The 57671-nt window shown below is 38.3% G+C and carries 54 protein-coding genes, 1 tRNA gene and 1 other annotated feature (1 of these 56 running past the window's edge); of the genes, 39 read left to right on the forward strand and 16 right to left on the reverse strand.

Translation table 11 applies throughout. The features are described 5' to 3' along the window. Nucleotides 1-478: 478 nt before the first annotated feature. Nucleotides 479-1003 (reverse strand): peptide-methionine (S)-S-oxide reductase MsrA, encoded by a 525-nt coding sequence (msrA, locus tag GVV19_RS08240; RefSeq protein ID WP_236262339.1) that lies wholly within the window; start codon nt 1001-1003, stop codon nt 479-481. 273 nt (nt 1004-1276) lie between these two features. Between msrA and GVV19_RS08245 the strand changes: the two genes are divergently transcribed. Further along, nucleotides 1277-2014: a tyrosine-protein phosphatase gene (locus tag GVV19_RS08245; RefSeq protein WP_159639740.1), complete on the forward strand. Its 738-nt coding sequence runs from the start codon at nt 1277-1279 to the stop codon at nt 2012-2014. Nucleotides 2015-2064: 50 nt separating this feature from the next. Here the strand turns inward: GVV19_RS08245 and nrdG are convergent, their stop codons facing one another. Both nrdG and GVV19_RS08255 read right to left on the reverse strand, forming a co-directional pair. Next, a complete protein-coding gene (nrdG, locus tag GVV19_RS08250) occupies nt 2065-2610 on the reverse strand; it encodes an anaerobic ribonucleoside-triphosphate reductase activating protein (RefSeq protein WP_159634458.1) in 546 nt (181 codons plus the stop codon). After that, nucleotides 2607-4934, reverse strand: a complete 2328-nt coding sequence (locus GVV19_RS08255) for an anaerobic ribonucleoside triphosphate reductase (RefSeq protein ID WP_159639739.1) — start codon at nt 4932-4934, stop codon at nt 2607-2609. Before GVV19_RS08255 ends, nrdG begins: the two co-directional genes overlap by 4 nt. Before the next feature lie 165 nt (nt 4935-5099). Between GVV19_RS08255 and GVV19_RS08260 the strand changes: the two genes are divergently transcribed. Beyond that, nucleotides 5100-5306 carry a helix-turn-helix domain-containing protein gene (locus GVV19_RS08260; protein ID WP_236261678.1) on the forward strand — a complete coding sequence of 69 codons (207 nt, stop codon included), beginning with the start codon at nt 5100-5102 and terminating at the stop codon, nt 5304-5306. Here the strand turns inward: GVV19_RS08260 and GVV19_RS08265 are convergent. Further along, complete coding sequence (locus GVV19_RS08265; protein WP_159646993.1) at nt 5283-6443, reverse strand: MalY/PatB family protein; 1161 nt, start codon at nt 6441-6443, stop codon at nt 5283-5285. The genes GVV19_RS08260 and GVV19_RS08265 overlap by 24 nt on opposite strands. Nucleotides 6444-6550: 107 nt before the next feature. On the opposite strand from GVV19_RS08265, the gene GVV19_RS08270 reads away from it, so the two are divergent. Then, nucleotides 6551-6937, forward strand: coding sequence for a VOC family protein (locus GVV19_RS08270; protein WP_159646995.1), 387 nt, complete (start codon nt 6551-6553; stop codon nt 6935-6937). Between the two features lie 11 nt (nt 6938-6948). Here GVV19_RS08270 and GVV19_RS08275 read toward each other — a convergent pair whose 3' ends face one another. Continuing rightward, complete coding sequence (locus GVV19_RS08275) at nt 6949-7245, reverse strand: hypothetical protein (RefSeq protein WP_159646997.1); 297 nt, start codon at nt 7243-7245, stop codon at nt 6949-6951. Then, complete coding sequence (locus GVV19_RS08280) at nt 7242-7628, reverse strand: MerR family transcriptional regulator (RefSeq protein ID WP_159639735.1); 387 nt, start codon at nt 7626-7628, stop codon at nt 7242-7244. Before GVV19_RS08280 ends, GVV19_RS08275 begins: the two co-directional genes overlap by 4 nt. Nucleotides 7629-7800: 172 nt before the next feature. Between GVV19_RS08280 and secG the strand changes: the two genes are divergently transcribed. From secG to GVV19_RS08350, 14 genes are all read left to right on the forward strand, one after another. Beyond that, on the forward strand, nt 7801-8025 hold the full coding sequence (gene secG, locus GVV19_RS08285) for a preprotein translocase subunit SecG (RefSeq protein WP_159634440.1): 225 nt from the start codon (nt 7801-7803) through the stop codon (nt 8023-8025). 40 nt (nt 8026-8065) lie between these two features. Next, nucleotides 8066-10180 (forward strand): ribonuclease R, encoded by a 2115-nt coding sequence (rnr, locus tag GVV19_RS08290; RefSeq protein ID WP_159646999.1) that lies wholly within the window; start codon nt 8066-8068, stop codon nt 10178-10180. Then, entirely contained in the window at nt 10143-10589 is a 447-nt protein-coding gene (gene smpB / locus GVV19_RS08295; RefSeq protein ID WP_159634434.1) for an SsrA-binding protein SmpB, read from the forward strand. The genes rnr and smpB overlap by 38 nt, the downstream gene beginning before the upstream one ends. An 83-nt stretch (nt 10590-10672) precedes the next feature. Then, nucleotides 10673-11227: a LemA family protein gene (locus GVV19_RS08300; RefSeq protein ID WP_159634431.1), complete on the forward strand. Its 555-nt coding sequence runs from the start codon at nt 10673-10675 to the stop codon at nt 11225-11227. A gap of 43 nt (nt 11228-11270) precedes the next feature. Further along, the gene (locus GVV19_RS08305; RefSeq protein WP_159647001.1) at nt 11271-13145 is read left to right on the forward strand and encodes a DUF2207 domain-containing protein; all 1875 of its coding nucleotides are present in this window, start codon (nt 11271-11273) and stop codon (nt 13143-13145) included. Between the two features lie 77 nt (nt 13146-13222). Next, on the forward strand, nt 13223-14938 hold the full coding sequence (locus tag GVV19_RS08310; RefSeq protein ID WP_159647003.1) for an ABC transporter ATP-binding protein: 1716 nt from the start codon (nt 13223-13225) through the stop codon (nt 14936-14938). Beyond that, on the forward strand, nt 14907-16595 hold the full coding sequence (locus GVV19_RS08315) for an ABC transporter ATP-binding protein (RefSeq protein ID WP_159647005.1): 1689 nt from the start codon (nt 14907-14909) through the stop codon (nt 16593-16595). Before GVV19_RS08310 ends, GVV19_RS08315 begins: the two co-directional genes overlap by 32 nt. Before the next feature lie 109 nt (nt 16596-16704). Then, nucleotides 16705-18138, forward strand: a complete 1434-nt coding sequence (gene cdaA / locus GVV19_RS08320; RefSeq protein WP_159647007.1) for a diadenylate cyclase CdaA — start codon at nt 16705-16707, stop codon at nt 18136-18138. Next, a complete protein-coding gene (locus GVV19_RS08325) occupies nt 18131-19522 on the forward strand; it encodes a CdaR family protein (protein WP_159639729.1) in 1392 nt (463 codons plus the stop codon). Before cdaA ends, GVV19_RS08325 begins: the two co-directional genes overlap by 8 nt. 29 nt (nt 19523-19551) lie before the next feature. Continuing rightward, nucleotides 19552-20874 carry a phosphoglucosamine mutase gene (gene glmM, locus GVV19_RS08330; RefSeq protein ID WP_159647009.1) on the forward strand — a complete coding sequence of 441 codons (1323 nt, stop codon included), beginning with the start codon at nt 19552-19554 and terminating at the stop codon, nt 20872-20874. Between the two features lie 10 nt (nt 20875-20884). After that, nucleotides 20885-21541, forward strand: coding sequence for a response regulator transcription factor (locus tag GVV19_RS08335; RefSeq protein WP_159634410.1), 657 nt, complete (start codon nt 20885-20887; stop codon nt 21539-21541). A gap of 35 nt (nt 21542-21576) precedes the next feature. After that, entirely contained in the window at nt 21577-22860 is a 1284-nt protein-coding gene (locus GVV19_RS08340) for a sensor histidine kinase (RefSeq protein ID WP_236262174.1), read from the forward strand. 5 nt (nt 22861-22865) lie between these two features. Continuing rightward, nucleotides 22866-23588, forward strand: coding sequence for an NYN domain-containing protein (locus tag GVV19_RS08345; protein ID WP_159634407.1), 723 nt, complete (start codon nt 22866-22868; stop codon nt 23586-23588). A gap of 30 nt (nt 23589-23618) precedes the next feature. Continuing rightward, nucleotides 23619-24182 (forward strand): Maf family protein, encoded by a 564-nt coding sequence (locus GVV19_RS08350; protein WP_159647011.1) that lies wholly within the window; start codon nt 23619-23621, stop codon nt 24180-24182. A 217-nt stretch (nt 24183-24399) separates the two neighbouring features. Here GVV19_RS08350 and GVV19_RS08355 read toward each other — a convergent pair whose 3' ends face one another. Then, entirely contained in the window at nt 24400-25113 is a 714-nt protein-coding gene (locus GVV19_RS08355; RefSeq protein ID WP_201288207.1) for an ankyrin repeat domain-containing protein, read from the reverse strand. A 266-nt stretch (nt 25114-25379) separates the two neighbouring features. Here GVV19_RS08355 and GVV19_RS08360 point away from each other — a divergent pair, with 266 nt between their 5' ends. The 11 genes from GVV19_RS08360 (at nt 25380) to GVV19_RS08410 (ending at nt 35480) form a co-directional block, all read left to right on the forward strand. Then, on the forward strand, nt 25380-26534 hold the full coding sequence (locus GVV19_RS08360; protein WP_159647013.1) for a hypothetical protein: 1155 nt from the start codon (nt 25380-25382) through the stop codon (nt 26532-26534). A 325-nt stretch (nt 26535-26859) separates the two neighbouring features. Next, complete coding sequence (locus tag GVV19_RS08365) at nt 26860-27465, forward strand: TetR/AcrR family transcriptional regulator (RefSeq protein ID WP_159634398.1); 606 nt, start codon at nt 26860-26862, stop codon at nt 27463-27465. 16 nt (nt 27466-27481) lie between these two features. Then, complete coding sequence (locus GVV19_RS08370) at nt 27482-27802, forward strand: hypothetical protein (protein WP_159647015.1); 321 nt, start codon at nt 27482-27484, stop codon at nt 27800-27802. Further along, nucleotides 27789-29714 carry a V-type ATP synthase subunit I gene (locus GVV19_RS08375; RefSeq protein ID WP_159647017.1) on the forward strand — a complete coding sequence of 642 codons (1926 nt, stop codon included), beginning with the start codon at nt 27789-27791 and terminating at the stop codon, nt 29712-29714. Before GVV19_RS08370 ends, GVV19_RS08375 begins: the two co-directional genes overlap by 14 nt. Before the next feature lies 1 nt (nt 29715). Next, nucleotides 29716-30195: a V-type ATP synthase subunit K gene (locus GVV19_RS08380; protein ID WP_159634392.1), complete on the forward strand. Its 480-nt coding sequence runs from the start codon at nt 29716-29718 to the stop codon at nt 30193-30195. Next, a complete protein-coding gene (locus tag GVV19_RS08385) occupies nt 30195-30770 on the forward strand; it encodes a hypothetical protein (RefSeq protein WP_159647019.1) in 576 nt (191 codons plus the stop codon). The genes GVV19_RS08380 and GVV19_RS08385 overlap by 1 nt, the downstream gene beginning before the upstream one ends. Then, the gene (locus tag GVV19_RS08390; protein WP_159647021.1) at nt 30760-31425 is read left to right on the forward strand and encodes a hypothetical protein; all 666 of its coding nucleotides are present in this window, start codon (nt 30760-30762) and stop codon (nt 31423-31425) included. Before GVV19_RS08385 ends, GVV19_RS08390 begins: the two co-directional genes overlap by 11 nt. Next, entirely contained in the window at nt 31415-31726 is a 312-nt protein-coding gene (locus GVV19_RS08395; RefSeq protein WP_159647023.1) for a V-type ATP synthase subunit F, read from the forward strand. The genes GVV19_RS08390 and GVV19_RS08395 overlap by 11 nt, the downstream gene beginning before the upstream one ends. Before the next feature lie 11 nt (nt 31727-31737). After that, the gene (locus GVV19_RS08400) at nt 31738-33504 is read left to right on the forward strand and encodes a V-type ATP synthase subunit A (protein WP_159647025.1); all 1767 of its coding nucleotides are present in this window, start codon (nt 31738-31740) and stop codon (nt 33502-33504) included. Further along, a complete protein-coding gene (locus tag GVV19_RS08405) occupies nt 33491-34864 on the forward strand; it encodes a V-type ATP synthase subunit B (protein ID WP_268891707.1) in 1374 nt (457 codons plus the stop codon). The genes GVV19_RS08400 and GVV19_RS08405 overlap by 14 nt, the downstream gene beginning before the upstream one ends. Before the next feature lies 1 nt (nt 34865). Then, on the forward strand, nt 34866-35480 hold the full coding sequence (locus GVV19_RS08410) for a V-type ATP synthase subunit D (protein ID WP_159647027.1): 615 nt from the start codon (nt 34866-34868) through the stop codon (nt 35478-35480). Nucleotides 35481-35552: 72 nt separating this feature from the next. Here the strand turns inward: GVV19_RS08410 and GVV19_RS08415 are convergent, their stop codons facing one another. Next, complete coding sequence (locus tag GVV19_RS08415; protein WP_159634380.1) at nt 35553-35756, reverse strand: cold-shock protein; 204 nt, start codon at nt 35754-35756, stop codon at nt 35553-35555. 290 nt (nt 35757-36046) lie between these two features. Then, nucleotides 36047-36601, reverse strand: a complete 555-nt coding sequence (locus tag GVV19_RS08420) for a hypothetical protein (RefSeq protein ID WP_159647029.1) — start codon at nt 36599-36601, stop codon at nt 36047-36049. Between the two features lie 220 nt (nt 36602-36821). On the opposite strand from GVV19_RS08420, the gene GVV19_RS08425 reads away from it, so the two are divergent. Continuing rightward, nucleotides 36822-37343 (forward strand): hypothetical protein, encoded by a 522-nt coding sequence (locus GVV19_RS08425; RefSeq protein WP_159647031.1) that lies wholly within the window; start codon nt 36822-36824, stop codon nt 37341-37343. A gap of 636 nt (nt 37344-37979) precedes the next feature. Here GVV19_RS08425 and GVV19_RS08430 read toward each other — a convergent pair. The 3 genes from GVV19_RS08430 to GVV19_RS08440 all read right to left on the reverse strand — a co-directional run bounded on the left by GVV19_RS08430 (nt 37980) and on the right by GVV19_RS08440 (nt 40068). Next, nucleotides 37980-38426, reverse strand: a complete 447-nt coding sequence (locus GVV19_RS08430) for a hypothetical protein (RefSeq protein ID WP_159639716.1) — start codon at nt 38424-38426, stop codon at nt 37980-37982. Between the two features lie 13 nt (nt 38427-38439). Then, nucleotides 38440-39219, reverse strand: a complete 780-nt coding sequence (locus tag GVV19_RS08435) for a hypothetical protein (protein ID WP_159639715.1) — start codon at nt 39217-39219, stop codon at nt 38440-38442. A 198-nt stretch (nt 39220-39417) separates the two neighbouring features. After that, on the reverse strand, nt 39418-40068 hold the full coding sequence (locus GVV19_RS08440; RefSeq protein WP_159647033.1) for a hypothetical protein: 651 nt from the start codon (nt 40066-40068) through the stop codon (nt 39418-39420). Nucleotides 40069-40849: 781 nt separating this feature from the next. On the opposite strand from GVV19_RS08440, the gene GVV19_RS08445 reads away from it, so the two are divergent. Next, on the forward strand, nt 40850-41596 hold the full coding sequence (locus GVV19_RS08445; RefSeq protein ID WP_159647035.1) for a hypothetical protein: 747 nt from the start codon (nt 40850-40852) through the stop codon (nt 41594-41596). A 368-nt stretch (nt 41597-41964) separates the two neighbouring features. Here the strand turns inward: GVV19_RS08445 and GVV19_RS08450 are convergent. Then, nucleotides 41965-42038: transfer RNA gene (locus GVV19_RS08450), tRNA-Thr, on the reverse strand. Nucleotides 42039-42211: 173 nt separating this feature from the next. On the opposite strand from GVV19_RS08450, the gene GVV19_RS08455 reads away from it, so the two are divergent. Continuing rightward, a complete protein-coding gene (locus tag GVV19_RS08455; protein WP_159647037.1) occupies nt 42212-43111 on the forward strand; it encodes a nucleotidyltransferase family protein in 900 nt (299 codons plus the stop codon). A gap of 64 nt (nt 43112-43175) precedes the next feature. Continuing rightward, nucleotides 43176-44375 (forward strand): MFS transporter, encoded by a 1200-nt coding sequence (locus GVV19_RS08460; RefSeq protein ID WP_159647039.1) that lies wholly within the window; start codon nt 43176-43178, stop codon nt 44373-44375. A gap of 34 nt (nt 44376-44409) precedes the next feature. On the opposite strand, the gene GVV19_RS08465 is transcribed toward GVV19_RS08460, so the two are convergent. From GVV19_RS08465 to GVV19_RS08475, 3 genes are all read right to left on the reverse strand, one after another. Next, nucleotides 44410-46749 carry a pullulanase gene (locus tag GVV19_RS08465; protein WP_159647041.1) on the reverse strand — a complete coding sequence of 780 codons (2340 nt, stop codon included), beginning with the start codon at nt 46747-46749 and terminating at the stop codon, nt 44410-44412. A gap of 174 nt (nt 46750-46923) precedes the next feature. Then, nucleotides 46924-47763 (reverse strand): aldo/keto reductase, encoded by an 840-nt coding sequence (locus GVV19_RS08470; RefSeq protein ID WP_159647043.1) that lies wholly within the window; start codon nt 47761-47763, stop codon nt 46924-46926. A gap of 70 nt (nt 47764-47833) precedes the next feature. Next, nucleotides 47834-48979, reverse strand: coding sequence for a TraB/GumN family protein (locus tag GVV19_RS08475; protein ID WP_159647045.1), 1146 nt, complete (start codon nt 48977-48979; stop codon nt 47834-47836). Between the two features lie 141 nt (nt 48980-49120). On the opposite strand from GVV19_RS08475, the gene GVV19_RS08480 reads away from it, so the two are divergent. The 7 genes from GVV19_RS08480 to rpoC form a co-directional block, all read left to right on the forward strand. After that, nucleotides 49121-49510, forward strand: coding sequence for a helix-turn-helix domain-containing protein (locus GVV19_RS08480; RefSeq protein WP_159634350.1), 390 nt, complete (start codon nt 49121-49123; stop codon nt 49508-49510). A 79-nt stretch (nt 49511-49589) separates the two neighbouring features. Then, nucleotides 49590-50444, forward strand: a complete 855-nt coding sequence (locus GVV19_RS08485) for a metallophosphoesterase family protein (protein WP_159647047.1) — start codon at nt 49590-49592, stop codon at nt 50442-50444. A gap of 95 nt (nt 50445-50539) precedes the next feature. After that, nucleotides 50540-50658: a sequence feature (ribosomal protein L10 leader region), on the forward strand. 37 nt (nt 50659-50695) lie between these two features. Next, nucleotides 50696-51289 (forward strand): 50S ribosomal protein L10, encoded by a 594-nt coding sequence (gene rplJ / locus GVV19_RS08490; RefSeq protein ID WP_159634342.1) that lies wholly within the window; start codon nt 50696-50698, stop codon nt 51287-51289. Nucleotides 51290-51309: 20 nt separating this feature from the next. Further along, entirely contained in the window at nt 51310-51681 is a 372-nt protein-coding gene (rplL, locus tag GVV19_RS08495; RefSeq protein ID WP_159634339.1) for a 50S ribosomal protein L7/L12, read from the forward strand. Between the two features lie 24 nt (nt 51682-51705). After that, on the forward strand, nt 51706-52287 hold the full coding sequence (locus GVV19_RS08500) for a class I SAM-dependent methyltransferase (RefSeq protein WP_159634336.1): 582 nt from the start codon (nt 51706-51708) through the stop codon (nt 52285-52287). Nucleotides 52288-52384: 97 nt separating this feature from the next. Next, entirely contained in the window at nt 52385-56518 is a 4134-nt protein-coding gene (rpoB, locus tag GVV19_RS08505; RefSeq protein ID WP_159639704.1) for a DNA-directed RNA polymerase subunit beta, read from the forward strand. Between the two features lie 14 nt (nt 56519-56532). Then, nucleotides 56533-57671, forward strand: the 5' end (the start) of a protein-coding gene (gene rpoC / locus GVV19_RS08510) for a DNA-directed RNA polymerase subunit beta' (protein WP_159634330.1). 2638 nt of this gene lie beyond the right edge of the window; the window shows 1139 of its 3777 coding nt (coding positions 1-1139); it begins with the start codon at nt 56533-56535; its stop codon lies beyond the right edge, outside the window.

Below are 57671 nucleotides of genomic sequence, written 5' to 3' on the forward strand. Positions count from 1 at the left end.
CATTTTTATCTCATAACTATGCATAATCCGTGTTCCCATAAGAAAACCTCCCGTATTGAATCATTTTACAATAATTCGTTTACAAGAGGTTTTTTCTTGAGTCCCAAGGAACTAGGTCAGTTCCAATAGAGGGTTTCTTTTTATGTCGTGACATAAAAAAAGGAGTTCGACTCCTTGCTTTTATAGTTAGTCTATCAATAGAGATTGATATGAAGAAGATAGACTAAGCGGAAGTTCAATTGGAGATTGATTCTATTATGCATGTAATGGCACTTACATGGATATTATTATAAGACTTCCGAAAGTTATTGTTCTAACGCCTACCAAAACATTAGATACGATTTAACTTACATGATTATTATACACAATATTTGAGAGAAAACATAACAAATGACTATGGTTTGATAATAATTTATTAAAAATGGTCTAAAACAATAAAAAAAGCAACGTTTCAACGTTACTTTGTGAAAAATATACCTTACTTTATATAATTATCTTTCAACTCATCGGCATTTGCGACACTAAAGTCAACATGGCAATACCCACCAGGGTTTACATTTAGATAAAGTTGATGCTCATCTTCCGCGATTGTAAAGTTTTCGAGAGCCTGAACTTCAACTGCAAGTGGACCATCAATAGATGATGCAAGCGTCGCAATTGTCGTCTCTATAATGTTTCGGTCGTTATCATCAGTATAGTAAATACCGGTACGATATTGAGTACCAATGTCATTGCCTTGGCGGTTTATGGATGTTGGGTCGATAATTCGGAAGAGGTGGTCAATAATTGCATTTAATGGAAGAATAGTGGGATTATAAACAAGTTCGACCGTTTCTGTATGTCCAGTTGTACCTGAACACACGTCGCGATACGATACACCATCACGGATACCGTTGGCGTATCCAACTTTGGTATTCACTGTACCTTTGAGGCGTCTAAAGTATTCTTCCACACCCCAGAAGCAACCACCAGCTAAATAAATTTTTTGTGTTGTATTGGACATCATGTATCCTCCTTTTCAAAGATTGTAGCACAAAGGCAATCCTTGCATAGACATTTCGCTCATAAAAAAAGAGGTCGTAATGACCTCAATGAGGGCTCAGTGGTCTAGGCTGGCCGTTCTCAAATACCAGTGATGGAGATCCTAGGTACTTGCCGAGCATGCGCTCTTGGTATTATACTATCCTTTAAGTATCTAGTTTTCGTCAATGATTCGTTAAATTTAGGTTAATTTGGATAAATTATGATACAATTTGAAACAACTTGGAGGTTTTCTATGAAAAGTGAATTAATCAATTTTAGAGATTTTGGTGGGTATCCGACACAGGATGGCCGTTTTATTAAAGAAGCAATCTTTTTCCGTTGTGGGTCGTATCGTGATCTCACTGAGGAAGATCGTGACTATATCCGTTCGTTAAATATACAAAACTTATGTGACTACCGAGAAGTGAGCGAACTTGATCGCGACGAACTTCGCGAAACGTTTGCTAAGAAAGTTTATACTATTTCGGCATCAGAACATCTTGGCGGTTTTGAAGATGATAAGAATCTTCCCTACACAGCATTGTCATCGGAAGATATGGAAGTCTTCTATACTAAATTAGTATTTGATAATCCGGCATACATCAATGTCTTCAAAATACTTCAAGAAGATAATTCAGTTCCTTATCTTCATAACTGTACAGCAGGTAAAGATCGGACAGGTGTTGGTACGGCACTCATTCAGTTAGCGCTTGGAATGAGTGAAGAAGATGTCCTCTTTGATTTCTTGAAATCAATTCAAGCCTTTGATGCGATTGTGGAGAACGAAGTCCGTCGCTTGAAATATGGTCGTAGCATTGAAACTTTATATCACAAAATGCCAGGCTTAATTGTGAAACCTTCGTACTTAAATGCAGCACTTGATACTATCAAAGCAAAGCATGGAACTTATGATGCATACTTCGAAGCAGAGTATGGATTAACAGCAGAAAAAATCGCGGTACTTCGTGAGCGTTTCACAGAAACACGTTAAAAGACATCTTCGGATGTCTTTTCTTATATAAAAACACTCCCGAAGGAGTGTTAAATAAAGATATCATGATCTCGGTCTGATTCATCCTCAACGGGATCAACAAAGACTGTTGAGACAACAACTTTTCCAGCTGCAAGAGATTGTGGGACATCGATAATTCGTTGATTTGACGAACCACGAAAGAGTGCAGCCATGCTTTTCTTACGAATCATAAACCGTCCATCAATTAGAATATCCAAACAGCCTAGGAATTTTTGAACATAAGGATCTTGATGTCGCATAAGGGCTTCATATTTAAAACCTGTGTAGGACCAAAGGTTGTACCCTTCTTCTTTGAGTCTTTTTGCAATTAGATACAATGCCTCTGCTTGAATAAAGGGTTCACCGCCGGAAAATGTAACTTTACCAAGATTAGCATCTAAAACTTGAGTAATCACATCTTCAACTGCGATAAGTTCACCACCATCATACGGTATCGATTTTTGATTGTGGCAACCAGGGCAATTATGAGGACATCCTTGTGTGAAAATTACAGAACGGATGCCTTCCCCATCAACAATTGAATCTGAAATGAAGGATGAAAGTCTTATGTTCATAGACTATGTTTTACACGTTCACTTTCTTCTGAACGTTTCGCATCATTGAAACGGTCCAGTGTTCCGACGAGGTATCCGGTGATACGACGGATGCGTTCGAAACCGTAATCTCCCTCAGATTCGTGACGGCCACAGCTTGGGCATTCGTCATTAATAATTCCAGTATAACCGCATGCTGGATCACGATCTACCGGGTGGTTAATCGCACCATAACCGATTTCAGAATCGTGCATCATACGTACAACTTCCTCAAATGCTTCAAGGTTTTGTGTCGTATCGCCATCGAGTTCCACATAACTGATGTGACCGCCGTTTGTGAGTGCGTGATACGGTGCTTCGATTGCGAGTTTGTCTTTGATTGAAATGTCATAATAAACGGGTACATGGAATGAATTGGTGTAGAAGGAGCGATCTGTTACATCCTCGATACTTCCAAAAATCGAACGATCAATACTTACGAAACGTCCGGATAAACCTTCAGCAGGTGTTGCAATTAATGAGAAGTTGAGGTGTGTTTCTTCGGTAAAGGCATCGGCACGATCACGCATATGTTGAATGATTTCTAATCCAAGACGCTGTGCTTCTGCGCTTTCTCCGTGATGTTGCCCAATTAATGCTTTCAAGCATTCAGCAAGTCCGATGAATCCAAACGCGAGCGATCCATGTTTCAATACTTTATGTAAGTTATCTTTTGGTTTTAGTGATTTTGAGTTTTTCCAAACGCCTTGTCCTAATAAGAACTTAAAGTTTGCGACTGATTTTCCACATTGAATACGGTAACGTTCAAGAAGTTGATACTTTGTAAGATCAATGAGGTGATCCAATTCTTCATAGAAGCCTTCAATGTCTGGAGTTTCATGCGTAAGAATTCCGTGTTTGATTCCTAAGCGAACAAGGTTAATGGAGGTAAAGCTCAGGTTACCACGACCAATTACTTCTTCGTTTTCGGGGTCATTGATATCACTCATGACACGGGTACGACATCCCATATACGTAATCTCTGTTTCATAGCGGCCTTCTTTATAATATTGTTTATTGAAGGGACTATCGATGAATGAGAAGTTAGGGAATAGACGCTTAGCGGAAACTTTAATAGCAAGTTTGAAAAGATCATAGTTAATATCTTCTGGGAAGTAGTTAACACCTTCTTTTACTTTGAAAATGGCAATTGGGAAAATTGGTGTTTCGCCTTTTCCAAGACCTTTGTCGAGTGCTTTAAGATAATTCTCGACAACCATCCGACCTTCAGGAGTAATATCTGTACCAAAGTTTATTGAACTAAATGGTACTTGTGCACCTGCACGTGAATGCATGGTATTTAAATTGTGGATAAATGCTTCCATGGCTTGGAAGGTAATACGGTCTGTAACACGTAGCGCTTTATCATACGCTTTATCAATAATTTGAAGAGACTTTTCGTCATCTTTAACGAATTTACTGAAATCTTTGGTGTCAATTGTGAGTGAATCTAATTTGTCGATATGTTTAATGATGCCTTTAATATCGGCAGCTTCAAGTAAATCGGCAATTTCAAGGAAGTCATAAACACGTTGTTTGAGTTGCTTCTTGAAAGTGAGGAGGACGCCAGGCGCCATGTAATGATCAAAGGCAGGGATACTTTGTCCACCATGTTGATCATTTTGGTTTGATTGAATCGCAATAGCTGCAAGTGCGGTATACGACATAATGTCTCGTGGCGAACGGAGATGACCGTGTCCTGTTGAGAATCCATTTTCGAAAAGTTGTTCGAGGTTGATTTGGTTACAGGTAGTTGTTCCCATTGGAAGGAAGTCCATATCATGAATATGAATTTGACCAGAGTCATGGGCTTCATAAAAATCTTCATCCATTTGATAGGCTTTCGCAAATTCTTTAGAAATGGTCGAGCCAAATTGGAGCATCATGCCCATTGGACTGTTTCCATCAACGTTGGCATTTTCACGTTTATCGTCATTATCAATGGCTTCTTTTTGGTTCAATTTTTCAATCGCTTTCAGAAATTTGTGTTGTTTTGAAATAAAAATCTTACGGGATTCGTTACGACGGTTTCGATAGGACGCAAAGGACTCGTAAACATCCGTAAAGTTTTGACGCAACAATTCACGCTCAATTAAATCCTGAATGTGTTCAATCGAGATATACTCTTCACGTTTAGATAGTTCTTCGATTTGCGTCAATACAGCATTATAGACGTGGTTAACATCATCGCCGCTATACTTGTCAGACTCTAATGAGTCAAAGCCTTTTTTGATTGCAACTGCAATCTTTTCACCATTAAATTTGGCCTTTTGGTTGTCACGTTTTAAGATAATTATGTTAGTCATGTAGTGCGACCCTCCCTAATGTATCTATCATAAATAATTAAAAATAAAAAGGCTATCAAATCTCGGGTGTAAATCGTTAGTACATCATTTCACAAACTTTAAAGTTAAATATTTAACGATAAAAATTAAACTTATGCTATACTTTGTTAAAGAGGAGGGGTTTTTATGATTATTGTTAGGTTAGATCGGGTCATGGCAGATCGTAAAATGACACTGCGGGAACTCTCAGAGCGAACCCAAATTTCTGAGGTCAATCTTTCGAAATTAAAAAATTCAAAGGTGAAGGCAATTCGCTTCACGACTTTGAATTCGATTTGTACAGAATTGAAATGTCAGCCTCGTGACATCTTAGAGTTTGTTTACGATATCTAAGACACGGTCACATGCTTCGACGATGTATCGTTGTGGGCCTGCAAGGTTCATTCGTAGGAATCCTGCACCGTTGGCACCAAATGCCTCACCATCGCTTGCAAAGAAATACGCTTCAGACTCTAGTCGTTGTAATAACGTAGGGTCTTTTTTTATGACTTCTCGGAAATCCATCCAAATAAGATATGTTGCCTCAAGGGGAGAAACAATAATATCAGTTGCGGCAAAACGATCGGAAACAATTGCGGCATTTGCTTCAATTTCCTGAAGGGCTTGATCTAACCAAGGTTGTCCCTTTCGATATGCAACTTCAGCAGCTTGAATCGCAAGCGCATTTGCTCCAATGGTTCCGTAGCGCTCGCCATGATTGACGAATTGGTGACGAAGTCGTTCATCTTTAATAATAATATTAGAAATTTTTAATCCTGCGAGATTAAAAGTCTTGCTGACCGATGTACAGATGATAGCCTGTGGGTCAAGAGTCCCATAACTCACATGTTGGTGTCCAGAGAGTGTTAAGTCGGCATGAATTTCATCAGAAATTACTGGGACATTATATTGTAGGCTAAGCGCGTGGATGCGCTCAAGCTCATTGCGTGTCCAAACACGGCCAATTGGATTATGAGGATGACACATAATCATGACAGTATTTGCAGGGTCTTTAAACTTCGCTTCAAGATCTTCAAAATCAATACTGTAGATACCGTTGTGATTGATAAGGTCCGATGTCGCTGGAATGCGATGAACTGCTTCCAACATCTTGAAAAAAGAGTGGTAGACAGGTGTCAATAAAATAACCCCATCACCTTCAGTTGTCATAACCTCTAAAGCCATTTTAATCGCAGTAATGACACCTGGTGTTGTGATAATGTCATCACATTGAATATCGAGGTGATAGTGCTTGTGCATCCATTGGCAGACAGCCTTAGTATACGTTTCAGATGCTTTCGTATATCCTAATATATCTTCAGCCAGGTAAGTCTGTAGGGTTTGCGTAATGATGGGGTCTGTTTGCCATTCCATTTCAGCAACCGTAAAGGGCATGATGTCCATTGCTTCAGTTTCTGGAAAAGCTTCTAACATTGCGTCCCACTTGTAACTACGCCCAAAGCGCTTAATAGCATTATGATTAAAGTTCATTGTTATCGATCCTCCATAGTATCTTTATCATAACAAATATTGAGGTAAAATCGGAAGGAATTCGCATATCATGCTATACTCAAAAGGTAAGGTTTAAGGAGGTGCCGATGATTCACCATCTCGAAATTTATGTAAATGATTTGCAGCGAACCCGATTGTTTTATGATCAGTTGTTCAAACTGCTAGATTATGAGTTGTATCAAACGTGGGACAAAGGATTCAGCTACCGAAAACATGGGACGTATATCGTCTTTGTGCAAGTGGAAAAGCCGTTCGAAAGTGCAGGCTATCATCGCAAACGAATAGGGCTTAACCATCTTGCATTTGGCGTTACTACACCGCAAGATGTCGATCGTATTCGTGATGTTTTATGTAGTATGGGTGTTGTGGAATTGTATCCAGAAGCATACCCACACGCCGGTGGCGCCGACGCATACACATTTTTCTTTGAAGATCCTGACCGCATCAAGCTAGAAATTGTTGCTTGCGAATAACAGGTTCTAATTTAGTGAAAAAGTGGTAGCACTGCCACGACACAGAGCATCATACGAATTCCATGGTGAACCCAGTGAATGTGTCCTTGTTTGTACCCGTTATAGATAGCACTATCGATTATAAGTACGATCCCACCCAGCAACAGCCACCATTCTGTAGTATTGTTGCGAATTCCTTGAATTGAACCAAGAATAATTAGTATCGAACCGAGAAGCATGGTCCATGGACCAATATGGTTCAGACGTACGTTCGTAATTGCGGAAATGCCGTGAAGTACAGCAATGATTAGAATTGGGATGTATTTCATAATGAAAAAGTCTCCTGAGTCGCCATGTGGTCTAATTTTCCAAGTATTTTATTGATGCGTTGTTCCGCAATTTCGATATGTTGTTTTTGGATGCGTAAGGCAGATTGTTTCGCCTCGAAAAAATCCTTATATATAGCAAGGTTTTCATGGTTTACACGGGTGCCGTCGAGCAAATCCTCACTCGCCTGGAAGACAAAACGGATATCTCGAATCGAAAATCCCAGGCTTCGAAGTAATTGTATGTGTTCGACAAGCACGATTTGATCATCATCAAAGTTCCAATAATGATGCATCTGTGTATAGCTTAAAAGATTTTCTTTGGTGTAGAAACGGAGTGTGTCTACACGAACGCCAGTTCGTTTTGATAATTCGCCAATTTTCATAAGGGTCACCTCTGTCTTGATTTTATGATATAGAGTGCACTCCATGTCAAGCTGATAACACCAAAGTCTTTCTATAAATGAAAGTCTCGCAACAACAAACATTGTGTTTTACCTGATACTTTGATAAAATGTTGAGTGAATATAAACAGAAAAATAGAAAAGGTGCGATATTATGGAAAGAATATTATTACTTATTGTATCCGCGGTTATTATTATTTTATCTCTATTACAAAGTGGAAAAACAGAAGGATTCACAGGGGCATTCTCAGGAAGCAAAGGGTTAGATTTATTTTCAAACTCTAAAGAGCGTGGCGCAGAGAAAGTTCTCTCAAACGCAACATTTGTTTCAGGTGCATTATTTATTGTACTTGTGATCGTTACACTTTTAAATCAGTAAGAGGATAAGAAACCGCGATAAGCGGTTTTTATTTCGTTAGATGACACATTACGATAAAATACGCGAAGGCTTAATTAAAGTAAAAGAACCGAGAACATTGGAAGTCTTAATAGAGAGCTTCAAAACAATGTTCAATTTAAGCGAAAAAGAGATTAATAAAGAATTAGAAGCAATGATAGAAGCACAAGAAATTGTGTTGGATGAGGGCATCGTCTTTGTCATTGATAATATCCATTATGCGATTGGAACGTTTAAAGCGGTCCGTGATACATTTGGATTCGTAGAAAATGAAGCAGTTTCGATTTATGTCGGAAGTGCTGATTTTAAAGATGCCTTGGATTCCGATACAGTGCTTGTTGAGATTAAGAGTGCTGAAAAACAATATGGAATTATTCGAAAGACCCTCCAACGCAACAGAACTGTCCTTCTAGGTACAATGAAACAAAAAGGGAAACGTATTTTCTTTGTTCCCTATGATAATAAGATTTCAAAACTGGTGGATTATGATGCGAATGGACATAACCTTGAGGCTGATCAACGGGTTATTGGGGATATCACATCAATTGATGATCGCATTCATGTAAAGATTACGTCAGTGTTGGGTCAAGCAGATGAGCCCGGAATGGATGTGCGTTCGGTCCTCTTTGTGTATGGTATTGATGTACCTTTTGATGATGAAGTCATTGAAGCGGCAAAAGCTGTACCAGAAAGTATTGATCAAAACGAAACGAAGGGCCGTATGGACCACCGTGATCAGTTCGTCATCACGATCGATGGTGAAGATGCCAAGGACTTAGATGATGCAATCTATATGGAAACACTTGCGAATGGTTATCGCTTGTATGTACATATTGCCGATGTTGCACATTATGTGCCTGAAGGAAGTGCTATTGCGACAAGTGCCTACAACCGCAGTTCATCCGTTTATATGGTGGATCGTGTTGTGCCAATGTTACCAAAAGTACTGTCAAATGGAATCTGTTCCCTCCATCCCAATGTTGATCGTTTAACCATGACAACCCAAATTGATATTGGGTTTAACGGAGAAATTCTTGACTATAATATTTATGAATCTGTCATTCATTCCAAACGACGTATGAGTTATCAAGAAGTTAACTCAGGTCAAGATTTGGGAAGTGTGCAGCCAATGATAGATTTAATGATGGAATGCGCACGCCGTCTTAAATACAAACGCGAACAAGCAGGGTCTATTGGTTTTGATTCAGATGAAAGTAAGTTTGTGATTGACAATGATGGGCGAGTCTTAGATATATACCGTCGTCAAACAGGCGAAGCCGAGGAAATGATTGAAATGTTTATGGTTACAGCTAATGAAGTTGTAGCGCAACAAGCCCGTTATGCCTTCATTCCTATTTTATACCGTGTCCACGAACACCCATCAAAAGAAAAGATGCAGGATTTGTCCCACACACTGCGTATCTTAGGATATGTCATGAAAGGGAATCTGGAAGAAATTCACCCCAAGACACTTCAAAAAGCCCTTGAGTATTTTGAAGGAAAACCTGAGATGCCAGTTGTCTCGAAGTTAATGTTACGTTCGATGAGTAAAGCGAAGTATAGTGAGGAACCGTTAGGTCATTTTGGACTAGCATTGGAAGACTATACACACTTTACATCACCAATCCGTCGTTACCCGGATTTACTCTTGCACCAACGTTTGAAAAAGTATCTCGTACATCAAGATCGTCGTCACGAAGCGAAAGACGAACAATTCACAATTGAAGCTGGGAAACATGCATCATCCAAAGAACGATCCATTCTTGAAGCTGAACGTCAAGTTGAGAAAATTAAGAAGGCACAATTTATGGAAGATAAAGTTGGTGAAGTCTATATGGGTTACATCAGCGGCGTTTCAAATTTCGGAATATTCGTCGAACTTCCAAATACAGTTGAAGGATTGGTCCATGTTCGCAATCTTAAAGACGACTTCTATCAATACGATGCAACAGCACAGAAAATGATTGGTGAGCGCACCAAGAAAACCTATGCGATTGGACAGAAAGTCAAAGTTAAACTTATGAACGTCGACATGTTGGAGCATGTTGTGAATTTTGAATTTATTGAACCACGAGTACGAAAGGGGCGTCGAAAACCAAATGAGCGTCGTCGCAAAAAATCGAAAAGCATATCATGATTACTTTATCGAAGATGAATTTGAGGCTGGCATGGTTTTACTTGGAACTGAAATCAAATCCATCCGTGACGGTAAAGTACAATTAAAAGAAGCGTTTATATCCATCAAGGATGGAGAAGCGTGGATTAAGGGCATGCACATTGGTTTGTATGAACAGGGGAATCGTTTTAATCACGACGAACTTAGAGATCGCAAACTACTCTTGCATAGCCATGAAATTGAAAAATTACAAAAAGGGCAAACCCTACAAGGGTACACCATTGTGCCGTTGAACATTCACCTCAGTAAAGGCCGTGCAAAATTACAAATAGCCTTAGCGAAGGGAAAACATCTCTATGACAAACGTCAAACAGAGAAAGAACGCAGCCAAAAACGAGATATCCAAAAGGCCATGAAAGGTCAGTATTAGAGCCCGCGAAAGCGGCTCTTTTCCTTTAATTGACAATCAAATGCGAACGATGTACTATTAGTGTAATACAGGAGGTATCCGATATGATTGGATTATACGTATTAATAGGAATTGTTGTTATTGTGGCATTCTATGCTATTGCGCAATACAATGGATTTGTAAAACTTAGAAATCTTGTGGAAGAAGCATTCTCAACAATGGATGTCTACCTCAAAAAACGTTATGACTTAATTCCTAACTTAGTGGAAACAGTCAAAGGCTATGCAGCACACGAATCAGAAACACTAGAAGGTGTTATTGCAGCTCGTAATGCCGCAGGACATGCGTCAACTCCAGAAGCACGTATGCAAGCAGAAGGTGACCTTAGTCAAGTAATGGGAAGACTCTTCGCATTAACTGAGAGCTACCCAGACTTAAAAGCGAACACAAACTTCATGGATCTACAGGGACAATTGAAGACAATTGAAACAGAAATTGCACAATCACGTAAGTACTACAATGGTACCGTACGTCAATACAATACGAAACGTGAATCATTCCCATCAAATATTATTGCTGGAATGTTTAACTTTACAGCGAAACCACTTTACGAAGTAACAAATGTGGAAGAACGCGAAAACGTTAAAGTTCAGTTTTAAGAAAAAGGGAGATTCTCCCTTTTTTTAACATAAGGAGAATGCTATGAAACATTTTAAACGCATGCTCGTCATGATGGTTGTACTCTTGGGGCTATGGAGTACACCGGTCCATGCAGCTCAAGATCCAAATATTATAGAAGATATGCATGTGGAGATAAACGTTAATGATAATGGTGTTTTAGAAATTGAAGAAACCATTAGAATGAATTTTAAAGAGCCGCGCCAAGGAATCTATATAAACATTCCCCAGGAAATGGAAATGGATTTTGATGGCAATCGTAATACGTATTTTTTCCCCATGAAAAACTTTAAAATGATTAGCGATGATGAATATTCTACCGATGAAAGCCGTGAAGGTGTAGTTATTCGCGTTGGAACAAAAGGTGAGTATATCAGTGGGACTAAAGAATACAAATATTCCTATGAAGTTCATACGCGTGCACTCAAAGATGTAGATCGTCAAATTCTTTACTGGAATATTGTTGGTCGTGGTTGGGATTTCCCAATTGAACATACATCATTTAAAGTGACCATGCCAAAACCATTCGAGCTCGAACCACAATTGTATGCGACGACACGAAACTTACCGGTCGATTATACGGTCGACGGGAATGTAATCACTGGGTCTTATGATAAAACCTTGAATCAGCAAGGTTTGTCAATTTGGTTGGAAGTTCCAAACGGATATTTTACATACCCTGTTTTTGACTATACAATCTATCCAACGATTGCGGCGGTAGTATTAGCACTTCTCGCTATTGCAATCTATTTCAAATTTGGGGTTGAACATCCGGTTGTTGACTCGGTTGAGTTTGGCGCGCCACAAGGATTATCCAGTGGAGAAATAGGCTATATTTATCGTGGTTCAAGTAACAACAAAGATATCATTTCTTTGATTATTTATTGGGCTTCTAAAGGATATCTTATCATTGAAGAATTGGATCCTATTGGGGATAATATTCGTCTTACTAAAATTAGGAAATTAGAATCAGAAAATGAAGAAGAACGCCGCCTGTTTGGTGCATTATTTGCAGGTCGCGAAGAAATCACAACAAATGAGCTAAACGAAACCTTTGGGGCAACTGTAGCACAGGCTGTTGGTAATATCAGTGGGCGCTTCAAACATAACCCTGAGATGAAAGTCTATGAAACTAAATCCAGCTTTATGAAATTCATTGTCGGGTTAAGCGCAGTAATTCTGATGGCCGCAAGCTACGGAACCTTTGCAATTATGGACTCTGGATATTCGATGGATTTCCTTTTAGCAGCTGTCATTGGTGGTGTCCTTATACTGGTACTCACAGCAGGAGGTTTTTATCTCTTAGCATTTGATGGCATTAATGGCAGTCAAAAGAAAGGTGTATCGTTCATCTTTCCACTAGGTGTCATTGTTCTCGCATTGAGTTCCATTAGTATTTTAGGGCTCAGTGCCAAAACCTTAGGGTTTATGATTATTATTTTTGTTAGTTATACAATTACCGTCTATTGTGGTGCAAATACAGGTCGACGTACACCACAAGGAGCACGATGGTATGGCCAAATTAAAGGACTTGAGCGCTTCATTAAAGTTGCTGAAGAAGAGCGTATTAAAGCATTAGCGATGGAATCTCCGGAGATATTCTACGATGTGCTACCTTATGCTTATGTCCTTGGAATAACTGATACGTGGATTAAAAAATTCGAGAAAATCGCAATCCCACAACCGGATTGGTATGTATCGACAAACCCATCGACCTTCACATCACTCTATTTATGGAGTACATTAAGTCGTTCGATGAATACAATTAATAGCGCTATGGTCAGTGTTCCTGCACCGAAAGGATCTTCGGGTGGCGGTAGCTTTGGCGGTGGTGGCTTCGGAAGTGGCGGCGGCTTCGGCGGCGGTGGCTTTGGCGGAAGCGGTGGCGGAAGCTGGTAATTCAAACTCTATCCATAGGGATAGAGTTTTTTTAACGTCCGAAGTGGTGTATAATTGGGAAAGAAACAAGGTGACTTATGGATTATTTTAAAGGTTATAAATTTAAATCAGTTGCAGCTGTAACTGCAAAACTTGTGGAAGCGATATTTGAACTTATCTTACCGTTACTCATGGCAACACTTGTTGACCAAGGGATCAAAGGCCAAGATATGAATGTCGTGTATCGCATGGTTATTTGGATGTTTGTACTCACATTGTTTGGATACATTTCATCATTGGTATGTCAATACTTGGCATCCCACGTATCACAGCGTGTTGGTGGACGAATTCGGACGGCAGTTTTTGCAAAAATCATGGGATTCTCCAAAGAGTCGTATGATTTATACCCCAGCGCAACACTTGCCAATCGAATTACGACGGACATAAACTTGATTCAAGATATGATTGCTCGTGTTATCCGTTTGGGCGTTCGCGCCCCAATTTTGATGATTGGGAGTCTTGTCGCACTTTCGGCAATTAGTGGGAAACTATCGTTACTCTTGCTAGCATCATTTCCCCTCTTTGTACTTGTCGTTGTTGGATTTATGTTTATGTCCATGTTTGGACATAAAAAAGCAGCCTCCCAACTTGATCGATTGGTGTCAAAAGTTAGTGAATCGTTAAGTGGTGTTCGAATTATTCGTGCATTCTCAAAACAAGACGATTCTAAGAAAACATTTGATCAAGAAAATGAACTGTTAGAAAAATATCAACGTAAGGTGGGTGTAATTACAACGTTATCAAGCCCCGTGACGACATTAATTATGAATCTCGTACTGGTTGTTCTTATCTATGTTGGGGCAATGGAAATTCAAGTGGGGACCATGACGCAAGGTGAAATTATTGCGGTTATTAATTACTGTACACAGCTTGTCCTGACTTTAATTGTAACCATGAATATTATGATGATATTCTCCAGAGGCTATACATCCTCAATTCGTGTGCGTGACATTATGCAAACAGAAGTTGTTGTGAGTGACACAGGAACTGAAACAATTAAAGATTCAATGATATTACAGTTTGATGACGTTTACTATCACTACCCTGAAGAAAAACGAAATGTCATTCAAGCGATTAGTTTTGAACTGAAGCCTGGTGAAGTCATGGGAATTGTAGGATTAACGGGGAGTGGAAAATCAACACTGCTTAAATTAATTCCACGATTTGCGGATGCAACGCAGGGAACGGTCCGTATTAATAACCAACCGATACAAGATTATCAACTTAAAAATTTACGCGATAATATCGGATTTGTATCACAGAGTGCACAATTTATTAAGGGAAGCCTCGAATACAACATTTTGTTAGGTGGGTCAGGCGATGCATCACAAGCTCTAATTGATGCTCAAGGGGCAGATATTCTCAATAAAGGTTTGGATAGTGTTATCGAAATGGAAGGGAAAAACCTTTCGGGTGGACAACGCCAGCGGGTAAGTATTGCTCGCGCTCTTGCTAAAAAACCAAAAATTCTTGTATTTGATGATAGCTTTTCCGCTTTGGACTTTCTTACCGATCGAAATTTACGCGATAGTTTGGCAAAAAACTATGCCTCAATGTCTCAGATTATAGTCAGCCAGCGAACGACATCAGTGATGGACGCTCACAAAATTCTCGTATTAGATGATGGGAAAATTGTTGCATCTGGGACTCATGATGAACTCATGCAAGCGAGTGAGTTGTATGCGACAATTCACCGTATTCAGACTGAAGGAGGTCAGACAAATGAAAAAAACGAAAGTCTATCTCTTACTTAGTATCACGATTATTTGCTCGCTTTTAGCAGCAATCACATTAGTATTAACCCCATTCTATCTAGGGAAAGCGATTGATTTTATGATCGGAAAAGACAATGTCGATATGGTTGGTGTTGTGGAAATGTTGAAGATTGCGCTAATGCTTTATGGCGCCAACTTTATACTTACATGGCTCGTCTCACTCTTTGCGAACCAAGTTTCAGTAGGGGTAGTTGGTAGTCTTCGTGAGAAGCTCTTTGCGCACATCAATAAACTTCCTGTCGGTTATTTAGATACCCATTCTCATGGGGATATTCAATCACGATTTGCAATGGATAGTGAATTAATTCTTGACGGTATGTATCAACTGATTACCCAGTTAATCGGAGGTATATTTGTTGTTGTTATATCCGCCTATTTTATGTTCTCAATCAATGTGATGATGACAGTAATTGTAATTGCACTTGTACCCCTTATGTACATAACATCACGATTAGTCGCAAAACACTCTTTGCAACTTTATAAAAAACAACAAGCCATTGCCGGTGAAATAAGTGGTACGGTGAATGAATACTTTGCCAATAACACACTGTTACTTGCATACAATCATCAAGAAGACGCCATTGCTAAATTTGAAGCCCTAAATGCAGAGTTGAATGATGTCGGTGAACGGGCTCAGTTTATTTCGGCAATTACAAATCCAACAACACGCGTTGTCAACAATATTAGTTATCTCTTGATTGGTTTGGTCGGTGCTTTTGCAGTTCGTGAATGGGGACTAACAGTAGGACTACTCACAAGTTTTATTAGCTATTCAATGATGTTCTCAAAACCCTTTAACGAATTTAGTGCGGTAGTAGCTCAAGTAATGGCTGGTCGTGCATCGTTAGAACGAATTAATGCGATTCTTGAGGAGCCACTTGAGAGCAACAACGATCATGAACAAAAACTAGACGGTAAGGTTGTTTCGTTCGAAGATGTTCAATTCTCTTATGTTGAAGGAAGACCTTTAATTAAAAACTTAAGTCTCGATATTAAACCGCTCTCTAAAGTGGCGATTGTTGGTCCTACAGGTGCGGGAAAATCAACATTGATCAACCTCTTAATGCGCTTCTATGACATTGATTCAGGAAGCATTAAAATTGATGGGGTTGACTTACAATCAGTGAGTAAACAGTCGATTCGCGATACAATGGGAATTGTACTTCAAGATCCATGGCTCTTTGAAGGAACGATTCGAGACAATATTAAATACGGTAAAGTAGATGCCAGTGATGAAGCAATGTTTGAAGTTTCGAAACAGGCAGGATGTCATGATTACATTATGAGTCTCGATAAACAATATGACACGATGATCGCGTTAGAGTCCAAGAACATCTCGTTAGGGCAACGTCAGATGATTACAATCGCACGGGCACTGCTCGTCGATGCACCAATAATTATTCTTGATGAAGCAACAAGTAGTTTGGACGTTGTTACCGAACAACATATTCAAAGTGTCTTTGTTAAAATCATGGAAAAACGAACCAGTTTCTTTGTAGCACATCGCCTTTCAACGGTGATTGACTCCGATGTCATTCTTGTCATGAAAGATGGGCAATTGATTGAACAAGGAAACCACGAAGAATTAATGGCTCAAGAAGGCTTCTATCACAAGCTCTATATGAGCCAGTTCTAAATGATAATGTCATGAAAAAATCACATATTGTTTGTGAAATATGATATTCTATAAGACGTACATATACAAATTACGAAAGTGATATAATAAAAAGACCAGGGAGGTACTTATGGAGTTTACCCTACAAACATTACAGACGATTATTCAACAATTAAAAGTCGTTGCAGACTTCTTAATTATATGGGTTCTCGTGTATTACGTACTCAAAATTGTTCGTAATAATTCAAGAACAGTACAGATATTTAAAGGAATAATCCTTATTGTTGTTATGCACTTCATCGCAACGAAAATGAACCTAACAACAACTGCATCCTTATTAGGCATTGCTTTACAATACGGACTACTTGCATTCGTGGTTATTTTCCAACCGGAAATCCGCAACATGCTCGAACGTCTTGGAAAGACATCAGTTTTCTCAACATTGCATTCACTTTCAGGAAATGAAAAAGAACGCCTTGTTGATGAACTTGTCGAAGCAACACGAATCCTGTCACAACGTAAGACAGGTGCTTTAATTACGATTGAACAAGGTCACTCACTCACAGACTATATTAAAACTGGTAAAGTTTTAAACTCAGCAGTCACAAGTGATCTTTTAACTTCGATATTTGTAACTTCAACACCACTTCATGATGGTGCGGTAATTATTCAAGGGGACCGCATTGCTGCTGCATCTGCATACTTCCCACCAACAACGGTTGATTTACCTACAAAATACGGTGCACGTCACCGTGCTGCGATTGGTATCTCCGAAATGACAGACTCAATCACAATTGTTGTTTCAGAAGAAACCGGAACAATCTCAATTGCGGAAGGTGGACGTCTTCGTGAAATGGATGAATCCAGCCTACGTGATTACTTAAATCTTGTTATCCAAAATATGGAAAAAGAAGTAAGTCATGCCGTTTCAACACGTCGTGCGCGTCGATTAAACTTGTCAAAACTCAACATTGATCCAATTAAGATTGAAAAAATCAATGCTGATGACATCATGATTAAAGATTTTGATGAAGAGCAAGAGGACAACATGGATGTATCACGCCTCATGAATATCTTCAAACGTAAGCCAAAAGAACCAAAAGTTAAGAAGGCAACAGAAGAAACACCTAAGGCATCAGAATCTGCGAAAAAACCAGCCGAGGAAAAACCAAAGGCACCGGATGAGTCCATTCGAAAACTCTTTAAGAAACACAAAGTCGAAGATGAAGTATCAGCTACTCCAGATACAACACTTGAAACGCCTGTCGAAACAGCAGTTGAAGCGCCAATCGAAACAATCGTTGAAGAGACAATCGAAGAAACGCCAACAAAAGTAAAAGCAAGCAAGAAAAAAACATCAACAACAAAAAAAGATGATGTCGATGTTGAAAAAGTAGAAGAAACAACCCTCGATGTAGCGGATGATGTTGCAAAAACAACAAAGACCAAAAGTACAAAAACAAAAAAAGTAACCGATACAAAGACTGTCGTTAAAGAAGTCAAAGAAGAGGCATCCGAAACCGTAATCCCTTCAGAAACGGAAGGAGGTAATGACAATGAGTAACAATAACAAAAAAGATGAAAAAAAGCCGATTGATTCTTCAGAAGAAAAAGTCGAAATTGCGCAGTATATCGCTGATAAGTCGCAGAAAATTTCAAAACGAACAGAAGCATTAGCGAATGGAACGATGCGTGTTCTTCGTTGGATGAGTGACTGGTTTGACCGTTTCCTATTCAACCCACGCCACAGTAAACTTGTCGCATTTGCCGTTGCCCTTGTCGTATACCTCGGATTCAACTCCCAAGGTATCATGACGGCACCACTTGAATATACAAAACCAGATGTTGTTGTGCCAGTATCTGTCACATACAATGCAGAAATGTATGAATTAAAAGGTGTTGACGAAGAAGTTAAAGTAACCTTTATTGGATCACAAAGTGATATTGGACTCTTGAATGTCAACAGTGCCCTCAAAGTAGAACTTGATTTAAGTGGTTTAACGGAAGGAACACACCAAGTTAAATATAAAATTGATGGTGTTTCTCCACGCATTAAAACGATGATTGAACCATCCACAGCAAATGTCAAAATCATGACAAAAGAAGCTGAGAAGAAAGAACTATCATCAGACTTTATTAATATGGACAAACTCAATCCGAAATATGTATTGGGTGAACCAGAACTCGAACTTCGTGAAGTTTCAATTCGTGGATCACGTGAAACATTGGATCAAGTAGCATTCGTAAAAGCATTAATCGATGTAAGTGGTCAAACACAGAACTTTGAAACCGATGCACAAATTGTCGCTTATAACCAAAAAGGAGAAAAACTCGATAAAGTCGATATTATTCCACAAACGGTTAAAGCGAAAGTAGCTGTTAACGAAACATATAAATCCGTACCAATTCGTCCAATCTTTGAAGGTGACATGCCAGCTGGTAAAGCTGTCAGCCAATGGAAGATGGATGCGGAGTCAATTACGATTTATGCACCAAAAGAAATTCTCGATAACATCGATGAAGTTCGTGTTCCAATTCCAACATCGGCACTGACATCCGACACCAACAAGTTGTCACAAACTGTAAGTTTACCAGCAGGTGTTCGTCATGGTACGGTATCTAAAGTTAACATTGAAGTTCAACTTGGACCAGTGGTCTCACAAAAAGTTGATAATGTAGAAATACTCTTTACCTCAAATGTGAACGATCTGAAACCAAGTGTTAACGGACTTGATCAGGCCGTAATTTCACTCGAAGTCTTCTCAACAGAAGAAAACATTAAAGAATTCAAACGCGAAAATTTACGAGTATATATTGATTTACGCAATGCAGTCGTGGGTGATGGCCAACAATTACCATTATTCATAGAATACAACTATCCAAAATCAGGAGTTGTTTACCGCATCGTACCCGAAAAAGAAACAATTACAGTAGATATTATCAAGTAATGCTTAGGTCATAAATGAAGGAGATTAAAATGGGAAAATATTTTGGAACAGATGGAATTCGTGGTAATGCGAATGAGAAACTCGATGTCGCGATCGCGATGAAAGTCGGAGCATATCTCGGACACCTTCATAAAGGAAAAAACATTGTTGTTGGACAAGACACACGCTTGTCCTCCACCATGTTTGCAAGTGCCATCGCAGCTGGAGCAACTTCAACTGGGGCTCATGTATACATGTTAGGTGTATGTGCAACTCCTGCATTAGCCTATACAGTCAGCAAGGGTGATTTTGAAGGTGGTGTCATGATTTCCGCAAGCCATAACCCATTTAATGACAATGGTCTCAAGGTTTTCGCATCGAATGGTATGAAAATTCCAAACGAGTTAGAGCTAGAAATCGAATCCTACATTGATGGTGAAATCGCTATTGATGTCGCGACAGGTGCAGAGATTGGCCAAGTTATTGAGTACCATGAAGGTCTTGAAAAATACTTGAGCTACGCTGAAGGCCTAATTGACGCACGCTTTGATGGATTAAATATTGTGCTTGATCTTGCGAATGGGTCTGCAACATCATCAGCAGAACGCGCGTTCAAAGAATTAGGTGCAAATGTTACAGTGATGCATGGAAATCCAGATGGTATTAATATCAATACCAACTGTGGTTCAACACATCCAGAATCTCTCATCGAAAAAGTCAAAGAACTGAACGCTGATATGGGATTTGCATTCGATGGAGATGCTGACCGCTGTTTAGCAGTTAATGAGCACGGTAAACTTGTCGATGGTGATGAAATTCTCTTTATCTTGGGTCAATACCTTCGTGATAAAGGGATGCTTAAAGAGGATACAGTGGTCTCAACAGTCATGGCTAACCTTGGCTTTATGAAGTGCTGTGAAAAGATTGGACTTAACATTATCACGACTGATGTTGGAGATAAGAACGTCTTTGCAGAAATGGTTAAAAATGACTATAAGCTCGGTGGCGAACAATCAGGACACATCATCCTTAAAGATTATGCAACAACTGGTGATGGTGTTTTAACCGCTCTTGTTATTGCAGAAGTTGTCGCAAAAGCACAACAATCATTAGGAACCCTTGGTAAAGACTTTGTCCAATTCCCACAACTCCTTGAAAACCTAAAAATTGAAGATAAAAATGTTATTATGAATCATCCTGATGTCCAATCAGCAATTGAACGTATTACAAATGAACTTGGTGATGCAGGCCGTATCTTAGTACGCCCATCCGGAACTGAACAACTGATTCGTGTAATGGTTGAAGCAGAAACAAACGAATTGTGTAATCATTACGTGAATGATATGATGAATGTAATCAAAACTATTCAATAGAGGTGATCCTATGAAACATGTTATTAACATTGTTGAAGATGAAAAAGATTTGAATGAACTTGTAAAAAGCTACCTAGAAAATGCTGGATACGAAGTGCGCTCATATTTTACCTATGAAGAAGCGCGCATTCATGCGCAAGATGATGATGTCCATCTCTGGATATTAGATATTATGTTGGATGACAAGAGTGGTTATGATCTCATTGAGCTTGTAAAATCTCATGATCCATCCACCCCCGTCATTTTCATGTCAGCAAGAGATAAAGAGTTTGACCGCATTATTGGGCTTGAAAAAGGAAGTGATGACTATATCACAAAACCATTCTCCCCAAAAGAACTTGTTTTAAGAGTTAATAATATAATCAAACGTGTCTATAGCCAAGATATTCAAACCGAAGTTGACGGCTATGTCATCGATGAAAAACAACGAAAAGCATCCAAAGATAACTATGAATTAGAATTAACAACCAAGGAGTTCGATCTCCTCATGCTGTTTGTCAAAAATAGAGGTGTTGCCTTTACACGTGAACAAATTCTTGTCCATGTGTGGGAAACCAACTATTTCGGATCAGATCGTGTTGTTGATGATACACTCCGCCGTCTTCGCAAGAAGATGCCAGATCTTAATATCCAAACAATTTATGGCTTTGGATACCGACTCGGATAGTGAAAAAATTCGGGCAGTACATAAGAAAGTTATCGTTGACGCAGCAATTAGTATTGATTGTTGTTTTGACGATGACTTTCTTTTTATTCTTTATCTTTGGAACTATTTCGAAGAACATGGATGTTCTCGTTGATTATCAGATTTATGATGTTATTAAACTCAAACAACAAGATGTCATTTACAATTATACAAATGATATCGAAGACCCGTACTTATTTGGCGCTCCCAATCCAAATATGATACATATTATTAGCACTCCAGATGGGAAGTATTTGTCCAATGGTATGGAAACCCTCGATAAGCGTCTTCTCAGACAAATCGAGATCCAAATGGATAATAATCAATATGGTGACTCAGTAAATTATATTTACTCCGATTCAAGATTGTATACAATAACCAATATCCCTTCAAAAAATGCATCAATTGCGACCATTATATCTCGCGACTATAATGATGCATTTAAAGACATGATGTTGAATAGTGTTGTTAATATCTTAATGGTATTAATTGCATTGGTATTTATGACTCTCTTAATTTGGGTATCGTCGATTATTCACCCCCTCAATGTAATTCGAAACTATATTGAAAAAGTAAAACGGAATGAAGATGCAACACTGGTTATAAACCGTGAGGATGAAATTGGCCAGTTAGCAGAAGTGTTGGTTGAAATGAATGATGTTATCCGACATCAAGAGAAGGTTAAAGAAGAAATGATTCAAAACATTTCTCATGATTTAAAAACACCAATCGCAACCATTAAATCATATGGAGAAGCAATCAAAGATGGTGTTTATCCTTATGAAACACTGGAAAAGAGTGTCGATGTTATTATCGAACATGCAGATCGTTTGGAGAAAAAAGTCTACAATCTACTAACTTTAAACCGAATGGATTATTTAACGTCTGAACAAATTGATCAGAATCACGAATTTGAAGTAAAGGAAATTATCGAGCAAGTAATTGTATCATCGAATCAGTTGCGCCAAGATGTCAGTATTGTAGTTGTTGGAGACAATAGCTTAATCTATGGATCCGAAGAGCCATGGCGTGTCGTGATTGAAAACTTATTAGATAATGCGTTACGGTACGCACAAACAGAAATAGTTATTGAAACCGATGATCACATGATTTCTGTATATAATGATGGAAGTCACATAGCTGAAGGAAAAATTGAACAGTTGTTCAAAGCTTATGAAATGGGCGAAGGTGGGCAATTTGGTTTGGGCTTATCAATTGTCCACAAAGTTACATCGAATTATGGTTACCATGTATCCGCAATCAATACAGAACATGGCGTTATCTTTAAAATAGAGAGGTAGAACCTATGCAAACAAAAAATGATAAACGAATTGCGGTATTAATCGATGCCGATAATATCCCGTATAGTAACATTGGTGGTGTCTTGCGCGAAGTCGCACGTTATGGAACACCAACCATTAAAAGAATTTATGGAGACTGGACACGTCAAACTGCATCAGGATGGAAAAGCCATTTGCTATCACATGCTATTACACCGATTCAACAGTACTCCTATACAACAGGTAAAAATGCAACAGACTCGGCGCTAATTATTGATGCTATGGATATACTCTATGAAGGAAATGTGGAGCGCTTCTGTCTTGTGTCGAGCGATTCAGACTTCACGCGTCTTGCAGTTCGTTTGCGTGAGTCAGGCAAATATGTCATCGGTATGGGTGAGCAAAAGACACCGACTGCATTTATTGCGTCGTGTGATAAATTTGTCTATATAGAAAATATTGAGAAAGATGTTCCAGCTGTACGTCCATCAGTAAATGGACAACAAACCGCGGATCAAAAACTGTACGATCTTATTGCAGAATCGGTCAATGACCTCGCTGACGATAATGGATATGTCTTTATGGGTGATTTAGGAAACCATATCATCAAAAAGCAACCAGATTTTGACCCACGTAGTTTTGGCTTTCATCAGTTAACACCACTCGTTAAATCGATGAATGCATTCGAAATTGAAGAACGACGAATTCCAGATACTAACGTGAAACATGTGTATATTCGGAACAAATAGTTTATAATACTATTTGGAAAGAGGAAGTTTATGCATAAGAAATTAGTTTTAGCGAGCCAATCCCCACGTCGTCGCGAATTGGTTACATTTTTAGGAATACCATTTAGTGTTGAATCACCAACATCAAATGAAGTCTTAAATACAGCACTTACGATTGAACAACAAATCGAAGATTTGGCCCACCGTAAAGCCAAATCAGTATTCGAAGGTTCACAGGATAATATTGTCCTGGGTTCTGATACAGTTGTCGTGTTGGATGGAAAAGTACTGGGTAAACCTAAAAATGAAGAAGACGCATGTAGCATGTTACGATCATTATCAGGTCGTACGCATGAAGTCATTACTGGCGTAGCGTTGATTTCAAGCAACCTTGAACGTGTCTTCTCAGTCAAAGCAACAGTAACGTTTTTTGAACTGAGTGACGAAGAAATTAAGAATTACGTAGCAACTAAAGATCCAATGGATAAAGCTGGTAGCTATAGTATCCAAGGACATGCGGCATTGTTTGTTGAGTCTATTGTCGGTGATTATTACACCATAATGGGACTCCCAATCTCACGTGTCTATCAAGAGTTGAAAGAAGGAAAGTGGTAATTTACCACTTTTTTTTTACGTTTGTAACATCAAATAAGGTGTTCGTAACATATTGAACCGAATCATAAAGAAAAAAACTATAATAGTTTTGTTACCGGATATGGGGTAACGCCTTTCAATGAAGAAGAAACTGCAATAAAACTATAATGATACCGGTATACCGGTTAATGTATACAAAAAAAAAGATATCTGGGCCATCAGATATCTTTTTTTATATTTATTGGAGGATTGCTATCATCGCATCAAACTGACGCTCTTGGGCATAGTCAAGGGCTGTTTTGCCGCTGTTATCTCGGATGTTGGTATCTGCACCGTTGTCAACGAGTATTTGGACGATATCTTGATAAGTTTTGCTTCCATCGGTAAGTGCTACGGCCTCAATAAGTGCCGTGTAGCCAAAATTATTTTGAAAGTTGATATCAATGTTCGGATTTGCGACCAGCAAGCGTACGGTATCAATATGACCTTTCTCAGCTGCAGGAATGAGTGTGTTGCCGCCATATCGGTTAACTACGGAAAAATCGATATCAGCATGCTGTAACATATAATCCAAAATCTCAGTCCGTCCTTGTGCACCAGCATAGAGGTACGCTGAGTCTTGAATTGTATCTTGAAGGTTAACATTGGCACCGTTATCGATTAACAGTTGCGCAATCTCTATGTTATTGTTGTGAGTTGCGATAAGGATAAGGGGTTCCTGCTTAGAGTTCGTGGCATTGATTTCGTAGGTTCCCGTGTTCAGGATTGCCTGTAAAGTTGTAAGGTCAGAATCGGTAACGCTTTTTACGAGTGTTTCGGTTGATACATCAATCATAGTTGGTTCTCCTTGTGGTTTTTTGGGTGATGTATGTCGTTGTGCATACATGATCACTGTAACGATTAAAACAATGCCTACAAACACGATGCTTATGTTTCGAAATGTTTTGTTCATGGGTAGACCTCCTCTAAAACCAAGAATAGCACACTCTCAAGATATTGGGATGGGATGTGCTCAGGCGAATAATTGTGAGTAAAAGCAAGTATTGTACAAGCCTAAGCTAAAAACTCGCGAAGTGTTTCCAATGTATCACGGTAATGAAGAATGTAGTGGTGAGTTAGGAATGTGTGTGCGATATGTGTGAAATTCCTTGATAAACTATGTATATCAAGCAAAACAGATACTATTTAAAAGGCTTGTGAAACTCGGGGGGAAATAATATGAAGCACACGCTGCGAAAATTTCTGGTACTACTTTTAGTTTTAGGTGTTGTATCAGGATGTACAACATCTGGTAAATCGAAAAAGGTAGAGTTGCCAGAAGACAAATATGAATTGGTCTTTGCACTTGAAGGTGAGAAGATTGAATTACCAATGAAGTTCTCAGATTTTGAGGCCTTAGGTTGGAAACCAACTGATGATGCGTCAATCCAAATCAAACCAGATCGTAGAGAACTGATTACGTTCAAAAAAGATGATCTACAGGTTTCTGCAAGGGTTATAAATCCAAGTAACAGTGTTATCACAGCTAAAGAAGGATACATCTTTAGTTTAACGATGGAAGGAGCCTATCAGTCTGACGACAAAATAGCCAATGTCCAACTTTCTGGTGGGTTAAGTTTTGAATCGAAAAAAGAAGACATTATTGCGAAATTTGGAGAACCATCAGAAAGTCACGAAGGTAAAGACAAAGACTACGAATCTCTAACATATAATAAAGACAAATATGGAGACAGTGGTTACCGTTTTGTATTCATCAATTATGATGGTAAAGGCATGCGTTTAATCGAAATAAGTGTCTTTAATTCAGAATTAGACGATACCGTTATAAATGATATCAATGGTGAAGTTTCAAAAGACGCGCCAGCAATTCATGCTAAATATAAAACACCAAGTGCATTGGGTGAAAAGTGGAATAGCTTTACCATTAAAATAAATGATGTCGTTTATCATTTACCAGCACCAGTTCCTGAATTTGTGAAAAACTCATGGACACTAGTCTCAAATGACGAAGTCTTAGCATCTGGCGATAGTAAGTCTGGAGTAGATCTACGCTACGACAACTACACAACACGCATGGGTGTCTTGAACTACGATAACAATGCGAACTACTATTCAAACTCATTCGTTGTTAACTTTACATATGATAAAGATACAACACCACTAAAATTTGAATTACCAGGTGGTATTACTCAAGCATCAACAATTGAAGAGGTTGAAGCAGCATATGGTAAAGGAATTATTGATGATCGATCAAGTTACCGTACAGTTTTAGAGTATGGTGAATATAATGCGGGTATCTCATTCACATTCGATAAAGAAACAAATACAATGTCGAAAATGCGAATTACAAACGAAGTTAAAGAATTCAAATAAGAAAAAGCAGACTCCGGTCTGTTTTTTTTTGTCATTGATTCAAAGAAAAGCAATTTCAATATGAAAATGACGTGAAATGATTGTGGTGTTTCCGTGATATTTGGAAGGTTAAGGGTCTGTTAAGATTTCCGCAAAAAGGAGCATAGAGATTATCACTGAAATATAATATCGTCCCTTAAACAAGACATCTAAGAACGCTCGATGCACTCAAAAGATTAGATGATATTTTAAAGAATGGTCTTTGGAATCTTTGGAATATGATACAATTGACCTAATTGACTAATGGTCAATATTGAAATATAATCTAGAAAATTGGAGTGAAACTATGGCAGAACATAAATTACCGGAAGTAAGAAAGAAAGAAATCGTAGCAAAAGCCTATGAGCTTTTTACAGAGTATGGTGTGGACAAAACATCGATTACACAAATTGCGAAAGCAGTTGGTGTGGCCAAAGGTTTGTTGTACTACTACTTTAAATCCAAAGATGAAATTCTAGATGCAGTAGTCGATAGTCTGTGTGAAGAACAGGTATCCATTTTGAGTCAACGCTTATCCAATCATGGACACGACGTTTTAGATAAAATTTTGATTCTACTCGATACTTTCTATGAAATTCATCCATACTACGGGCTAAGACCAATCCATCCAAACCAAGAAGATGCTTATTTAATTACATCATTTCATGAACGTTATCTTAAGTTTGCGGAAAAGATTGTCGAGCAAATTATTGAAGAAGGTCAGGCTCAAGGATACTTTCAAATTCAACATCCAAAACTTATGTTCGTTGTAACGCTTGAAGGAATCTATGGGTTAACCAAAGTATACCCAATCAGTAAACGGGAAATTACTGATCTTGTCGAGCAGTCACTAGCGATACCACATAATGCGTTGTATGAACGCAGTGCCGAGGTATTGACCAGTTTTTCATAAGAGAGGGTGAAGATTATTGAATAAAAAAATAGAAGCGATAAGGACTGTCGAAAAGTCATATCAAGACACGATTGAAAGCCTATCCCAGGTTTATGACGATATTGTGAGTGACTACAGGCACAAGGCACAAGAAGACTGTGCCAAGCAACAGAAAGTGCAAACTGAGGTGCAAAAGCAACGCAATGCTCAAGCAGTTCACAATGCCAAGGCTCGAGGTCAGCTTTTGCATGCAAAGTCGCAAGAATCAGAAGCACAGATTACGGCATATTATGAAGCCAAAAAAGACGTTGCATTAAATTCAATCATTGAGGAGGTGTTTGAGTTTGGCGATTGTTAAAATGAGTGAATACAAACTCTTTGTAAATTCGGAAAATGTCGATCATATAATGAGCGAAATGCAAAAATTTCAAACAGTTATGTTTGCAGAAAATCCAGAAGTCTACGAAGGTTTCTCACACTATAACTCAACCTATGATTTCGACCGAAATCTTGAAAAACAAGAACATATTCAAACTGTATTAAAAAAAATCAAAGAACTTGATAAGAAAAATAAGAAGAAGGATCGTATGAACCAACTTGGCATCCAATCAATGTCATTGAGTGAACTCAATGCTGTCATTGAGGAACACAGTTTGGGTGCGATTACTGACTTATTCTTGGAATTTAATGAACACGATAAGAAAACTTTTAAGCAATTTATCCATCACAGTCCGATTCGTAAAGGATCACTAACAACACAAGAAATCCGTAGTTTAATTCAACAAAAACCGATTATTGGTAATGTTCCAGCGGAGAACGTATCTGCAATCCTTGATGAATTAAACCCGATTGATTCGTTGTATTATATGCATAAATTTGAAAAAGGTGACCACTATGGTGTCTTTGTTATCATTCCATCATCTGAGAACTTTGAAAGAGTATCAATTATTACAGAAAAATATGATATGGAATATCGATCATCCACATCACTTCATATCCAAGATATTGTCCAGAAGATGAAAAATACACTTCAAGATATTTTAGATAAACGGGAGAATGAATATGAGATTTTAACACAGGTAAGTCTCTATACGGAAATTCTCCAAGCACATTATGAAGCGCTACGAAATGAGGCACTTCGCGAAACTGAAAAATTGAAATTTCAAACATCATCTCACGTTACACTAATTCGGGGTTGGGTAGAGACAGATGACGAAGGTATCTTTCGAACCATGATTGATGCGGCAACGCAAGGGGCTTATGACTTAAGTCTCGAAGCGGCTCCGATTCATTCGCGTGAGGTCCCCATTAAATTGAGAAATAAACGGTTTGCTCGAGCATTCGAACCGATTACGAACATGTACTCTCAACCACAATATAATGAATTAGACCCAACACCGATCTTGGCACCGTTCTATGCATTTTTCTTCGGAATGATGCTGGCTGATGCTGGTTATGGTTTGGTAATGGCAATAATTTTATCAATTGTACTCAAAAGAATAACACTTAAACCAAGTGTGGAAAATATGGTTCGCCTCTTGCTGTACGTAAGTGTACCGACTATGTTTTGGGGTCTTATGTATGGCTCATTTTTTGGTGGTTTAATTCCACTGACACCAGTTATTGATATAAACAGTGAATACAACCGTGTGTTGATTATGGCGCTTATGTTTGGCGTTGTTCATTTATTCGTAGGATTAGGGGTAAAAGGGTATATCTATTACCGTGATTATAAAAAACGTTACATTTTATACGATGTCATTTTTTGGTACTTGACACTTTCAGGTGTGGGTATTTTTGTGACGCAACTCTTTACCGATGCTTATGTGGCTTATATGGGATATGCCCAAATTGCGATGCTCATCGGGATGGTTGGTATTGTCCTCACAAATGGGCGTAATGCAAAATCTCTTGGAGGTAAAGCCGCCGGAGGACTCTACAGTTTATATGGCCTTACCAATTACCTGGGTGATGTTGTTTCCTACTCTCGTTTAATGGCATTAGGATTAGCGGGCGCATCAATTGGTGTAGCTTTCAACATGATGGTTGATATGGTCAGTGGCATGGGCATTATCGGTGTTATTGCCGGAGTCATCATCTTTATCTTTGGCCATACCTTTAACTTATTAATAAGTGGCTTGAGTTCGTATGTTCACTCAGCACGACTTACATACGTCGAATTCTTCGGTAAATTCTTCATTGGTGGGGGAAAACCTTTTAAAAACTTTATTGAAGAACCAACATACATTAAATTAGAAAAGGAGTATTAATATGTCATTCATGCAATATTTTATGGAATACGGAGGCCTCATATTTGCGGTCTTAGGAATGGGGCTTGTCGTTGCAATTCCAGGATACAATAGTGGAAAAGGAGTCGGTATGGTTGGTGAAGCAACAACCGGTTTAATTGTTGATGAGCCAGAGAAATTTGGTAAGAGTCTTTTACTTCAAATGATGCCTGCTTCGCAAGGTTTGTATGGTTTTGTTATTGCAATCATGACGTTAAGCCGTTTGCACGTCGGGATGGGCTTACAAGAAGGCTTATACATCTTTATGGCATGTTTGCCAATGATTATTGTTGGTGGGCCTACCGCACTTGCACAAGCTCGTGTTGCCGTATCAGGTGTTCATCTGCTAGCGCGTAACGAAAATGAAATGACAAAGAATATCATTTATGCAGTTATGGTTGAAACTTACGCATTGTTAGCATTTGTATCATCAATTATTATCTTAAGTACGGTGACGTTCTAATGACTCAAACAGGATTTGAATTGATCTTAGCATCGATTCAAAAATCTGCAGATGCATCATTTCAAGAAACGGTAGAACAGGCTCATAAAGCAGGTCAAAAACTCTATGATCAGATGATTCAAGAAGGTAATGAACGCCAATCACTTCGACTTAAAAAAATTGAAGCGGAAGCCAAGCAACTTGAGAAACGAACATTTCGAAATATCGAGAAACATGAGCATGAGCGGGTTGAGAATCTCAAACATGAATTTGTGTCACGAATTTATGATGATGTGATTGCGACATTTGAAGCCTTAAGCCCAGAACAAACAATGCTCTTAATGAATAATGCTTTGAGCAAAGACGAAACGAAAAAACCTCGTATTTTGATCTGCGAAGCGCATTATCAAGTGTGTTTGGAAACATTTGGCCAAGGATACCAAGTTGTCTGTGATTCATCCATTCAAAATGGTTTTGTACTCAATTACGATAACTATGATGTGAATGTAGAGTACAAACAATATTTTGAGATGAATCGAGAATTATTCACGACAAAAATCTATCAAATTTTGTTTGGTGACCATCATGAATGCTAGTGTTTCAATGCTTAATGTGCTCCTGAATCGCGAAATCGCATCCTTAAATAAAGAAATTCAACGCGCATCAGGTCAAGAAGGACTCAATATGTATGCTGCCGATGCGATCATCAATGAGCATGTTTCGGATCTTAAAAGTATGCTTGTCCGTCACGGAATTGATGCACAGTATATCCAACTGATTACGCTAACCTATGATCTCGAGACCTCAAAAAAGGTTGATCAGCAACTTGACTACATGTTGCGTGAGGTATGCCAACAATCGTTTCACCTTAAAACAGCCAATCGCTACGCTGCAATGTTACTTGATTATGCGAATATACTTCGACATATGCAAAAGCAGGAAATTGATACAAGTGCAGTTGGCTTAATTCCAGCGGAAGCATACCAACGGTATGCTGATGTGAATCATTTATTGAGTCACAGTCCCTATCACACGACGATGCGTGCTGTAACGATCGATAACATCATGCGATGTTTTGATGAGACGGTATTTCATTTCTTTGATGATATGCTTAGAGATCTAACGACTGAAGATGCAACATTTGTACTGGCAATTCAGTATATGTTGCGCCTCAACAATCTTAAGATTTATCTAAAACGTCCGTACTTAGATACGCCGATTGAAAAATATATAAGGAGATATGATGCATAATATACTCTATCTTTCCTATGACGATGGCCACGCGCTACTTGAGAGTATGGGCATCGCAGTGTATCGCGTTAAACGTCATGAATCAATAGCACCATTACTACGCGAACTGAAACAAAACCAAAAAGAACTTATCCTTGTGGACGAAACGATTTATCGAGACCACAAAGAAGCCATTAACAATTATAATACCGACCCACTTTTAACCATCGTGATGTTATCGGATGGCGTTGGGTCCCATAAAGAAGCACAGAAGCGGCTCCACGAATCAATTGAACAAGCGATTGGAACGCTTAAAGTTTAGGAGGAATTAGTTTGAATTATGGAACAATAACCAAAGTATCAGGACCCTTAGTGGTCGCGAAAGATATCCCAAGTGCGCGCTTGTACGACACCGTTTATGTATCAGATAAGAATTTACTCGGTGAAATAATAGAAATACGTGGCAATAAAGCATCTATCCAAGTGTATGAGGAAACATCAGGCATCAAAATTGGTGAGCCAGTTGTTTCAACACATCGTCCACTCAGTATCGTTTTAGGACCAGGTATCTTGTCGCAAATTTTAGATGGGGTGGGACGAAATCTTGAAACGTATGCCAATAATGTTGGAGAATTTCTTGCCCGTGGCCTTCATTATGATGCCATCGATAAAACAAAAAAATGGGACTTCATCCCAAGAGTTGCCATCGCTGATTTTGTAACTGAAGGCGAGATTGTCGGATATGTCATGGAAAATGGCATTGAACATCGTATTATGGTTCCTCACGGATTAAAGGGTGAAGTCATCCATGTCTACCCAGGAATGAAGGATGTTACAGAACCCGTAGTTGTCATTAAAAACGAAGAAGGAAACCATGACATTGTGATGATGTCCTATTGGCCCATTCGAAAATCGCGTCCCTACTTGCAAAAAGAAATGCCGAATGAACCATTGATTACAGGACAACGAATTATTGATACGTTTTTTCCTGTAGCTAAAGGTGGAACGGCTTGTGTTCCAGGGCCCTTTGGGTCTGGAAAAACAGTTGTTCAACACCAGCTTGCGAAATGGTCCAACTCGGACATGGTTGTTTATATTGGATGTGGCGAACGTGGGAATGAAATTACAGATGTTTTGAATGAATTTCCACAACTTGAAGATCCCCGTACTAAAGAACCCCTTATGAATAAAACAATTCTTATTGCAAACACCTCGAATATGCCCGTAGCGGCACGAGAAGCATCAATCTATACAGGAATGACGATCGCTGAGTACTTCCGCGATATGGGCTACGATGTGTCGCTCATGGCTGATTCAACATCTCGGTGGGCAGAGGCTCTTCGAGAAATGAGTGGCCGATTAGAAGAAATGCCAGGAGATGAAGGGTATCCTGCATACTTAAGTTCACGGTTGGCTGATGTTTACGAACGTGCGGGAGTGGTCCAAACATTAAACAAACAACAAGGATCTGTGACAATGATTGGAGCTGTATCACCGGCTGGGGGAGATTTGTCAGAACCGGTAACACAAGCTACACTTCGAATTGTTAAGGTATTCTGGGCCTTAGACGCATCACTCGCTCACATGCGTCACTTTCCCGCTATCGATTGGCTTGAAAGTTACTCGCTATATCAAAAACCTACAGAACGGTTTTTGAAACAAAATGTTCATAAACATTTTGTAAAAAATCGTCAAGAAGCCTTGTCGATTCTTAAGGATGAGCAACAACTGTTAGAAATTGTTCAACTCGTAGGAAAAGATACGCTATCAGACCAAGACATCTTAAAATTGGAAATAGCACGCATGATACGCGAAGACTACTTACAACAAAATGCCTTCCAAGAAGAAGATACGTATACTTCCTATGAAAAGCAAGCCAATATGATGGTTGTCATTTTAGGATTCTATGCCCTTGCAAAAGAATATCTCATTCATGATCATATTCTAATTGGAGATATTACAAATATGGAGATACTCTACGATATTTCACGCATGAAATATCAACCAAGTGACAAAACACCAGAACTTTTAAAAATATTAGACGCAGCAGAAAAAGAATTTATGACATTAAAGGAAGGGGACAATCATGAAGGGTTATAAGAACATTAACGAAGTGGTTGGTCCGCTTCTCATTGTTGAAAATGTTGAAAATGTGCAGTTTGATGAACATGTGGAAATCATCATCGATAAACACGACCGTCGAATTGGACGTGTTCTTGAAATAGAGGATGACAAAGCAATTATTCAGCTGTATGAATCAAGTATGGGAATTCGTCCAGACGAAACACGGGTTCACTTCCAAGGGAAACCAATGAGTCTGAAAGTATCGGAAACGATGTTAGGTCGCGTTTTTGATGGAAAAGGCGTGATTCGTGACAATGGACCACTGTTACTTGGTGATGCGGAGCGAGACGTAAATGGACGTGTCATGAATCCGTTACTTCGCGAATATCCCAACCAATTTCTTCAAACAGGTATTTCATCAATTGATGTGCTTAATACCCTGGTTGTTGGACAAAAATTGCCGATTTTTTCTGGATCAGGTTTGCCACACAACGAACTTGCAGCTCAAATCGTACGTCAAGCCCAAGTCTTAGATGACGATGTTGATTTTGCAGTTGTTTTCTGTGCGATGGGAATTTCTTTTGAAGAGTCACGTTTCTTTGAAGATGAATTCCAAAGAACTGGAGCAATTGATCGAACAGTTATGTTTGTGAACCTTGCGAATGATCCAGCAATAGAACGAATTCTTGCACCACGCATGGCGATTACCACAGCAGAGTATCTCGCATTTGAAAAAGATATGCATGTCGTTTTAGTCATGAGTGATATGAACTACTATGCAGAATCGTTACGCGAGATTTCAGCATCGCGACGTGAAATTCCAGGACGTCGAGGGTATCCAGGATATATGTATACAGATCTTGCAACCCTCTATGAACGTGCAGGTAAACTAAAAAATAGAAATGGATCCATTACAATGATTCCAATCTTATCAATGCCAGAAGACGATAAGACACATCCAATTCCCGACTTGACGGGATACATCACTGAAGGACAAATCATTATGTCTCGTGATTTAAATCAACAAGATATTACACCACCCGTTGATGTTTTACCGAGCTTGAGCCGTCTCAAAGATAAAGGAATTGGTACAGGTAAAACCCGTGAAGATCATGCTGATGTAATGAATCAACTCTTTGCTTCCTATGCACGTGGTAAGGAAACGGCAGAGTTGGCAGCAATTCTTGGAGAAGGGTCACTCTCGAAAACCGACCGAAAATACCTAGAGTTTGCACGTCGTTTTGAGCGTGAGTTTATTGGTCAAGGATTTTATACAAATCGAAGCATAGAAGCGTCATTAGACCTGGGGTGGAATTTGCTTTCGATATTACCTAAAGCTGAGTTAAAACGTGTTCGTGATGTCTATCTTGATAAATACTATAAGAAAGTGGATTGATATGGCTCGTTTAAAAGTTAACCCAACACGGATGGAACTTAAAAATCTACAACGACGCTTGTTGATTGCAGAAAAAGGACACCGCTTATTGAAACAAAAGCAGGATGCCTTGATTCGTAATTTTATGGAGTATTATGAAGATGCATTAAGTCTTCGCAAGCAAGTTGACTATGAATTTGATGTTCTGAATCAAGAATATAATTACGCATCATTAGAATTAAGTAATCAAACTTTGAATGCGATATTAAGAAACAATCAATCATCACCAAGTTTAAAAATGGAATTTCAATCCGTTATGGGCATTGATATTCCACATTATGAACTGATTCAAGGGGAAGCACCAGCCAAAACAACTTCGGTGCTTCTAACGAATTCCCATGTTAATACGATGCAGGAAGAGGGCGCTCAGAGTCTTCAACGAATCGTAGATCTGGCATCCCTTGAGAAAAAATGTTTCATGCTGTCGGAAGAGATTAAATTAACGCGCCGTAGAGTTAATGCTCTCGAATATAAAACAATTCCAGATATCAAAGAAACAATTCGATACATTGAGTTGAAGATTGATGACCAAACACGAAGCCAACAAGCACGTGTGATGAAAGTCACAAATCGCTAAAAAAAATCAAGCGTCGCTTGATTCAAAGATAAATAAAAAAGGAGCCGAGGCTCCTTTTGTTGTATTCAGTTCTTATAAACCGCGTACGTTGTCAGCTTGTTTACCACGTTGACCTTCAACAATATCAAATGATACTGCTTGGCCTTCGTTTAATGTTTTGTAACCTTCTGAAACGATTGCAGAAAAATGTACGAATACTTCTTCGTTTGATCCGTCAACGATGATAAAGCCGAAGCCTTTTTCTGCGTTAAAGAATTTTACTTTTCCTGATTCCATAGAATAATACCTCCCTCTAAAATATGAAGCATGTAATAATAGCGTAAAGTATTATTGAATGTTTTGGTCATATTCTTTTTAAATATTATCACACTTTATCCCATGAGTAAAGATATGAATGCGGTTTCTTTTATAAAGTAAATAAGAATAAATGGTGGAGTTTGTTTAATTGGTCGCAATCGTACAGCATGAGATTGTTCGAACTTGCTTAAAACTAAACAAAAATGAACGGAAATAAATATTTATATCGATTACAAAATTATCCGCAATATATGATGTAAGGTGAAGTACTATTGGTTTAATACGATGATAAATCCCTTATCTCGTACATCTTCAACGAGGTCTTTCAAAGTGTCATCGCTCTCGTCAACCAAATCAGAAATGATGAGCTGGCTTGCGTTTTGTTGGAAATCAATTCCGACAAAATAGAATTCTTGTTTTTTGTGTCCGTATCGGTCATAAGTAACCTGAAAAACTTTACCTACCTTATTGGCACTTTGACTTACACCGATTTCTGTCATTGAAAAATCATTGATGTAACCATGTTGTTGTTTATATGTGTATCGATAATTTGCATAGTCATGTAGGTATGCATCGACTGTATCGATTGTGAGGCTTGTTGCATCAGGTGATGCAGATGCGGTGGTGTCAGGTGTAGGGGTAATAGTGTTCGAATCACTTGGCTTCCCGGAGTTTGTTTGCAGTGGTGTCTGAATGTGAGACTCTGTTACGTTGTGTTCTGGCAAAATTTTGAAAATGTAGATTCCCGACCCCATTATCACGATAATTAAAAGTAAAATGATTACGGATAAAAGTCCGATAACAATAGTATATTTTGATTTCATAATGTTCCCCTTTGTATTTGCGTATTATACATCATGGTGAAACATACATCGGAATAATGGCATGAATTACGTATCTTATGTCTTTAAAAAATGCATCTGATGCGTAAGTTATACCACTTAAAAACGTATGTTATACCACTCAAACAGATACCGTGTATTCATAAAAAAGACCTGTGATATATTTTTCTCATAAACCGAAAGGTTGAAGGAGAAAATGAAAATGAGTAAACTACTTAAACTGTTATGTATTTCCATTCTATCCACATTATTGATAATAGGAATAGCAATACCTGTGAGCGCGGATGAAGATATCATAAGAGCTGATGCCACAGTTGAGACTACAGAAATAGTCTTTATAACTCAAACGGAGATGGATCTAATAAATATGGAGTTGTTTGGAACAGACTTCAAAAGAATAAAAAGAGACAGATATGACTATCCGAAAAGAACTACCATCAGTTATGGTAGTTACAACGGGTCATCGGTATATTCAATGGCTGCTGGAATGGCCGCTAGTCTTCTAACATTTGGTAATCCAATACCAGCACTATTAGGTTTTTCAGCTGCAGTATATCAAAGAGTTTCGTACGGGACTGATTTGTACTATACCATCACGAGAACTCAATCAAGAGTTGACGGCGTAACAAGGTTAAAAGCTAAAATCGATGTCTATCGAAATGCTGATTATTCTGTTTGGGTTTATGGTACAACTCTTACACGTGAGTATACTATTAATGACTGATTTCAAAAATCTCACAGGATCCTCTTATGCAATTGTAATTGTAAATCTACTCTTCGGAATACTCTTTAAATACAAATCAATAGATGTAGATATTGCATCATTTATGATTATTTTTCTAATCTTATTAATAGACATAAGAAGTCAATCAAAAGAGAGGAAATCAAACAAAACATATCGAAAACTCATTCCTATAATTCTATTTTTACTGGTTGTTATATGGAAAAGTGTGTTTATTCCTTTCCCCTATGTATAAGAAATAGACGTTATACAATTATCTATGCCCTAAATCTATCGCCTAGTTTCTTATATTGATAATGTTTAGCTTCTGATTTTATACTGAGTTGTTTGCGACATTTATGAACGAGATTATCTGAAAAGTAAAAATCTAATTCATTATTTTTTCGAATTACTGAAGCAATATCATTAAAAAACTTCTGATTTAGCTAAAATCAGAAGTTGCTTTTCTTTGAATGGTGGCACCCCTATTAACATAATCGAACTTTGTGCCGATTGTGTAAAGGGTCTTGATTAGTTTCTGTTCAAATACGCTTAAGTAATTGAACTTTGCATTATAATTATGGCACTATTTCATAGCGATGACAAGCACCATTTGTAATAAAGTGGCTTGTCATCTGTTTAATAAAAGGAAAAAACAAAACTAATTCTTTCATTGCTCTCATCAACAATAATTAACAATTTGTCATTTTTATTAGGAACTAATGCTAAATATAAATTGTCCAAAGTATTTAAATACTCGATTATCTCAGTATTTTTAATTTTAAATATTTCTTCACTTATATCACTAGGAAAACTTAATATAGATTTTGGGTTAGTTATACTAATATCGCTGTCTTTTAAAAAATCAGTAACATACTCTTTATAATCTGGAGATAGTCTATAAACATAGCAGTCAACACCATCACCATGTATGCCTCGTTCTTTATCAGAATAGCTATATAATAACTCTGAAGTAGGCTTAAGTAAATTCCACTGATTAAATCGCATTGTTTCATTGCTTTGGTTACATGCAGAAAGTGATAAAAGTAAAAAAAATGCTGTAAGTTTTATAAATGATTTTTTCATATTAAATTATTTCTTATTTATATTGTTGAATTCTTACGTTGTATGGAACAATTGCTCCATAATATTGAGCATTATACATAGCTCGAACTGCCACCCCTGCTAATCCTCCATAATTATCCTCGTATGCAAAATCATAATAATCAGATATTACTAATAATTTATTTGATGCGGTGTACGTATAATTAAAACGATGGATTGCATAATACAAATCCATATTTGAGTTTGATCCTGTAAATGATGACGACCCACTGTGGTTTTTTGTAGAAACTAAATTATTAAAAAAATCTGAACTTCGTACTTTTGAACCATTCGTTGGATAGTAAGTATTATTTTTTGATTTATTGACAGTAGCATATGTTAATAATTCAGCTGACAAATTATACCCCTTGTTTTTAAAATAAGCAATTATTAAAGCGGCATTTGATTTTCCTGTAGCATATCCTTGCTGTTGTATTTCATCGTCATACTGCGAAGAACGTCGAAATCCACTTTCGATTGTTTTATCTTCTTCTGGAACTTCTACATAGTTTAATAATTCTGATAAAGATTCAATCATTTGCGTAAGTTGAATTTTCTTTTCAAAATCAGACGTTATCGACAATTCGTATTTTATTTCGGTGGTGTAATTTATTAATTCTTGAATAATTTCTTCATTTGATAACTCTTCTTTTATATCTGCTATTGTGACTTCATATAATCCTGGTTGTTCTTCAGCACTTACAGGAACTATCAAACACAATGCCATCATACAAGATAAAATTGATACACTAACTAATTTCAAAATCTTTTTCATTGGTTATACCTCCTTGATTTGAAAAAGAAATCCTTATTCAGTTTTTAAATATTTGTATTCCTTTCTATGGCTATATTACTGTCATTATATCAATTTCAAGAAAGAAGTAAACGCTTTCATTTTCCGATAAACTTGTTATCCAATAAAAAATATTCGTCGCTTGAACAATTCGAAGACATTATTACTTATATTCAGTATCTATAACATACTTTTTCTCATATTTACAGACACTTCGATTACGACTTTTTTGATGTGCTTCTTTTTTTGAACGATCGACAAATGAAACCAGTCTATAGGCAGATTTGATTTAGATGCTAACTCTTGGAGATACAGCCTACGAGATTGGCTAATGAACTTCTTTTCAATTCTATATGCATTCTTACTGATTTGTTCTTCTTCGTACAATTCTTGAACTATTTTTTCTTTTTGCTGAATTTTCTTAAATTCTTTTTTAGCTTCTTCCGAAAGAGTTTTGTTGGTTCTCACTAATATTTCTGTTGTAATCTCAAAGCCTAATTCATCATCAAGTTTTATTTCACTATATCTTTTTAAACACTTTGAGCATAGGTAGTAGCGACATCCTTTTGATGATTTATCGTTAATACAAATATTGTCACAATCAAAACATCGTACTTTTTGATAATAGAGGTGTTTAGTTGATTTCTTACTATTGTGTTTTCTTGTACCTAATAGCTTAATAGCTTTCTCTCTTAATTCTACACTAACCAAAGGTGGGGCTACTTTATAGAATGTTTTATCCAAGTCTTTTCTATAATCCATTCCTATGTACACTGTATTCTCTAGAATTCGACGAACACTATGTACATTCCAATTTAGTTTTCCATTCATATATCCATTAATTCTTAATTACTCGACAACTTTTAGTATAGACATACCATCTTCTACATACAGATTATGGATTAGTTTAACAACCATTGATTCATCGTCATTAATGTATAACATATGGAAGGCTATTACAAACGCGTAAATGTAGATGTAGAGTTAATATATAATGCAAGCGGCAAAATACACTTGCTCGCTATGTACTGGGGTGATAAGCGCTTTGAGATAACTGAATTTGAATCTAGATCTTTCGTGAAGAGCCAAACTGGATACACATGCGAAATGTACCTCGCAACGATTGATGGCAAACAGAAGAAGATTTACTTCTCTGAGGGATTGTTCTTTGTAGAGATTGTAAGATAAAAGACATGTTAAATCATGTCTTTTATCTGTTGAAATAGATTTTCGGAGTGATGATGATTTTCTGATTATTTCCTTATCCGAGTTTTTCTTATTAATTTTTCTGGTTTAGTGATGTAGTGAAAATAGCATTTGTACGGTTTTAAATAAATGAAAACAATAAAAAACGCACTATACAGTGCGTATTATTTATATATGGCAGGGGTAGCACAACTCAAATGATCGGTGGGGGTCATTTGAAAAGAATCGTATCTCAGGGGGTGGGATACGATTTCTTTATGATATAATTTATGTGCAAGCATTTTTGTTCTTGTTTTTTTTGCGTTTTAGACATCAAATACAACATTTTAATCAAGTATACTATTTCACAAATAACACATATGTTACGTTTTTCCTATAAACCGAAAGGTAGAAGGAGAAAATGAAAATGAATAAATTATTTAAGATGTTTAGTGTTTCCGTTTTATCTCTTTTGATGTTTATGGTTGTAGTTGTGCCAGTTAATGCGGAAGGGTCGCGTAATATAACTGATGATGATATGGAGTTATTAGTAAATACAGTTTTTACTCCAAACAGTGAGCGATTGTATGAAGAACTTGATAGTGATGAAATAATAATGATTTTAGAACAGTACGTGATTTATAAAAAGAACATGAAATCAGATTATACGATAAACATAGCTTCATTAGACGAGTCAAATTTGATAACGAAACAGCGAAGTAAAAGAGCGATAACTGAAACATATGTTTCTCTTCCTTCAGGGAAGTATTCAGCAACGACATATTGGGAAGTCAAAACAAGGGGGTATGGTCAACAAGTTACAACTTTATACTTAACCGCATCACTTGCAAGTAAATATGTTGCTCAAAACCAATCATCTGGATCAGAAACTGCCTTAAAATATTTATTTGACCTTGCGTTTTCTGCAATCCCCAAATATGGACCAGTTATCTCAGTTGCGCTGGCGGTGGTAGATGTCTTAGATGCACACTTTTATAGTCAAATTGCCAATTTATCCACTAATGGAAATCCTGTTGAAATTCGTCTAAGTAGAAGTAGTCAAGGTTCAAGTCGAACGGTATTAGGTTGGAATGGTCGTACTGTTCGTTCAAGAAATGGGTCAAGTGGGAATGCACATGTCACAACAACTATTCATTGGAGTAGTTCGAAGTAATGAAAAGTAAATTGATTGTGCTTGAAATACTCATACTAGTAGGGAATTCATCAATAATTTGGCTACTATTTTTAGCCAACTTAAAAGGGATGATTCCTCATTATATAGCAATTGCTGTTATTTGTATCACCGGCATCGAATATAAACTACTAAATGACATAGTTCGAAAATAAATCTTTTAGTTAATTTGCGAAGCTAACTTGATGAGCACCAAGGTTCAATATACTAAAGACACGAGAAATCGTGTCTTTAGTATATTGAACCATTGAAGTTGAAAAAATGCAGAATAGTAAAAGATGTATCCCCACTGTATCCCCAAGTCAATAAAATCATTAAAAAACCCACTAAATAGTGGGTTAATTTCTATATGGTGCCGCCACCGAGAATCGAACTCGGAACTGAGCATTACCATTGCTCTATTTTACCATTGAACTATGGCGGCATGTGCATTTCAATGATACTCAAATTAACAATAAAAAGCAAGATGAGAAATAAACAAAAAAAATGAAGTTTCGTGATTGACCGAAAAGACAATGATTCACGAGTCAAAAACAAAATACTATAAGAATCAAAAGTTGAACTATGATACAATGAACAAGACAATAGGAGGATACTATGAAAGATCTAACTTTAGTAATTCTAGCAGCCGGAATGGGAAGCCGTTACGGTGGGTTAAAGCAAATTGATAAATTTGGTGCAAGTGGTGAAGCTATCATTGATTTCTCAATCTACGATGCAATCCAAGCAGGATTCAAAAAATTAGTACTAATCATTCGAGAAGAACACAAAGATATTTTTGAAGAAGTTCTCGTATCGAAAGTACGCCCACATATCGAAGTTGAATATGCATTCCAAAACATTACGGATGTTCCAGAATGGTTTGAAGGTGTTGAAGGCCGTGAAAAACCATGGGGAACAACACATGCGCTCCTTGCAGCACGTAATACCGTGAATACACCGTTTGTCATTATCAATGCTGATGACTATTATGGTAAACACGCATTTGTTGAAATGGCGCGTTTCCTCAACGAAGAAGTTACAGATACAAACGCATCCATGATGGGTTACATCGTGGACAATACAATTACCGATAATGGAACAGTAACACGTGGTGTATGCCAAAACGAAGGTGGATACCTAACAGATATCGTCGAAGTTGATGGAATTCGTCGTACTGAAGCGGGTGTTGTTGGTGGTGACGATCAACATCTTATTGCAGATGGAACACAAGTATCTATGAACTTCTGGGGCTTTACACCGGCTATCTTTGAAATGATGGAAGGCAAATTCGAAACATTCCTCAAAGATGAAGTTGCTTCAAATCCAATGAAATCAGAAGCGCTACTTCCAAATGACGTTGGAGCATTAATTAAAGAAGGCAAACTCAAAGTTCGTATTCTTGACACCCCAGATCGTTGGTTTGGTGTTACTTACCAAGATGACAAGCCAATGGTACTAAAACAATTTGAAACATTCCAATCAGATGGAACATACCCATCCGATTTATGGAAATAGACAAAACACATAAAAACATCTAAACTAAAGTAGGCAATTGCCTACTTTTAATTATGGAGGGCTTATGCGCGGATTTATTGAAAAACATAAAATGACAATATTTATTGTCTTAAACTTAATACTAACGGTGGGAATGAACTTAGCACACCCCGTCACACCATCCTTGCTAAAAGATTTAAACCTACCCCCACATGTATTTGGTGTTTCGTTTGCAGCGATGTGTACGACCAACTTTATTTTTGCGCTGATATGGTCGAATATGGCTCATAGTATGAAGAAGTCTAAAATACTGGCGATTTCATCAATTGGTTACGCGTTAGCGCAAATCCTCTTTGGTATTGCGCATACCGAAGTTGAAATTTATATTGCGCGGTTGATTAGTGGCGTCTTTGCTGGAGGGTTCCAAGTCGGGTTTATGAGCTATATTGTCAACAATGCAAAGGTTGAGGAACAGGCTCACTATATAACGATATCATCCGTTATTGTAAGTGTTGGTGCAGCACTTGGATTCTTTATCGGTGGATTCTTGGGAGATGTTGATGTTCGAATGACATTTATGATTCAAGCAGCTATGCATATAATTTTGGGGATTCTTGTTTACATTATTCTTGTGCCGACAGAAGTGTTTGAGGAACGTAAAATTGATACTCGTAATGTCCTCAAAGAATCGAATCCAATCAAGATTGTCAATAACTCCAAACACTTAATGATTGGTTTTATGATTCCACTATTGGTCACGGTTTTTATTACATCGATTGGATCAACATTGTTTGATCAAAGTTTTAATTATTATATAAAAGATATTTTTAATTTTGCACCAAGTCAAAACGGGATTATCAAATTTATTACGGGATTGTTTGCGGTGGTCCTCAATATTATTTTAATCCGACGGAAACAAGTTTTTGGTCGCGTGTTCTTACGCAATCTCTTCATTGGGATGGCGACGCTAGCTGCGATTGTAGCGTGGTTACCAACAGAATCAGGATTTGTTGGTGTTTCATTACTATGGTTCGGGGCCTATACAGTCATGATTCCAGCACTGCAGAATGCAGTTTTATCGAAGAAACAAAATGCAACCGAAGGAAATCAATTAGCAGGCTTGTATAATGCTTTGATGATGTTTGGGAAAATCTTTGGGGCGCTTGTAACGAGTGTTGTCTATACGATTAATCCAATTTTAAGTTTTGTAGTTTCGGGTCTGTTATTCTTGATCGCCTTTGTGATTATTGCAATGGCTAAAGAAACGCCCACAATACAACACTAAAAAAGTAAGTGTCAGAAGACACTTACTTTTTTTGTTAATCATGGAAACGAATAATTGTAGCTGTGAGTGGATCAAGAATAAGGGTTTGGCCTTTAATCATGACCCCATCAAAAAAGTTCAAGCCATTAAGATTAACGTTCGATCGATCAGCAATGATGACGCCTTCGGAAAGATTTCGCGCATAACCTGATAAATCTATATATCGCTCGAGATTATCGGCATTCACAACGACAAGATATTCGCATTGACATCTTGGGTCATACGAAGCGTATGCAATTGTGAGGTCGTTTGGACCAATACAACAGGAATTAATCAGTCGTACATTATCGTGAATCGCTTGACGTGTTGGATGTGTAAATGCGTGTGTGCTACGACGTAAAGCAATTAGCCCTGCAGTATAGTTCATCGTTTTTACGTGTTCGGGATAATTCACAAAGTCTGTTACCTTGCGCCACTCAAAGCGGTTTATTAAGTCACTAGCCTGATAGGAGTCGTGGACAAAATATGGATTTGTGAAGGGTGTTCCATCCTCATTACGCATCATTGTTGATTTGTAAGGAAGTGCGTTAATGTCATCCAGAATTTGTTTGGTACGTCCGTATTCTTGCCCGCCATGCAGGAACGCTGTGCCTTGTGATGTGAGGATGATCAAGTTACCAAGCCGTTGGCGTTGTAAAATCTCCGTCTCGAAAAATTTAGGATCCTTACGAATGGATTGTGCGAGAACATCGTGTAGCGTGAGATTATCATGTGCTGCAATATAATTAACAACATCCCCGGGATCATCGGCGTAAAAGTTACTTGGGTTTGCGATGATATTATCATAAATAGTATGAATGCTTCGCGCACCACCTGTGAGGAAACGTGGTTGTCCTTCGCTCCCATAACCTGACTTTAATTCATTGCGCATCTCATCGGAAAATGAACCGGCGGCTTGAGTATATTGCATCCACTGCTGATCAGCGGCGTGATCAATGCGAATGCCTTCATCACCTGCGTAGGAAAGCCAACCTTCACCAATCATTAAAATATTGGGATTGATGGCTTTTGCTGCGTCAAAGGCATTTTGGATTGTGGTGGCATCATGGTCACCCATCATATCGAATCGGAACCCATCAATTTTAAATACTTCTGTAAAATAACAAATTGAATCGATTAAGAGGCGTCGGCTCATTGCGTGAGTCGTTCCAAGACGGCCACCACCAAAACTCTCACGAGGTGATGCATCAAGATTCATAAAATGATAGTAATTGGGTTCAATGTCTTCGAGGATGTGTATTTGTGCCGTATGGTTGTAGACAACATCCATGGTAACACCCATGCCACGATTGTGAATTTCTTGAATAAGATTCTTGAATTCGATGATGCGCAGCTCGGGGTTGCGTGGGTCTTGAGAGTACATTCCGGTTAGTGAGAAATAACTATGTGGATCATACCCCCAATTATAATTGTTGTTGGCGGACGTATAGTTAAGAATACGATCACGGTTGAGTTCATCAATGAAGTAGTAACTCATGACAGGCAGAAGTTGGATGTGGGTTACCCCTAAATTTTTAATATAATCAAGTTTTTCAATAAAAGCTGCGAAAGTTCCAAACTCAGCTTGAAGCGTTTCCGAAATATCGGGGTCTGAAGTAAAGTCACGAACATGGATCTCATAAATGATGGCATCCTCTCGTGTTTCATACCCTTGAATGGATGCAAAATCAAGCTCTGGACCTAGCTGTTGCGCATTTACAATAGCAGCTTTACCAATTGTAGAACCGGTATCGCTTGTCCATGCCGACATGGACTGAGCATAAGGATCTAGAGTGAGATAAGTTTGACCATCACGAAGGATTTCAAACTGATAAAAGAACCCGCGAACTGAGGTGAGTGATGTATTTTCCCTATTAAGAAGACCATGCCATACCCCATGTGTTCTTCTATCCATCGCAAAACGTCCAAAGACAAGCTCTGGATTATCTTTATCATAAAGAACAAGCGTTACCATTTCTGCGCTTGGTGCCCACAAGTAAAAATCTGCGGTTCCGTCAGGATACAACAAAGCCCCCAAAGGTCCATCATATTGATAAAGTTCATCTTTGAGCTGCCATGCCATGATAACGGGATATGTCGCGCCACCAAGGGAAACATGTGTTGGATAATTAACATCATAATCGCCGATCAAATACACAGTATGTTGATCATATTCGATTTGAACATCGACAGGTTTGAATTGCATGGATTTGTTTGTAAGCATAAGCTTCTCTAAAATATTGTCAGTGGTAAAACCTGCGGTCGTTGTGAACTGGAGAATAACAACACTGTCATTAACCAGTAGTGCACTTTTTATTATTGAATCAGAGTTGTGATCGGGTTCGGGATACATCATAAAATCACCCTTTCTAGTTTATTCAACTTGAAAAGTGTAGTGGTTGAATAAAATTAAGCCATTAAAGTATAAGGCAAGACTTGCAATTCTTGCAAGTTATGACATAAAAAGCGAATCCAAAGTTATCAACAAGCCTATTTGGCTAAGTGTTGATTTTTTGAATTCGCAACGAAATTAGTAATTTTTAGTATCGGGGTCGGGCGCAGTTCCTGCAACACCATGTAACGCATCAATGCGTGCCATATCTTCGTCAGAAAGTTCAAAATCATGGATCTGGAAGTTTTCTTCAATTCGTGACGGTGTTACCGATTTCGGTAACGGCAAGAAACCATGCTGTAAAGACCAACGGAGTGTAACCTGTGCAACAGTACGGTTATACTGTGCAGCGATCGCAATGAGCTCCGGAACTTCGAAAAGATTACCGGTTCCCAAAGGACTGTACGCTTCCGTAAGCATGCCATGATCTGTATTATACGCTACCAAATCTGCTTGCATGTCACTCGGATTTAAGTAAATTTGATTAACCATGGGTTTGATGCGTGCAGTTTCGTACAATGCTTCAAGATGATGTTGGTGGAAATTTGAAACGCCAATCGCACGAAGTTTGCCTTGCTCATAAGCATCTTCAATCGCATGCCATGTTTCGCTATTGATACCCTTCCAGTCATCGCGATACGCAACAGGATTTGGCCAGTGGACCAAATACAAATCAATGACATCGATTTGTAATTTCTCTAAAGATGCGTCAATTGCTCTCATTACTTCATCATAATGACGCATATCATTCCACAATTTTGTAGTAATAAAGAGGTCCTTGCGATCAATGCCACTTTCTACAAGTGCATCACCAACACTTTGTTCATTACCATATATTGTTGCGGTATCGATGTGACGATATCCGACATCCAGTGCTTTGAGAACGGACGCTTTAGCAACGTCACCGTCGGGGGTTTGCCAGGTTCCAAAACCAATTGCAGGTATTTCAACGCCATTTGTTAATGTATAGTTTTTCATGTGTGATCCTCCTACATGTAATTATACGTTATATTCAAACAGAGATAAATTAAAAGCCTCTTTGAAGAGGCTAAAAGTTGAAGAGGGTTTTAATGATATTCCCACCAGCAATAAACGTTCCGATTGAACTGAGCAAGTTGGTGAGTAACAGTACAAGTAAAATACGTAAGACCTTATTTTGAAACCAACGTTTTGGCTTTGTGATGTCATCTGACAATGCGTCAAAATCTTTGGTGGTCGGTGGCCGTTGATAGGCCTCCATGAGACCTGCAAAAATCCCGACTGCAAGAAATGGGCTTAATGTTCCGATTGGTGCAGTAACTAGCGTTGTAAGGATGGTAAGTGGGTGCGCACCAGCAATGATAGCCCCCAGTGTTGCAAGTCCAGCACTAAGACCCATCCAAACAAGAAATTGCTGTAGCCCTACTTGAGGGTTTCTAAAAGTAAGCAGTGTTACAAGTAGAATCAAGATTCCAGGAACAAGCCATTGAACCCAAGAATTCTTTTTCTTAGGAGGAACAACATTGAGTTCGCTTAACGAATGTGTTTCATATAAAGCTTCGATAATGCCCTCGGTATGTGCAGCGCCAATAACAACAACTAATGTATCACCATAAACGGCTTTAATTTTCTCAGCCATGTAGTAATTACGTTCGTGCAAAAGGCGTAATGAGACATCCGGCAAATGTTCATCCATTTCCCGCACTGCTTCAAAAAGTAAGTCACTTTGCTTTAATGCTTCAATATCCGCGCCATCCACAGTATCATCTGTGAAGAAACTGGTGATTAACGTGGCAATCAAGTTTAGCTTTTTCCAAAATGTCAGATTACGCCAGATGCGTTGAAAAGTTATTTGGACATCACGGTCGATCATGTGTGTTCGAGCACCAATCGCTTGAGCACTTTCAATCGCCTGAAGCATTTCTTGGCCAACTTGGGTGTCAAGGTCATCGGCCATTCGCTTCTGATAGGATGATAGAATCAAGTTGGTTACAAACGACCCGACTTTTTTATTTTTAATGACTTGTTTAATGTCAATATCTTTTTGTTCGTCACGATGTTGTAGGCTGTGTGCACGTTGGGCATCGAGCTCAATACAAACGGCATCGGGTTGCGTAGTTTCAATTACCATTTTTACTTCTTCAACGGATTCTTTCGATACGTGGGCAGTAGAAACAAAATGGATCACTTTATTTTCAAAATTTATCGTTTTCATGCAATTACCTCTAGCCATATGATACCAAAAAATACTTCAAAATTGGAATTTTTAAATAAATTGCGAAAAGTATGAATAAACTTGTGAAAAACCATATTAAAATGCGTAAAATCATGTATAATGAAACGCGGTGATGGAAAGATGTTACATTTTAATTTAAGAAAAATTAGAAAAGAACTCCGTCTAACACAGAATAAATTAGCTTCACGTATAAACTATTCGCAGCAAGCTGTTGCGAAATGGGAAAGTGGGAACTCGAATCCTGATATGAGGAACCTCATTCGTCTTTCAAATGAATTGAAAGTAACGATTGATACCCTGGTTCGAGAGGTACCCGACGCAATCGATCAAAAGCATTGTGCAGTGAGTATTAAGAGAAATTTATTCCACGTTGTTAACAACGTGAGTTCACACGAAGAACTAGGTGTTGATTTATATAGCCTGGATGAAGCTGACAAGCTTTTACTTGTCGATGAATTGTTCGATTGTCTCGTCAATAGTTCGGTAATCGCAAGAAACACAGCAGAATAACAACATAAGTGTTTGATGGAAGGAGCGAAAGCTCCTTTGTTTGTGTTAAAATCGAGATAGTAGAAACGAGGCTTTATTTATGAGGGTTGCAGTAATTAGTGATATTCATTCGAATTTGCACGGATTGAAGTGGGCGCTACGTGATGCAGAAAATCGCAATGTTGATCGCTACATATTTCTTGGAGATTATATCACTGACGGCTATCAAGATAATGAGGTACTGGATTTGGTGAGAGAATATGGAGATATCCTCATCTCTGGGAATCGTGAACGAATTTTTGAAACATTTGATTTTGACCGTGTTCCAATTAATATGAAACCGATTGCCTGGACATATGCGAACTTAACTCAAGCCAATCGAAAGTACATTAAAACGCTCGCGCGAATAAAAGAAATAGAATTGGGAGGCTATCGTGTTCTTGTAATCCATGGGGATGGCTTTGAACACTATGCATCGATTGAGAAGGCATTTGATGCCCTTATCGAATCCTATACCTTTGATATCTGTCTATTTGGACACTCACATGATGCGCAGAACTATCATTATCGTGGAAAATACTTTATCAATCCAGGTTCGGTAGGTATACCAATCACGCAAGCCGGTTATCAATATAAAATCGTGTCTTTTACGCCCAAACTTTCGATAGCAACCTACAATAGACAAACGCACCATAATTTATCTGCGGTTGCGGAAGACTATAAACAGTCTCAGTACTATCGCGATAATCCATTGTGGGCGTCACTCATCCTGCGCAACATAATTACAAGTGAAGATTTTGGTCCGAAGTTTTGGGGATGCTTTCATGAAATCACGACATCCTACACGCATCTAAATCTGGACGATCGATGGCAACTTACGTTCGCGCTCTATAATAAACGTCATTGTAAGTCAAAACACCGATGTGTCCCCAAAAAGCTTGATAAGAGTCTCTAAAAAACGGCACACCAACAAATATGTAATACTTTCCTGAAATAATTAGAAAAAATGTCACGATAAGATTGACATTCGCTCAAATGTTGGTAAAATACTAGTGTTATCAAAATATGCCAAAGACAGCAACGGCCTAGCGCTTAATCATGTTGCCGAGGTAAAAGTATAAAAAACTTTTAAACCTACGTCTTTGATGTGGGTTTATTTATTTGGTTATAATTTGATTTCCGCGAGATCGAATGGAGGTGAATCATTTGCGTAACGAAGTCTTAGAAAATAAGAAAGCAGTTGTAGCAGAGATTCAAGATAAGGTTAAAAATTCAGCATCATCAATTATTGTTGAGTATCACGGATTAGACGTTGTACAAATTACAACATTACGTCGTCAACTTCGTGAAGAAGGAATTGAGTTCAAAGTTTACAAGAACAAATTATTCCAACGAGCAGTTGAAGGTACAGAATTTGAAGGCTTGAAAGATGAATTAGTCGGTCCTAACGCTGTAGCGTTCGGTACTGATGCAGTAGCACCTAGCCGTGTACTTGCACAATTTGCTAAGAAAAACAAAAAATTAGTCCTCAAGGCTGGTGTAGTTGACGGAAACATCGTTAACGCTGAAGAAATTAAAGAACTTTCAGCATTACCAAACCACGATGGCATGATTTCAATGTTACTTGGTATGTTCCAATCACCAATCCGAAGCTTTGCATATGCTGTGTCACAAGTGGCAGAACAACGTGCAGAAGCTGAAGGAGTTGTTGTTGAAGAAACAGCTGCTGAAGCAGTAGCTGAAGAAGCTACAGAAGAAGTAGCAACAGAAGCAGTTGTTGAAGAAACAACTGAAGCTTAATTAGAAGGAGAAAATTTACAATGGCTAAATTAACATCAGAAGAATTAATCGCTTCCCTAAAGGAAATGACAATTCTTGAATTAAACGAATTAGTAAAAGCAATCGAAGAAGAGTTCGGAGTTAGCGCAGCAGCTCCAGTAGCAGTTGCAGCAGCAGGTGCTGAAGAAGAAGCAGAAGGACCAAGCGAAGTTTCAGTTTACATCAAAGAAATCAGCGGTTCAAAAGTTGGAGTCATCAAAGCACTTCGTGAAATCACAGGTCTTGGAATGATGGAAGCTAAAGCATTAGTCGATAGCGCACCAGCAGCAATCAAAGAAAACATCAAACCTGCAGAAGCTGAAGAGCTTAAAGCTAAGCTCATGGAAGCTGGCGCAGTTGTTGAAGTTAAATAATTCAAAACTGATTGAAGATAATCTGTGAGTCATTACTTTACAGACAATTCAGATCTAAAGCAAAACCGGAAAGAAGTTCCTTTCCGGTTTTTAGACATTGAATATGTCGTTCATTCAGATGATGGTGTGTTTTCTAAGAGTGGTCTTGATCGAGGAACCGAAGTTCTTCTAAAAGTCGTAACAAATCAAGAATTAACGGGAAATGTTGCGGATTTAGGAAGTGGCATTGGTGTGATTGGCGTTATCTTGTCATCGTACTTTGATATCAATATCACAGGGGTTGATGTTAACCCACGTGCAGTTGAACTTGCAAACTTAAATTTTAAACGACACGATGTAAAAGGAATTAACATCGTTCAAGATGGGTTGACGGGAGCGTTTGATGCAGTCATTAGTAATCCCCCAATTCGTGTTGGAAAAGAAAAATTATACGAATTATTCGATTCAGCGTACGAATCACTTACTCGCGGTGGGTCATTCATATTTGTAATGAGAAAATCTCATGGTGCTAAAAGTGCGCAGGCAAAATGTATCGAATTATTTGGTAATTGTGAACTATTAAAAAAGGACAAAGGTTTTTATGTCTATCAAGCCAAAAAAGATTGACTTATGGGTCACGAAGTGATAACATATAAAATTGCATAATAGTGGATTTATGCGCGTTTTTTTGGTTGTTGTAAAAGTACAGGAAAGGATGGCATAAATGGGAAAAAACCAAGTATATAGTGTAAAGAAATTTGGTAACAAAGCGACACGTCGTGACTACTCACAAGTTAGTGGAACTTTGGAATTGCCAAATTTAGTAGAAATTCAAACGGAAGCGTATGAATGGTTTAAAAATGAAGGTCTCGATGAGGTTTTCAATGAAATCTATCCTATTCAAAGTTATAACGAAAATGTAAAACTGAAATTTGTTGGTTACTCATTCGGAGAGCCGAAATATGATGTAGAAGAGAGTCGATCACGCGAGGCAAACTATGCCGCGCCTTTACGTGCTGTCATGCGTCTTGAAATAATTAACAAACAAACAGGTGAAGTTATCGAAAAAGAAGAAGAGGTCTTTTTAGGCGATCTTCCTTTAATGACAGATAACGGAACATTTATCATTAATGGTGCAGAGCGTGTTATCGTATCACAAATCGTTCGTTCACCAGGGGCTTACTTCAAGTCCGAAACAGATGATAAGACTGGACGTGAAACATTCATGTCAGAACTTATCCCAAGCCGTGGTACATGGTTAGAATTTATGAGTGACGATCGTAAGGCTGCTAACGGACGTGTTTTAAACATGAAAGTTGACCGTAAACGTACAATCGTTTCTACAATTCTATTTAAGGCATTTGGTCTAAGTTTAGACTTACAAGAAGGTGAAGATACATTTGATGTTTCATCATTCAAAACATTCTTACGAACATTGGACTTACCAGTTCATGATGAGTGGGAAGAGTTAGATAGTGAACGTCGTGAGTTCTTAACATTGTATGCACTACTTTATACTGCATACTTTGGAAACTATCCTGAACTTGTAAATACATTAGCATTAGACAAAACCGTAACATTCGAGGATTCATTACGATCAATGTACGAAAACCAACGTGCAGATGAGATTCCAACAACGGATGGTGCGATTAACTTGATGAACGCGAAGTTTTTAGATCCACGTCGTTATGACCTTAACAAAGCGGGACGTTTCAAACTTCATAAAAAACTTGAAATCTTTAACCGTATTAAAGATACATATCTAACAGAAGATTTAGTAGATCTTCAAGGAAATGTAATTTTTGCAAAAGGAACACACATCACACACCGTGATGATGTCAATAAAGTTCGTGATGTATTACGCCATGGTGGATACATGAACGTGTTCCCACTTCGTAATATTTTCTCAGCTCCAGGTGTTGATACATTTGAAGTTACAGAAAATATAAACCTAGTCGGACGTATCCTTGCAAAAGATATCTACGAAGATAACTTTGAATTTGATCGTGGAACAGTTTTAACAGAGCAAGATATCGCAACTCTTAAAGGATTTGAAATTACAATCTATACAGGAATTGCAGCAAAACCTGTTCAAGTAACAGCAGATAACGTATGGTCAGTATTAAACTACGGACAACGTCTCTTCACATTTGGTCGTCTTCAAACGGCAACTGGTGAGACATTGATGTCAGCAAAAGGAACACCTGTTGTTGATCTATTCGTACCAAATGTTAACCACCCACGTTTAAATAAAACAAACGAAAAATTGGTCACAGAATCATTAAGTGATGGCCCACTAACACTTTGGTTAGTTGGTGCAGCAATGCAAGAAATGTATGTTTCGACATCAGAAGATCTTCAAGACCAAGTTAAAATTGTCGGAATGGACCCATTGTTGGATAAAACAACAATCGTGGCGTCTGATGTTTACTCAACATTCTCATACTTCTTAAACTTCTTAGATGGTTTAGGAAACGAAGATGACATTGACCAATTAGGAAACCGTCGTATTCGTACCGTTGGAGAATTAATTCAAAATCAATTCCGCATCGGATTAAGCCGTATGGAACGTGTTGTTAAAGAACGTATGTCAATCTCATCAGATTCAGCGAACTTAACACCAAAAACACTCACAAACGTGCGTCCATTGACTGCTATGGTAAAAGAGTTCTTCTCTTCATCCCAGTTGTCACAATTTATGGACCAATTAAACCCGTTAGCAGAACTTACCAACAAGCGTCGTATTTCAGCGTTAGGGCCGGGTGGTCTTACACGTGATCGTGCCGGTTTCGAAGTTCGTGACGTTCATACATCACACTACGGCCGTATCTGTCCAATTGAAACACCTGAAGGACCAAACATTGGTTTGATCTCTAACTTAACATCATATGGTCGTCTAGACCGTTATGGATTCATCCAAACACCATACCGAATCGTTTCGGAAAATGGTGACGTCTCAGAAGATGTTGTTTACTTATCAGCTGATGATGAATTCGAATATGTTATTGCGCAAGCGAACGAAATCGTTGATGGCAAACTTGTAAATGATGAAGTTGTTGTTCGTTACCAAGGAGAAAACATTCTTGCACGTCGTGAGACTGTTGAATTGGTTGACGTTTCACCAAAACAAATTGTTTCGGTTGCGACTGCAGCGATTCCATTCCTCGAAAATGATGATGCGTCTCGTGCGCTCATGGGTGCCAACATGCAACGTCAGGCGGTGCCACTCTTAATCCCTAATTCACCTTATGTTGGAACAGGTATTGAGCATCGTATTGCGAAAGACTCTGGATCTGCTGTTATCTGTAAAACAGATGGTATGGTTTCATATGTTGACGCAAACAAAGTCATTGTTAATAGTGTAGAAGGAAAACCTCGCACCTATACAATGCAAAAATTCCGTCGTTCAAACCAAGGAACTGCAATTAACCAAAAACCACTCGTTAAGATTGGTGAAAAAGTATTTGCAGGAGATATTCTTGCTGATGGACCTTCAATGCAAAATGGAGAGTTGGCATTAGGACAAAACGTTACTGTTGCCTTCATGACATGGAATGGATATAACTACGAGGATGCGATCATCATGAGTGAGCGTCTTGTAAAAGAAGATGTTTATACATCAATCCACATTGAAGAATATACAATTGAAGTCCGTGAAACAAAACTCGGACCTGAAGAAATTACACGCGATATACCAAACGTAAGTGAAGTCGCAAGTCGTCATCTTGATGCACGTGGAATCGTAATGATTGGTGCTGAAGTAAAAGAAGGCGATATCTTGGTCGGTAAAGTAACACCAAAAGGCCAAAGCGAAATTTCACCTGAAGAAAAACTATTACTTGCAATCTTTGGTGAGAAATCACGTGAAGTTCGTGATAACTCATTAAAAGTTCCACATGGTGGATCAGGAATTGTTCAAGACATTCGTATCTTCCGTCGTGAAGATGGACATGATTTGCCACCTGGAGTGAGTGAAGCTGTTAAAGTATATATTGTACAAAAACGTAAAATCTCTGAAGGAGATAAGATGGCGGGTCGTCACGGTAATAAAGGGGTTATTTCTCGTATTTTACCTGAAGAAGATATGCCGTTCATGGAAGATGGAACACCAGTTGACATCATGCTTAACCCATTAGGGGTTCCTAGCCGTATGAATATTGGTCAAATTCTTGAGTTACACTTAGGTATTGCAGCGAAGAACTTAGGCGTTAAATTTGCAACAAGTGTCTTCGATGGTATCGAAACAGATGAGCTCTTCCGTATTATGGAAGAAGGAAATGTCGCACCTGACGGTAAGATGGTACTTTATGATGGACGTTCTGGTGAACGTTATGATGAACGTATTTCAGTCGGTGTAATGTACATGTTGAAACTATCACACATGATCGATGACAAATTACATGCTCGTGCAACAGGTCCATACTCACTTGTTACACAACAACCACTTGGTGGTAAGGCACAAAATGGTGGACAAAGATTTGGTGAAATGGAAGTTTGGGCACTTTATGCTTATGGTGCAGCGAACACACTTCAAGAAATCCTTACAATCAAGTCTGATGACGTCAATGGACGTACGAAGACCTATGCCGCAATCCAAAATGGTGAAGATATTCCTGAACCAGGAATGCCAGAATCATTCCGAGTGCTTAAACATGAGCTCCAAGCATTGGCGCTTGATGTTAAATTCTTAGATGAGAATCAAGAAGAAATTATCGAAAGTGAAGAACGTATTGAGGATGGAAAAATTGCGCCACAATACGGTACTGCACCTGAAGAAGAACCTGTAGAAGATACAGCAGATGAAATTTCAGAATACGAAACAAATGCTGAAGATGAAAACTTTAGCATAGAAGCTTAAGGAGGCTGATGTTGATGAGTAGTAATAAAGAGTTTGCCTCAATCCAATTGGCCTTGGCTTCACCAGAACGCATCCTTGAATGGTCGCACGGTGAAGTTAAGAAACCTGAAACAATTAACTACCGTTCACAAAAACCAGAACGTGACGGTTTATTCTGCGAGCGCATTTTCGGTCCAACAAAGGACTGGGAATGCTACTGTGGAAAATATAAAAAAGTACGTTACCGCGGTGTAATTTGTGACCGCTGTGGTGTTGAAGTAACAAAATCAGCTGTACGTCGTGAACGTATGGGTCATATTACTTTAGCAGCTCCAGTTGCTCACATTTGGTACTTACGTGGAATTCCTTCACGTATGAGTTTATTATTAAACATCACACCAAAAGTATTGGAAGAAGTTGTTTACTTTGTAAAATGGGTTGTTACAGATCCAAAAAACTCAACACTTCAATACAAACAAATCATTGACGACCGCGAATACCGCGATTATGTTAATGAATTTGGACACAATGGTTTTGTCGCACAAGCAGGTGCTGAAGCGGTAAAAACATTACTTGAAGAAATGGACTTAGAAGCAGAACGTAATGATGTTCTTGCGCAACTTGAATCAGCAAAAGGGGATAAACGTAAACGTTTAATTCGCCGTCTTGAAACAGTAGAGGCTTTTGTAAATTCAAACAATCAACCAGAATGGATGGTGCTCACTGAGCTTCCAGTCATTCCACCAGATTTACGACCAATGTTACAACTTGATGGTGGCCGTTTCGCAGCATCTGATGCTAACGACCTTTACCGTCGTGTAATTACACGTAACAACCGTCTAAAACGTCTCTTAGAAATGGGAACCCCACAAGTTATCGTTCAAAACGAGAAACGTATGCTTCAAGAAGCTGTGGATGCACTTATTGATAACGGACGTCGTTCAAAACCTGTTACAGGTGCTGGTGGACGTGCATTAAAATCACTATCACACAGTCTTAAAGGGAAACAAGGTCGTTTCCGTGCTAACTTGCTTGGAAAACGTGTTGACTTCTCAGGTCGTTCAGTTATTGCTGTTGGACCAGACTTAAAAATGTACGAATGTGGTATTCCAAAAGAGATGGCAATTACACTCTTTAAACCATTCGTCGTCAACGAAATGAAAGTTCGTGGAAT

The organism is Erysipelothrix anatis, assembly GCF_009828745.1.
Lineage (GTDB): Bacteria > Bacillota_I > Bacilli_A > Erysipelotrichales > Erysipelotrichaceae > Erysipelothrix > Erysipelothrix anatis.

What these genes read in the sequence shown, in the direction of transcription:
- msrA (WP_236262339.1), bottom strand. Translation starts at nt 1,003, where the DNA reads ATGTCCAATACAACACAAAAAATTTATTTAGCTGGTGGTTGCTTCTGG.
- GVV19_RS08245 (WP_159639740.1), top strand. Translation starts at nt 1,277, where the DNA reads ATGAAAAGTGAATTAATCAATTTTAGAGATTTTGGTGGGTATCCGACA.
- nrdG (WP_159634458.1), bottom strand. Translation starts at nt 2,610, where the DNA reads ATGAACATAAGACTTTCATCCTTCATTTCAGATTCAATTGTTGATGGG.
- GVV19_RS08255 (WP_159639739.1), bottom strand. Translation starts at nt 4,934, where the DNA reads ATGACTAACATAATTATCTTAAAACGTGACAACCAAAAGGCCAAATTT.
- GVV19_RS08260 (WP_236261678.1), top strand. Translation starts at nt 5,100, where the DNA reads ATGATTATTGTTAGGTTAGATCGGGTCATGGCAGATCGTAAAATGACA.
- GVV19_RS08265 (WP_159646993.1), bottom strand. Translation starts at nt 6,443, where the DNA reads ATGAACTTTAATCATAATGCTATTAAGCGCTTTGGGCGTAGTTACAAG.
- GVV19_RS08270 (WP_159646995.1), top strand. Translation starts at nt 6,551, where the DNA reads ATGATTCACCATCTCGAAATTTATGTAAATGATTTGCAGCGAACCCGA.
- GVV19_RS08275 (WP_159646997.1), bottom strand. Translation starts at nt 7,245, where the DNA reads ATGAAATACATCCCAATTCTAATCATTGCTGTACTTCACGGCATTTCC.
- GVV19_RS08280 (WP_159639735.1), bottom strand. Translation starts at nt 7,628, where the DNA reads ATGAAAATTGGCGAATTATCAAAACGAACTGGCGTTCGTGTAGACACA.
- secG (WP_159634440.1), top strand. Translation starts at nt 7,801, where the DNA reads ATGGAAAGAATATTATTACTTATTGTATCCGCGGTTATTATTATTTTA.
- rnr (WP_159646999.1), top strand. Translation starts at nt 8,066, where the DNA reads ATGACACATTACGATAAAATACGCGAAGGCTTAATTAAAGTAAAAGAA.
- smpB (WP_159634434.1), top strand. Translation starts at nt 10,143, where the DNA reads ATGAGCGTCGTCGCAAAAAATCGAAAAGCATATCATGATTACTTTATC.
- GVV19_RS08300 (WP_159634431.1), top strand. Translation starts at nt 10,673, where the DNA reads ATGATTGGATTATACGTATTAATAGGAATTGTTGTTATTGTGGCATTC.
- GVV19_RS08305 (WP_159647001.1), top strand. Translation starts at nt 11,271, where the DNA reads ATGAAACATTTTAAACGCATGCTCGTCATGATGGTTGTACTCTTGGGG.
- GVV19_RS08310 (WP_159647003.1), top strand. Translation starts at nt 13,223, where the DNA reads ATGGATTATTTTAAAGGTTATAAATTTAAATCAGTTGCAGCTGTAACT.
- GVV19_RS08315 (WP_159647005.1), top strand. Translation starts at nt 14,907, where the DNA reads ATGAAAAAAACGAAAGTCTATCTCTTACTTAGTATCACGATTATTTGC.
- cdaA (WP_159647007.1), top strand. Translation starts at nt 16,705, where the DNA reads ATGGAGTTTACCCTACAAACATTACAGACGATTATTCAACAATTAAAA.
- GVV19_RS08325 (WP_159639729.1), top strand. Translation starts at nt 18,131, where the DNA reads ATGAGTAACAATAACAAAAAAGATGAAAAAAAGCCGATTGATTCTTCA.
- glmM (WP_159647009.1), top strand. Translation starts at nt 19,552, where the DNA reads ATGGGAAAATATTTTGGAACAGATGGAATTCGTGGTAATGCGAATGAG.
- GVV19_RS08335 (WP_159634410.1), top strand. Translation starts at nt 20,885, where the DNA reads ATGAAACATGTTATTAACATTGTTGAAGATGAAAAAGATTTGAATGAA.
- GVV19_RS08345 (WP_159634407.1), top strand. Translation starts at nt 22,866, where the DNA reads ATGCAAACAAAAAATGATAAACGAATTGCGGTATTAATCGATGCCGAT.
- GVV19_RS08350 (WP_159647011.1), top strand. Translation starts at nt 23,619, where the DNA reads ATGCATAAGAAATTAGTTTTAGCGAGCCAATCCCCACGTCGTCGCGAA.
- GVV19_RS08355 (WP_201288207.1), bottom strand. Translation starts at nt 25,113, where the DNA reads ATGAACAAAACATTTCGAAACATAAGCATCGTGTTTGTAGGCATTGTT.
- GVV19_RS08360 (WP_159647013.1), top strand. Translation starts at nt 25,380, where the DNA reads ATGAAGCACACGCTGCGAAAATTTCTGGTACTACTTTTAGTTTTAGGT.
- GVV19_RS08365 (WP_159634398.1), top strand. Translation starts at nt 26,860, where the DNA reads ATGGCAGAACATAAATTACCGGAAGTAAGAAAGAAAGAAATCGTAGCA.
- GVV19_RS08380 (WP_159634392.1), top strand. Translation starts at nt 29,716, where the DNA reads ATGTCATTCATGCAATATTTTATGGAATACGGAGGCCTCATATTTGCG.
- GVV19_RS08385 (WP_159647019.1), top strand. Translation starts at nt 30,195, where the DNA reads ATGACTCAAACAGGATTTGAATTGATCTTAGCATCGATTCAAAAATCT.
- GVV19_RS08390 (WP_159647021.1), top strand. Translation starts at nt 30,760, where the DNA reads ATGAATGCTAGTGTTTCAATGCTTAATGTGCTCCTGAATCGCGAAATC.
- GVV19_RS08395 (WP_159647023.1), top strand. Translation starts at nt 31,415, where the DNA reads ATGATGCATAATATACTCTATCTTTCCTATGACGATGGCCACGCGCTA.
- GVV19_RS08405 (WP_268891707.1), top strand. Translation starts at nt 33,491, where the DNA reads ATGAAGGGTTATAAGAACATTAACGAAGTGGTTGGTCCGCTTCTCATT.
- GVV19_RS08410 (WP_159647027.1), top strand. Translation starts at nt 34,866, where the DNA reads ATGGCTCGTTTAAAAGTTAACCCAACACGGATGGAACTTAAAAATCTA.
- GVV19_RS08415 (WP_159634380.1), bottom strand. Translation starts at nt 35,756, where the DNA reads ATGGAATCAGGAAAAGTAAAATTCTTTAACGCAGAAAAAGGCTTCGGC.
- GVV19_RS08420 (WP_159647029.1), bottom strand. Translation starts at nt 36,601, where the DNA reads ATGAAATCAAAATATACTATTGTTATCGGACTTTTATCCGTAATCATT.
- GVV19_RS08425 (WP_159647031.1), top strand. Translation starts at nt 36,822, where the DNA reads ATGAGTAAACTACTTAAACTGTTATGTATTTCCATTCTATCCACATTA.
- GVV19_RS08430 (WP_159639716.1), bottom strand. Translation starts at nt 38,426, where the DNA reads ATGAAAAAATCATTTATAAAACTTACAGCATTTTTTTTACTTTTATCA.
- GVV19_RS08435 (WP_159639715.1), bottom strand. Translation starts at nt 39,219, where the DNA reads ATGAAAAAGATTTTGAAATTAGTTAGTGTATCAATTTTATCTTGTATG.
- GVV19_RS08440 (WP_159647033.1), bottom strand. Translation starts at nt 40,068, where the DNA reads ATGAATGGAAAACTAAATTGGAATGTACATAGTGTTCGTCGAATTCTA.
- GVV19_RS08445 (WP_159647035.1), top strand. Translation starts at nt 40,850, where the DNA reads ATGAATAAATTATTTAAGATGTTTAGTGTTTCCGTTTTATCTCTTTTG.
- GVV19_RS08455 (WP_159647037.1), top strand. Translation starts at nt 42,212, where the DNA reads ATGAAAGATCTAACTTTAGTAATTCTAGCAGCCGGAATGGGAAGCCGT.
- GVV19_RS08460 (WP_159647039.1), top strand. Translation starts at nt 43,176, where the DNA reads ATGCGCGGATTTATTGAAAAACATAAAATGACAATATTTATTGTCTTA.
- GVV19_RS08465 (WP_159647041.1), bottom strand. Translation starts at nt 46,749, where the DNA reads ATGATGTATCCCGAACCCGATCACAACTCTGATTCAATAATAAAAAGT.
- GVV19_RS08470 (WP_159647043.1), bottom strand. Translation starts at nt 47,763, where the DNA reads ATGAAAAACTATACATTAACAAATGGCGTTGAAATACCTGCAATTGGT.
- GVV19_RS08475 (WP_159647045.1), bottom strand. Translation starts at nt 48,979, where the DNA reads ATGAAAACGATAAATTTTGAAAATAAAGTGATCCATTTTGTTTCTACT.
- GVV19_RS08480 (WP_159634350.1), top strand. Translation starts at nt 49,121, where the DNA reads ATGTTACATTTTAATTTAAGAAAAATTAGAAAAGAACTCCGTCTAACA.
- GVV19_RS08485 (WP_159647047.1), top strand. Translation starts at nt 49,590, where the DNA reads ATGAGGGTTGCAGTAATTAGTGATATTCATTCGAATTTGCACGGATTG.
- rplL (WP_159634339.1), top strand. Translation starts at nt 51,310, where the DNA reads ATGGCTAAATTAACATCAGAAGAATTAATCGCTTCCCTAAAGGAAATG.
- rpoB (WP_159639704.1), top strand. Translation starts at nt 52,385, where the DNA reads ATGGGAAAAAACCAAGTATATAGTGTAAAGAAATTTGGTAACAAAGCG.